This window comes from Streptomyces sp. NPDC002232 (genome assembly GCF_042890295.1).
Taxonomy (GTDB): domain Bacteria; phylum Actinomycetota; class Actinomycetes; order Streptomycetales; family Streptomycetaceae; genus Streptomyces.
This window is the reverse complement of sequence record NZ_JBIARV010000001.1, coordinates 113,179-168,527: the sequence shown is the minus strand read 5'-3', so window position 1 is coordinate 168,527 and position 55,349 is coordinate 113,179. Positions and strand designations below refer to the sequence as shown.

The 55,349-nt window shown below is 72.1% G+C and carries 57 protein-coding genes and 2 tRNA genes (2 of these 59 only partly in view); 47 read left to right on the top strand and 12 right to left on the bottom strand.

Annotation, left to right across the window (positions count from 1 at the left end; genetic code table 11):
- Both ACFYXU_RS00765 and ACFYXU_RS00760 read left to right on the top strand, forming a co-directional pair.
- Window positions 1-4 (top strand) — tRNA-Gln (locus ACFYXU_RS00765); it begins 68 nt to the left of the window's first position.
- Between the two features lie 39 nt (window positions 5-43).
- A tRNA-Glu gene (locus ACFYXU_RS00760) sits at window positions 44-116 on the top strand.
- A gap of 128 nt (window positions 117-244) precedes the next feature.
- On the opposite strand, the gene ndgR is transcribed toward ACFYXU_RS00760, so the two are convergent.
- Window positions 245-961: an IclR family transcriptional regulator NdgR gene (gene ndgR / locus ACFYXU_RS00755; RefSeq protein WP_005311436.1), complete on the bottom strand. Its 717-nt coding sequence runs from the start codon at window positions 959-961 to the stop codon at window positions 245-247.
- Between the two features lie 140 nt (window positions 962-1,101).
- Here ndgR and leuC point away from each other — a divergent pair, with 140 nt between their 5' ends.
- From leuC to ACFYXU_RS00735, 4 genes are all read left to right on the top strand, one after another.
- Complete coding sequence (leuC, locus tag ACFYXU_RS00750) at window positions 1,102-2,526, top strand: 3-isopropylmalate dehydratase large subunit (RefSeq protein ID WP_329850498.1); 1,425 nt, start codon at window positions 1,102-1,104, stop codon at window positions 2,524-2,526.
- A 6-nt stretch (window positions 2,527-2,532) separates the two neighbouring features.
- Window positions 2,533-3,126 (top strand): 3-isopropylmalate dehydratase small subunit, encoded by a 594-nt coding sequence (leuD, locus tag ACFYXU_RS00745; RefSeq protein ID WP_329850499.1) that lies wholly within the window; start codon window positions 2,533-2,535, stop codon window positions 3,124-3,126.
- Between the two features lie 104 nt (window positions 3,127-3,230).
- On the top strand, window positions 3,231-3,458 hold the full coding sequence (locus ACFYXU_RS00740; RefSeq protein ID WP_015036430.1) for a hypothetical protein: 228 nt from the start codon (window positions 3,231-3,233) through the stop codon (window positions 3,456-3,458).
- Window positions 3,459-3,601: 143 nt separating this feature from the next.
- On the top strand, window positions 3,602-4,297 hold the full coding sequence (locus ACFYXU_RS00735) for an HU family DNA-binding protein (protein WP_329850502.1): 696 nt from the start codon (window positions 3,602-3,604) through the stop codon (window positions 4,295-4,297).
- A gap of 81 nt (window positions 4,298-4,378) precedes the next feature.
- Here the strand turns inward: ACFYXU_RS00735 and ACFYXU_RS00730 are convergent, their stop codons facing one another.
- The gene (locus ACFYXU_RS00730) at window positions 4,379-4,588 is read right to left on the bottom strand and encodes a hypothetical protein (protein ID WP_329850503.1); all 210 of its coding nucleotides are present in this window, start codon (window positions 4,586-4,588) and stop codon (window positions 4,379-4,381) included.
- A 10-nt stretch (window positions 4,589-4,598) separates the two neighbouring features.
- Window positions 4,599-5,264 (bottom strand): 2-phospho-L-lactate guanylyltransferase, encoded by a 666-nt coding sequence (gene cofC / locus ACFYXU_RS00725; RefSeq protein ID WP_376510612.1) that lies wholly within the window; start codon window positions 5,262-5,264, stop codon window positions 4,599-4,601.
- A 127-nt stretch (window positions 5,265-5,391) separates the two neighbouring features.
- On the opposite strand from cofC, the gene ACFYXU_RS00720 reads away from it, so the two are divergent.
- The 3 genes from ACFYXU_RS00720 (at window position 5,392) to ACFYXU_RS00710 (ending at window position 8,348) form a co-directional block, all read left to right on the top strand.
- Window positions 5,392-6,144, top strand: a complete 753-nt coding sequence (locus ACFYXU_RS00720; RefSeq protein WP_329850505.1) for a lysophospholipid acyltransferase family protein — start codon at window positions 5,392-5,394, stop codon at window positions 6,142-6,144.
- Entirely contained in the window at window positions 6,141-7,142 is a 1,002-nt protein-coding gene (locus ACFYXU_RS00715; RefSeq protein ID WP_329850507.1) for an NAD(P)H-dependent glycerol-3-phosphate dehydrogenase, read from the top strand. The genes ACFYXU_RS00720 and ACFYXU_RS00715 overlap by 4 nt, the downstream gene beginning before the upstream one ends.
- A 66-nt stretch (window positions 7,143-7,208) precedes the next feature.
- The gene (locus ACFYXU_RS00710) at window positions 7,209-8,348 is read left to right on the top strand and encodes a D-alanine--D-alanine ligase family protein (RefSeq protein WP_329850508.1); all 1,140 of its coding nucleotides are present in this window, start codon (window positions 7,209-7,211) and stop codon (window positions 8,346-8,348) included.
- Window positions 8,349-8,379: 31 nt separating this feature from the next.
- Here the strand turns inward: ACFYXU_RS00710 and ACFYXU_RS00705 are convergent, their stop codons facing one another.
- Window positions 8,380-8,874 (bottom strand): DUF3515 domain-containing protein, encoded by a 495-nt coding sequence (locus tag ACFYXU_RS00705; protein WP_376510630.1) that lies wholly within the window; start codon window positions 8,872-8,874, stop codon window positions 8,380-8,382.
- Between the two features lie 23 nt (window positions 8,875-8,897).
- Window positions 8,898-9,131: an Lrp/AsnC family transcriptional regulator gene (locus tag ACFYXU_RS00700; RefSeq protein ID WP_017947604.1), complete on the bottom strand. Its 234-nt coding sequence runs from the start codon at window positions 9,129-9,131 to the stop codon at window positions 8,898-8,900.
- 233 nt (window positions 9,132-9,364) lie between these two features.
- On the opposite strand from ACFYXU_RS00700, the gene ACFYXU_RS00695 reads away from it, so the two are divergent.
- Together ACFYXU_RS00695 and thiD are read left to right on the top strand one after the other, a co-directional pair.
- Window positions 9,365-10,327, top strand: coding sequence for a thiamine-phosphate kinase (locus ACFYXU_RS00695; protein WP_329850511.1), 963 nt, complete (start codon window positions 9,365-9,367; stop codon window positions 10,325-10,327).
- Window positions 10,324-11,124 (top strand): bifunctional hydroxymethylpyrimidine kinase/phosphomethylpyrimidine kinase, encoded by an 801-nt coding sequence (gene thiD, locus ACFYXU_RS00690; protein ID WP_389456086.1) that lies wholly within the window; start codon window positions 10,324-10,326, stop codon window positions 11,122-11,124. The genes ACFYXU_RS00695 and thiD overlap by 4 nt, the downstream gene beginning before the upstream one ends.
- Before the next feature lie 131 nt (window positions 11,125-11,255).
- Here the strand turns inward: thiD and rpmB are convergent, their stop codons facing one another.
- The gene (gene rpmB / locus ACFYXU_RS00685; RefSeq protein WP_003957616.1) at window positions 11,256-11,441 is read right to left on the bottom strand and encodes a 50S ribosomal protein L28; all 186 of its coding nucleotides are present in this window, start codon (window positions 11,439-11,441) and stop codon (window positions 11,256-11,258) included.
- A gap of 237 nt (window positions 11,442-11,678) precedes the next feature.
- Between rpmB and ACFYXU_RS00680 the strand changes: the two genes are divergently transcribed.
- From ACFYXU_RS00680 to mutM, 9 genes are all read left to right on the top strand, one after another.
- The gene (locus ACFYXU_RS00680) at window positions 11,679-13,322 is read left to right on the top strand and encodes a DAK2 domain-containing protein (RefSeq protein ID WP_389456084.1); all 1,644 of its coding nucleotides are present in this window, start codon (window positions 11,679-11,681) and stop codon (window positions 13,320-13,322) included.
- A 59-nt stretch (window positions 13,323-13,381) separates the two neighbouring features.
- The gene (gene recG, locus ACFYXU_RS00675) at window positions 13,382-15,574 is read left to right on the top strand and encodes an ATP-dependent DNA helicase RecG (protein WP_376510605.1); all 2,193 of its coding nucleotides are present in this window, start codon (window positions 13,382-13,384) and stop codon (window positions 15,572-15,574) included.
- Between the two features lie 110 nt (window positions 15,575-15,684).
- Complete coding sequence (gene rsmD / locus ACFYXU_RS00670) at window positions 15,685-16,266, top strand: 16S rRNA (guanine(966)-N(2))-methyltransferase RsmD (RefSeq protein ID WP_329850526.1); 582 nt, start codon at window positions 15,685-15,687, stop codon at window positions 16,264-16,266.
- Window positions 16,267-16,292: 26 nt separating this feature from the next.
- A complete protein-coding gene (gene coaD, locus ACFYXU_RS00665; RefSeq protein ID WP_329850723.1) occupies window positions 16,293-16,772 on the top strand; it encodes a pantetheine-phosphate adenylyltransferase in 480 nt (159 codons plus the stop codon).
- A gap of 110 nt (window positions 16,773-16,882) precedes the next feature.
- Window positions 16,883-17,926 carry an ATP synthase F0 subunit B gene (locus ACFYXU_RS00660; protein WP_389456081.1) on the top strand — a complete coding sequence of 348 codons (1,044 nt, stop codon included), beginning with the start codon at window positions 16,883-16,885 and terminating at the stop codon, window positions 17,924-17,926.
- Between the two features lie 138 nt (window positions 17,927-18,064).
- Window positions 18,065-18,718, top strand: coding sequence for a YceD family protein (locus ACFYXU_RS00655; RefSeq protein ID WP_384569970.1), 654 nt, complete (start codon window positions 18,065-18,067; stop codon window positions 18,716-18,718).
- Between the two features lie 2 nt (window positions 18,719-18,720).
- On the top strand, window positions 18,721-18,894 hold the full coding sequence (gene rpmF / locus ACFYXU_RS00650; protein WP_015036448.1) for a 50S ribosomal protein L32: 174 nt from the start codon (window positions 18,721-18,723) through the stop codon (window positions 18,892-18,894).
- Between the two features lie 19 nt (window positions 18,895-18,913).
- Entirely contained in the window at window positions 18,914-19,699 is a 786-nt protein-coding gene (rnc, locus tag ACFYXU_RS00645) for a ribonuclease III (protein ID WP_389408130.1), read from the top strand.
- A 183-nt stretch (window positions 19,700-19,882) separates the two neighbouring features.
- Window positions 19,883-20,752: a bifunctional DNA-formamidopyrimidine glycosylase/DNA-(apurinic or apyrimidinic site) lyase gene (gene mutM / locus ACFYXU_RS00640; protein WP_389456079.1), complete on the top strand. Its 870-nt coding sequence runs from the start codon at window positions 19,883-19,885 to the stop codon at window positions 20,750-20,752.
- A gap of 11 nt (window positions 20,753-20,763) precedes the next feature.
- On the opposite strand, the gene ACFYXU_RS00635 is transcribed toward mutM, so the two are convergent.
- Window positions 20,764-21,150: a winged helix-turn-helix transcriptional regulator gene (locus ACFYXU_RS00635; protein WP_376510595.1), complete on the bottom strand. Its 387-nt coding sequence runs from the start codon at window positions 21,148-21,150 to the stop codon at window positions 20,764-20,766.
- A gap of 122 nt (window positions 21,151-21,272) precedes the next feature.
- Here ACFYXU_RS00635 and ACFYXU_RS00630 point away from each other — a divergent pair, with 122 nt between their 5' ends.
- A complete protein-coding gene (locus tag ACFYXU_RS00630; protein ID WP_389456076.1) occupies window positions 21,273-21,857 on the top strand; it encodes a flavodoxin family protein in 585 nt (194 codons plus the stop codon).
- A gap of 181 nt (window positions 21,858-22,038) precedes the next feature.
- Complete coding sequence (locus ACFYXU_RS00625; RefSeq protein ID WP_389456074.1) at window positions 22,039-23,022, top strand: quinone oxidoreductase family protein; 984 nt, start codon at window positions 22,039-22,041, stop codon at window positions 23,020-23,022.
- Window positions 23,023-23,034: 12 nt separating this feature from the next.
- On the opposite strand, the gene ACFYXU_RS00620 is transcribed toward ACFYXU_RS00625, so the two are convergent.
- Window positions 23,035-23,964: a CAP domain-containing protein gene (locus ACFYXU_RS00620; RefSeq protein ID WP_389456072.1), complete on the bottom strand. Its 930-nt coding sequence runs from the start codon at window positions 23,962-23,964 to the stop codon at window positions 23,035-23,037.
- A 193-nt stretch (window positions 23,965-24,157) separates the two neighbouring features.
- Between ACFYXU_RS00620 and ACFYXU_RS00615 the strand changes: the two genes are divergently transcribed.
- The 4 genes from ACFYXU_RS00615 to ACFYXU_RS00600 all read left to right on the top strand — a co-directional run bounded on the left by ACFYXU_RS00615 (window position 24,158) and on the right by ACFYXU_RS00600 (window position 30,429).
- Entirely contained in the window at window positions 24,158-24,439 is a 282-nt protein-coding gene (locus tag ACFYXU_RS00615) for an acylphosphatase (protein ID WP_389408134.1), read from the top strand.
- A gap of 388 nt (window positions 24,440-24,827) precedes the next feature.
- On the top strand, window positions 24,828-25,046 hold the full coding sequence (locus tag ACFYXU_RS00610; RefSeq protein ID WP_015036455.1) for a hypothetical protein: 219 nt from the start codon (window positions 24,828-24,830) through the stop codon (window positions 25,044-25,046).
- Between the two features lie 234 nt (window positions 25,047-25,280).
- Entirely contained in the window at window positions 25,281-28,814 is a 3,534-nt protein-coding gene (gene smc / locus ACFYXU_RS00605) for a chromosome segregation protein SMC (protein WP_389456070.1), read from the top strand.
- Between the two features lie 181 nt (window positions 28,815-28,995).
- Window positions 28,996-30,429 carry a sugar porter family MFS transporter gene (locus ACFYXU_RS00600; RefSeq protein WP_361396668.1) on the top strand — a complete coding sequence of 478 codons (1,434 nt, stop codon included), beginning with the start codon at window positions 28,996-28,998 and terminating at the stop codon, window positions 30,427-30,429.
- A gap of 81 nt (window positions 30,430-30,510) precedes the next feature.
- Here the strand turns inward: ACFYXU_RS00600 and ACFYXU_RS00595 are convergent, their stop codons facing one another.
- Both ACFYXU_RS00595 and ACFYXU_RS00590 read right to left on the bottom strand, forming a co-directional pair.
- Window positions 30,511-31,482, bottom strand: coding sequence for an LLM class flavin-dependent oxidoreductase (locus ACFYXU_RS00595; RefSeq protein ID WP_329850546.1), 972 nt, complete (start codon window positions 31,480-31,482; stop codon window positions 30,511-30,513).
- A 52-nt stretch (window positions 31,483-31,534) separates the two neighbouring features.
- Complete coding sequence (locus ACFYXU_RS00590; protein WP_376510583.1) at window positions 31,535-32,992, bottom strand: cytosine permease; 1,458 nt, start codon at window positions 32,990-32,992, stop codon at window positions 31,535-31,537.
- A gap of 84 nt (window positions 32,993-33,076) precedes the next feature.
- Here ACFYXU_RS00590 and ftsY point away from each other — a divergent pair, with 84 nt between their 5' ends.
- Window positions 33,077-34,279, top strand: a complete 1,203-nt coding sequence (gene ftsY, locus ACFYXU_RS00585; protein WP_376510581.1) for a signal recognition particle-docking protein FtsY — start codon at window positions 33,077-33,079, stop codon at window positions 34,277-34,279.
- Between the two features lie 87 nt (window positions 34,280-34,366).
- Here the strand turns inward: ftsY and ACFYXU_RS00580 are convergent, their stop codons facing one another.
- Window positions 34,367-35,020, bottom strand: a complete 654-nt coding sequence (locus ACFYXU_RS00580; RefSeq protein ID WP_329850551.1) for a bifunctional DNA primase/polymerase — start codon at window positions 35,018-35,020, stop codon at window positions 34,367-34,369.
- A 425-nt stretch (window positions 35,021-35,445) separates the two neighbouring features.
- Between ACFYXU_RS00580 and ACFYXU_RS00575 the strand changes: the two genes are divergently transcribed.
- From ACFYXU_RS00575 to ftsH, 6 genes are all read left to right on the top strand, one after another.
- Window positions 35,446-36,921, top strand: coding sequence for a hypothetical protein (locus ACFYXU_RS00575; RefSeq protein WP_389456067.1), 1,476 nt, complete (start codon window positions 35,446-35,448; stop codon window positions 36,919-36,921).
- Window positions 36,922-37,365: 444 nt separating this feature from the next.
- Window positions 37,366-38,712 (top strand): ammonium transporter, encoded by a 1,347-nt coding sequence (locus tag ACFYXU_RS00570; RefSeq protein WP_329850553.1) that lies wholly within the window; start codon window positions 37,366-37,368, stop codon window positions 38,710-38,712.
- Window positions 38,709-39,047: a P-II family nitrogen regulator gene (locus ACFYXU_RS00565; protein ID WP_015036464.1), complete on the top strand. Its 339-nt coding sequence runs from the start codon at window positions 38,709-38,711 to the stop codon at window positions 39,045-39,047. Before ACFYXU_RS00570 ends, ACFYXU_RS00565 begins: the two co-directional genes overlap by 4 nt.
- A 20-nt stretch (window positions 39,048-39,067) precedes the next feature.
- Window positions 39,068-41,512, top strand: coding sequence for a [protein-PII] uridylyltransferase (locus ACFYXU_RS00560; RefSeq protein ID WP_389456064.1), 2,445 nt, complete (start codon window positions 39,068-39,070; stop codon window positions 41,510-41,512).
- A 105-nt stretch (window positions 41,513-41,617) separates the two neighbouring features.
- A complete protein-coding gene (gene ffh, locus ACFYXU_RS00555; RefSeq protein ID WP_329850557.1) occupies window positions 41,618-43,171 on the top strand; it encodes a signal recognition particle protein in 1,554 nt (517 codons plus the stop codon).
- A gap of 132 nt (window positions 43,172-43,303) precedes the next feature.
- The gene (ftsH, locus tag ACFYXU_RS00550) at window positions 43,304-45,223 is read left to right on the top strand and encodes an ATP-dependent zinc metalloprotease FtsH (RefSeq protein WP_389408140.1); all 1,920 of its coding nucleotides are present in this window, start codon (window positions 43,304-43,306) and stop codon (window positions 45,221-45,223) included.
- 176 nt (window positions 45,224-45,399) lie between these two features.
- Here ftsH and ACFYXU_RS00545 read toward each other — a convergent pair whose 3' ends face one another.
- A complete protein-coding gene (locus ACFYXU_RS00545) occupies window positions 45,400-46,125 on the bottom strand; it encodes a methyltransferase domain-containing protein (RefSeq protein ID WP_389456061.1) in 726 nt (241 codons plus the stop codon).
- A 375-nt stretch (window positions 46,126-46,500) separates the two neighbouring features.
- Between ACFYXU_RS00545 and ACFYXU_RS00540 the strand changes: the two genes are divergently transcribed.
- The 14 genes from ACFYXU_RS00540 to ACFYXU_RS00475 form a co-directional block, all read left to right on the top strand.
- Window positions 46,501-47,094: a hypothetical protein gene (locus ACFYXU_RS00540; protein WP_030690647.1), complete on the top strand. Its 594-nt coding sequence runs from the start codon at window positions 46,501-46,503 to the stop codon at window positions 47,092-47,094.
- Between the two features lie 154 nt (window positions 47,095-47,248).
- Complete coding sequence (gene rpsP, locus ACFYXU_RS00535; RefSeq protein ID WP_053644511.1) at window positions 47,249-47,692, top strand: 30S ribosomal protein S16; 444 nt, start codon at window positions 47,249-47,251, stop codon at window positions 47,690-47,692.
- A 2-nt stretch (window positions 47,693-47,694) separates the two neighbouring features.
- Entirely contained in the window at window positions 47,695-47,934 is a 240-nt protein-coding gene (locus ACFYXU_RS00530; RefSeq protein ID WP_020868149.1) for an RNA-binding protein, read from the top strand.
- A gap of 112 nt (window positions 47,935-48,046) precedes the next feature.
- Window positions 48,047-48,631 carry a ribosome maturation factor RimM gene (gene rimM / locus ACFYXU_RS00525; RefSeq protein ID WP_389456059.1) on the top strand — a complete coding sequence of 195 codons (585 nt, stop codon included), beginning with the start codon at window positions 48,047-48,049 and terminating at the stop codon, window positions 48,629-48,631.
- The gene (gene trmD, locus ACFYXU_RS00520; protein ID WP_383787575.1) at window positions 48,628-49,449 is read left to right on the top strand and encodes a tRNA (guanosine(37)-N1)-methyltransferase TrmD; all 822 of its coding nucleotides are present in this window, start codon (window positions 48,628-48,630) and stop codon (window positions 49,447-49,449) included. The genes rimM and trmD overlap by 4 nt, the downstream gene beginning before the upstream one ends.
- Before the next feature lie 127 nt (window positions 49,450-49,576).
- Window positions 49,577-49,927 (top strand): 50S ribosomal protein L19, encoded by a 351-nt coding sequence (gene rplS / locus ACFYXU_RS00515; RefSeq protein WP_361396697.1) that lies wholly within the window; start codon window positions 49,577-49,579, stop codon window positions 49,925-49,927.
- Between the two features lie 69 nt (window positions 49,928-49,996).
- Window positions 49,997-50,938 carry a signal peptidase I gene (gene lepB, locus ACFYXU_RS00510; RefSeq protein WP_389456057.1) on the top strand — a complete coding sequence of 314 codons (942 nt, stop codon included), beginning with the start codon at window positions 49,997-49,999 and terminating at the stop codon, window positions 50,936-50,938.
- Window positions 50,931-51,968 carry a signal peptidase I gene (lepB, locus tag ACFYXU_RS00505; protein WP_376510564.1) on the top strand — a complete coding sequence of 346 codons (1,038 nt, stop codon included), beginning with the start codon at window positions 50,931-50,933 and terminating at the stop codon, window positions 51,966-51,968. Before lepB (ACFYXU_RS00510) ends, lepB (ACFYXU_RS00505) begins: the two co-directional genes overlap by 8 nt.
- Window positions 51,889-52,824, top strand: a complete 936-nt coding sequence (gene lepB / locus ACFYXU_RS00500) for a signal peptidase I (protein ID WP_389456720.1) — start codon at window positions 51,889-51,891, stop codon at window positions 52,822-52,824. The genes lepB (ACFYXU_RS00505) and lepB (ACFYXU_RS00500) overlap by 80 nt, the downstream gene beginning before the upstream one ends.
- 74 nt (window positions 52,825-52,898) lie before the next feature.
- Entirely contained in the window at window positions 52,899-53,666 is a 768-nt protein-coding gene (gene lepB / locus ACFYXU_RS00495; protein ID WP_389456055.1) for a signal peptidase I, read from the top strand.
- Between the two features lie 140 nt (window positions 53,667-53,806).
- Entirely contained in the window at window positions 53,807-54,343 is a 537-nt protein-coding gene (locus tag ACFYXU_RS00490) for an NUDIX hydrolase (protein WP_376510560.1), read from the top strand.
- Window positions 54,344-54,398: 55 nt separating this feature from the next.
- Window positions 54,399-54,707, top strand: a complete 309-nt coding sequence (locus tag ACFYXU_RS00485; protein ID WP_005311352.1) for a DUF2469 domain-containing protein — start codon at window positions 54,399-54,401, stop codon at window positions 54,705-54,707.
- Between the two features lie 131 nt (window positions 54,708-54,838).
- A complete protein-coding gene (locus ACFYXU_RS00480) occupies window positions 54,839-55,204 on the top strand; it encodes a YraN family protein (protein ID WP_361396710.1) in 366 nt (121 codons plus the stop codon).
- Window positions 55,204-55,349, top strand: the 5' portion of a protein-coding gene (locus ACFYXU_RS00475) for a YifB family Mg chelatase-like AAA ATPase (protein ID WP_389456052.1). Its footprint extends 1,468 nt past the window's final position; only the first 146 of its 1,614 coding nucleotides appear in the window; its start codon is at window positions 55,204-55,206; its stop codon lies beyond the right edge, outside the window. Before ACFYXU_RS00480 ends, ACFYXU_RS00475 begins: the two co-directional genes overlap by 1 nt.

Sequence of the window (55,349 nt, the reverse complement as noted above, 5' to 3'; positions counted from 1 at the left end):
CCAGCTCGCAGAGCTCATCTGCACCGCGGATCTGATCCGCAAGGCCCCCGTTGTGTAGCGGCCTAGCACGCCGCCCTCTCAAGGCGGTAGCGCCGGTTCGAATCCGGTCGGGGGTACAAGACGAGGAAGCCCTTCCCTTCGGGGGAGGGCTTCTTCGCTGTTCGGGGTCACGGTGCGGACAACTCCGGCCCACCGCTGCGGCGTTGAAGCGGTGGGCCGGTACGAACAGGAGGAGCGGAGGGGCTCAGCCGTTGCGGCGGAGCGCCTCGGAGAGGCGTGCGGCGGCGTCGATGACCGCCTGGGCGTGCATACGGCCCGGGTGGCGCGTCAGACGCTCGATCGGACCCGAGACCGACACGGCGGCCACCACGCGGTTCGAGGGGCCGCGTACGGGCGCGGAGACGGACGCGACGCCCGGCTCCCGCTCACCGATCGACTGGGCCCAGCCGCGGCGCCGTACGCCCGACAGGGCCGTCGCCGTGAAGCGGGCGCCCTGGAGGCCGCGGTGCAGCCGCTCGGGCTCCTCCCAGGCCATCAGGATCTGCGCGGACGAGCCGGCCTTCATGGTCAGCGTCGAGCCGACCGGGACCGTGTCCCGCAGGCCCGAGAGCCGCTCGGCCGCCGCCACGCAGATGCGCATGTCGCCCTGGCGCCGGTAGAGCTGGGCGCTCTCGCCGGTGACATCGCGCAGATGCGTCAGCACCGGGCCCGCGGTCGCGAGCAGGCGGTCCTCGCCGGCCGCGGCGGCGAGCTCCGCCAGGCGCGGTCCGAGGATGAACCGGCCCTGCATGTCACGCGCCACCATCCGGTGGTGTTCCAGTGCCACGGCCAGTCGGTGTGCCGTGGGTCGTGCGAGTCCCGTCGCCGCGACCAGTCCTGCGAGGGTGGCCGGACCGGACTCCAGGGCGCTCAGGACAAGGGCTGCCTTGTCGAGAACGCCTACGCCGCTAGAGTTGTCCATGCAACGATACTCGCGTCTCACTCTGTGAAACGCAAGTTCAATTTTTCTCGGAACCTGTGACCCTGGTGGTGCGGCCGCACAACGGCCCGCGGAACGGGTCTCTAGTTGTGCCGGCGTAGACGTCGGCCGGAGGGAAAGCGATGGGTAGGACACTCGCGGAGAAGGTCTGGGACGACCACGTCGTCCGGCGCGCCGAGGGCGAGCCCGACCTCCTCTTCATCGATCTGCACCTGCTGCACGAGGTGACCAGCCCCCAGGCCTTCGACGGCCTCCGGCAGAACGGCCGGCAGGTGCGGCGCCTCGACCTCACCATCGCCACCGAGGACCACAACACCCCGACCCTCGACATCGACAAGCCGATCGCGGACCCGGTCTCCCGCGCGCAGCTGGAGACCCTCCGTAAGAACTGTGCCGAGTTCGGCGTCCGGCTGCACCCGCTGGGCGACGTCGAGCAGGGCGTCGTCCACGTCGTGGGACCGCAGCTGGGCCTGACCCAGCCGGGCACCACCGTGGTCTGCGGCGACTCGCACACCTCCACGCACGGCGCCTTCGGCGCGCTGGCGTTCGGCATCGGCACCAGTCAGGTCGAGCACGTGCTCGCCACCCAGACGCTGCCGCTGGCCCGCCCCAAGACCATGGCGATCACGGTCGACGGCGAGCTGCCCGAGGACGTCACCGCCAAGGACCTGATCCTGGCGATCATCGCCAAGATCGGCACCGGCGGCGGCCAGGGCTACATCCTGGAGTACCGCGGCTCCGCCATCGAGAAGCTCTCGATGGAGGCCCGGATGACCATCTGCAACATGTCGATCGAGGCCGGCGCCCGCGCGGGCATGATCGCCCCCGACGCGACCACCTTCGCCTACCTGGAGGGCCGGGACCACGCCCCCGAGGGCGAGGACTGGGACGCCGCCGTCGCGTACTGGAAGACCCTGAAGTCCGACGAGGACGCGGTCTTCGACGCCGAGGTCGTCATCGACGCCGCCTCCCTGGCGCCGTTCGTCACCTGGGGCACCAACCCCGGCCAGGGCGCGCCGCTTTCGGCGCACGTCCCCGACCCGGCTTCGTACGAAGACGCTTCGGAGCGCCTGGCCGCCGAAAAGGCCCTGGAGTACATGGGGTTGACCGCCGGACAGCCGCTGCGCGACATCAAGGTCGACACCGTCTTCGTAGGCTCCTGCACCAACGGCCGCATCGAGGACCTGCGCAACGCGGCCTCCCTGCTGGAGGGCCGCCAGGTCGCCGACGGCGTCCGCATGCTGGTCGTCCCCGGCTCGGTCCGGGTCGCCCTCCAGGCCGTCGAAGAGGGCCTGGACAAGGTCTTCAAGGAGGCCGGCGCCGAATGGCGGCACGCGGGCTGCTCGATGTGCCTGGGCATGAACCCCGACCAACTGGCTCCCGGTGAGCGCTCCGCGTCCACCTCCAACCGCAACTTCGAGGGCCGGCAGGGCAAGGGCGGCCGGACGCACCTGGTCTCCCCGCAGGTCGCCGCCGCCACCGCCGTCCTGGGTCACCTGGCCTCCCCGGCCGATCTGTCCGACGTCGCCACCACCGCGGGGGTCTGAGGAACCATGGAAGCTTTCACCACGCACACCGGCCGGGCCGTCCCGCTGCGCCGCAGCAACGTCGACACCGACCAGATCATCCCGGCGCACTGGCTGAAGAAGGTCACCCGCGACGGCTTCGAGGACGGTCTCTTCGAGGCCTGGCGCAAGGACTCCGAGTTCGTCCTCAACCGCCCGGAGCGCCAGGGCGCCTCGGTCCTGGTCGCCGGCCCCGACTTCGGCACCGGCTCCTCCCGCGAGCACGCCGTCTGGGCGCTCCAGAACTACGGCTTCCAGGCGGTCATCTCCGCCCGCTTCGCCGACATCTTCCGCGGCAACTCGCTGAAGAACGGCCTGCTGACCGTCGTCCTCCCGCAGGAGACGGTGGACGCCCTCTGGGAGCTGACCGAGGCCGACCCGACCGCGGAGATCACCGTCGACCTGGAGGCCCGCAAGGTCCTGGCCGCCGGGATCGACGCCGACTTCGAGCTCGACGAGAACGCCCGCTGGCGTCTGCTGAACGGGCTGGACGACATCAGCCTCACCCTTCAGAACGAAGCCGACATCGCGGCCTACGAGGCGGCTCGACCGGCCTTCAAGCCCCGTACAATTACGGCCTGAGCAGCGCTTTTCCACGACTGCGCCCCCCACCGTCCGGTGGGGGGCGCAGTCGCTTGTTGAGACCCCGTCGGGCGACAACTCGCCCTAGATGGCACAATCGGTGCATGGAACGCGACAGCCAACTCGAGCTCTACGAGGCAGTCGCCGCCCGATTGAAGGAAGCGCACACAAGAGTGCGCTCACTGCAAGTCCCGGAGGGCGTAAGGATGGCGCTGTCCCGGAAGCTGCTGGTCGTCACGGCAGCGGCGAAGCACGATCTCAAGGACGCGGCAACGCGTCTCGACCGGTTGATGAAGGACCTCGACGAGGGCCGATTCCCAGAGGACGACTGACACCAGGAACTCCGCAACGGGACTTCCGCGTTGCGGCACTAGGGTGATTAGACCGTTTCGTGTTTGATTTGCGGTATATACATGCCTAACGTGCGAAAAAGCTTGAACACTTTCGTTCTGGCAATGTCTCCGAAGGGGAAGACGTGAACAAGGCGCAGCTCGTAGAAGCGATTGCCGACAAGATGGGCGGTCGTCAGCAGGCCGCCGAAGCCGTCGACCACGTGCTCGACGCCATCGTGCGTGCCGTGGTGGCCGGTGACCGGGTCTCGGTCACGGGTTTCGGCTCGTTCGAGAAGGTCGACCGGCCGGCCCGCTACGCCCGCAACCCCCAGACGGGTGAGCGCGTCCGGGTCAAGAAGACCTCCGTCCCGCGCTTCCGTGCAGGTCAGGGCTTCAAGGACCTGGTCAGCGGCTCGAAGAAGCTCCCCAAGGGCGGCGAGGTCTCCGTCAAGAAGGCCCCCAAGGGCAGCCTCACCGGTGGCGCCTCCGCGACCGTGAAGAAGGCCGCCGCCAAGAAGGCCACCACCGCCAAGAAGGCCGCCGCGAAGAAGGCGACCCCGGCGAAGAAGACCACGGCCGCCGTGAAGAAGGCGACGCCCGCGAAGAAGACGACGGCCACCGCCAAGAAGGCGACGCCGGCGAAGAAGACCACCACGGCCGCGACGAAGAAGACCACCGCCGCCGCCAAGAAGACCACCGCGGCCGCCGCCAAGAAGGCGACCAAGGCCACGGCGAAGAAGACCGCGCCGGCCGCGAAGAAGGCCACGGCGACGAAGGCGCCCGCCAAGAAGACGACGGCGCGCAAGACCACCGCCAAGAAGACCGCCGCCAAGAAGTAGGACGCGCGGACCGACCCGCCGGGCCGGGCTCCCCTCCGGGAGCCCGGCCCGCGGCGCGTCCGGACGGCCCGGCCGGGCCCCTCAGAAGGTCTGCAGCGTCACCAGGGTGATCCGCAGACCCGCGCCCGACGTGCCGGGATCGGCCTCGATCCGCACCCGCTGCCCCGGCCGCAGCAGCCGGAGCCCGCCCGCCTCGAAGGCCTCCGCCCCGAACTCCACGGGGGTGCCGTCGTCGAGCAGCACACTGCCGCGGTGGGTCTCGGGGTCGTACGTGAAAGCGGTCGCCTGCATGGACCGCAGCCTATCCGGCCGCCGTCAGCCACCGGGCGGCCGTCCGCGGACCGAGCCCCAGGGCCTGCGCCGCCGCCAGATCCTCCCCGGTGTCCACGTCCCGGCGCACGGAATCCACCCCGGCGAGCCGGATTTCCACCGCCCCGGAAGACAAATGGCGCAGCCGGGACGCACCCCCGAATGCCGGTTCCAATTCCACCCCCGGAGCCGCCGAGAGGAATGTCGTACCTATTTCGGCGGCATCGGCGAGAAATGCTCTGGGAAAATTGCCGGCCGCCTCCAGGACCCGGTCCAGCTCCGCCGGCCGCAGCGCCGGAAGGTCCGCGTTGAGCGCCGCCACGCGCGCGTGCGGCCGCCCCGCCCGCACGGCGCGGGCCCCGTGGGCGAGCGCCGCGTTCAGCCCCGCGGCCGGGGAGTCCGGCACGATCCGCGCCCCCAGGGCCGCCAGGGCCGCGCCCGCCGCGGGATCGTCCGTGACGACCGCCACATCGCGGACCCGGGCGCACTCCAGTACCGCCCCCACCGTGTCCTCGGCGAACGCCAGCGCGAGCCGGGGACGCAGCCGCGCCCCCGCCGCGGCGGCGAGTCTGCTCTTGGCCAGGGCGAGCGGCTTCAGGGGTACGACCAGGGACCAGCCGGCGTCGCCGTCGGTCCGCGTCGGGTGCGGCTGCTTCATCGGGGCCCATTCTGTCCCGCCCAGGCGGTCCGCCGGAGGGCCCGGGGCGTACGGTGTCACTCGACAGACCAGGAGCACGGGGCGACACTTGACCCCCTGCCAGCCAGTCCCGGAGAAAGGTGTCCGAGTGCCCCGCCGCAGAATCGGCTTCTGGTACCGCCTCGCGGCGGTCATCGCCAAACCCCCCCTGGTGGTTCTGTTCAAGCGGGACTGGCGCGGTATGGAGCACATTCCGGCCGACGGCGGATTCATCACCGCGGTCAACCACAACTCCTACCTGGACCCGCTGTCCTACGCGCACTACCAGTACAACACCGGTCGCGTGCCGCGCTTCCTCGCCAAGGCGGGCCTCTTCAAGGCCGGATTCGTCGGCACCATGCTCCGCAACACGGGCCAGATCCCCGTCTACCGCGAGACGACCGACGCGCTGGACGCCTTCCGGGCCGCCGTCGACGCCATCGAGCGCGGCGAGTGCGTCGCCTTCTACCCCGAGGGCACCCTCACCCGGGACCCCGCGATGTGGCCCATGGCCGGCAAGACCGGCGCCGCCCGCGTCGCGCTGCTCACCCGGGTCCCCGTCATCCCGGTGGCCCAGTGGGGCGCCAATCTCGCGATGCCGCCGTACGCGAAGGAGAACAAGTTCCGGCTGTTCCCCCGCAAGACGCTGATCGTGCAGGCCGGACCGCCCGTCGACCTCTCCCGGTTCGACGGCCTGGAGCCGACGCCCGAAGTGCTCCGCGAGGCCACCGAGGTGATCATGGCCGCCATCACCGCGCTCCTGGAGGAGGTCCGCGGCGAGCGGGCGCCCGCCGAGCCGTACGACCACCGCAAGGCCCGCCTGGAGCAGCGGCGCAAGGCCGCCGAGGAGGGCACCAAGTGACCAGGGCAGCCGTCTTCGGCAACGGATCCTGGGGCACCGCCTTCGCGATGGTGCTCGCCGACGCGGGCTGCGAGGTGAGCCTCTGGGGCCGCCGCGCCGCACTCGCCAAGGAGATCAACACCTCCCGGGTCAACCCCGACTACCTGCCGGGCGTCGAACTCCCGCGGGGCATCACGGCCACCGCGGACCCCGCCGAGGCCGCCGCGGACGCCGACTTCACCGTCCTCGTCGTCCCCTCCCAGACGCTGCGCGGCAACCTCGCCGCCTGGCGGCCGCTGCTCGCCCCGGACACCGTCCTCGTCTCCCTGATGAAGGGCGTCGAACTCGGCACCGCCAAGCGGATGAGCGAGGTCATCACCGAGGTCGCCGAGGTGCCGGAGGACCGCGTCGCCGTCCTCACCGGCCCCAACCTGGCCAAGGAGATCGCCGCCCGGCAGCCCGCCGCCGCGGTCGTCGCCTGCTCCGACGAGACCGTCGCCCGGCGGCTCCAGAGCGCCTGCATGACCCCGTACTTCCGCCCGTACACCAACACCGACGTGGTGGGCTGCGAGCTCGGCGGCGCCGTGAAGAACGTCATCGGTCTCGCCGTCGGCATCGCCAACGGCATGGGCCTCGGCGACAACTCCAAGGCCACGCTCATCACCCGGGGCCTGGCCGAGACCACCCGTCTGGGCCTCGCCATGGGCGCCGACCCGCTGACCTTCTCCGGCCTCGCGGGCCTCGGCGACCTCGTGGCCACCTGCTCCTCGCCGCTCTCCCGGAACAACACCTTCGGCACCAACCTCGGCCGGGGCATGACCCTCCAGGAGACCATCGCGGCCACCAAGCAGACCGCCGAGGGCGTCAAGTCCTGCGAGTCCGTGCTCGATCTGGGCCGTCGCCACGGCGTCGACATGCCCATCACCGAGACCGTGGTCTCCATCGTCCACGACGGCAAGCCGCCGGTCGTCGCGCTCAAGGAACTCATGTCCCGCTCGGCGAAGCCCGAGCGCCGCTGAGCCGAACGCGCGGGGACGAGCGGGGCGCTCAGGAGTTCGGGAGTCGCAAGGTACGCTCATCGCGATATGAGCGAGAACACCCAGAGCCCCCGCAAGCCGCGCGTGGCCGTCGTCTTCGGCGGCCGCAGCTCCGAGCACGCCATCTCCGTCGTCACGGCGGGCGCCGTCCTGAGCGCCATCGACCGGGACAAGTACGACGTGCTGCCCATCGGCATCACGACGGACGGGCGCTGGGCGCTCACCGCCGACGCCCCGGAGCGCATGGCCATCGCCGACCGCGCCCTGCCCAACGTGGCGGAGCTGGCCGAGTCCACGGAGGGCGGCGTCGTCCTCTCCGTCGACCCCGCCAACCGCGAGGTCGTCCTCACCGAGCCCGGCACCGTGCCCAGGGCCCTCGGCGAGGTCGACGTGGTCTTCCCGATGCTCCACGGCCCCTACGGCGAGGACGGCACCCTCCAGGGTCTCCTGGAGCTCTCCGGCGTCCCCTACGTCGGCGCGGGCGTCCTCGCCTCCGCCGTCGGCCAGGACAAGGAGTACATGAAGCGGGTCTTCGTCTCCTTCGGCCTCCCGGTCGGCCCCTACGAGGTCGTCCGGCCGCGCGAGTGGGAGCAGAACCCCGCCGCCGCCCGCAAGAAGATCGTCGAGTTCGCCGCCGAGCACGGCTGGCCGCTCTTCGTGAAGCCGGCCCGCGGCGGCTCTTCCATGGGCATCACCAAGGTCGACGACCTCTCCGGCCTGGACGAGGCCATCGAGGAGGCCCGCCGCCACGACCCCAAGATCCTCGTCGAGTCGCTGCTGCGCGGCCGCGAGATCGAGTGCGGCGTCCTGGAGTTCGAGGACGGCCCGCGCGCCAGCGTCCCGGCCGAGATCCCGCCGGTCACGGACCACGACTTCTACGACTTCGAGGCCAAGTACATCGACTCGGCCTCCGGCATCGTGCCCGCCCCGATCGGGGACGAGGCCACCGCCGAGATCCAGCGCCTCGCCGTCGCCGCCTACGAGGCCGTGTCCTGCGAGGGCCTGGTCCGCGCCGACTTCTTCCTCACCGAGGACGGCGACTTCGTCATCAACGAGATCAACACCATGCCGGGCTTCACGCCCATCTCCATGTACCCGCGCATGTGGCAGGAGAGCGGCGTCAGCTACCCCGAGCTCGTCGACCGGCTCATCCAGGCCGCGCTGACCCGCTCCACGGGCCTGCGCTAGACGATCACCGGCCGGGGGAGCCGGGGCGCCGTCAGGCGCACTCCGGCTCCAGGGCGCACGGAACGGCCCGCTCCACGGGGATCGCGAGATCCGTGAGCGGGCCGGCGTCGTGCGCGAAGCGCGCGTCCAGCGTCACCTCGACGTACGTCTTCCGGTACACCGAGGTGAAGCGGGGCCCGTCACCCGCGCGCTGCTCCAGCATCCAGCGCACGCCGTTCGCTGATACGCCCTGCGCCTGGGGGTCGCTCATCTTTTCGGGCCGGGGGACCCCGCAGCGCAGTACGATCGCACCGTCACCCCACCCGGCGGTCAACTCGGAGCCGGGCTCCGGGTCACTCCGCCGAAGCCCCGCCACGGTCTCGGGCAGCTCCTTCGCCAGGGCCTGGCAGTAGGACGCCTCCTCCGCGGGCGGGCTGGGGACCGCGACGGACGCCGAGGCGTCCGGCGAGGAACAGCCGGCGGCGGCCGACAGCAGGACGGCGGCCGTGACGGCGGCGGGCAGGCCGAAGGGCCGGTGGGAAGACATCACCGGCCAAGCGTAGACGGGGGCTACAGATGAACGACCGGGCAGGTGAGGGTGCGCGTGATGCCGTCCACTTGCTGGACCTTGGCGACCACCATGCGGCCCAGCTCGTCGACGGTGTCCGCCTGCGCGCGCACGATCACGTCGTACGGACCGGTCACGTCTTCGGCCTGGATGACCCCCGGGATCTTGGAGATGGTGTCGGCGACGGTCGACGCCTTGCCCACCTCGGTCTGGATGAGGATGTACGCCTGAACCACGGAACCTCCAGGGCGACCACGAGGATCTTGTGGGAGAAAGGGACGCCACGGTACCGCGTCGCCGCGGGCCACGGGGAGACCCGCGCGTCCGGAGGCGCTCGGGGTGTGGCGTACGCAGGACAGAAGTTGACGGTCTACTTGACGGTACCCAGCACGGTGACGGCCCGCGACCCGCGGCGCGCGACGACGCGCCCCCGCCCGCCCGCCGGCACGAAGACACGAGGTGAGACGCGGTGAAGGGCACAGTCGGAGAGCTGGGCGAGTTCGGGCTCATCAGAGAGCTCACGTCCCGGCTCACCTCCACCCCGGCGGTACGGATCGGGCCCGGCGACGACGCCGCGGTCGTCTCCGCACCCGACCGGCGCGTGGTGGCCAGCACGGACATCCTCCTCGAAGGACGTCACTTCCGCCGCGACTGGTCGACGGCCTACGACGTCGGCCGCAAGGCCGCCGCGCAGAACCTCGCCGACATCGCGGCCATGGGCGCGGTCCCCACCGCGCTCCTCCTCGGCCTCGTCGTCCCCGCCGAACTGCCGGTCACCTGGCCCACCGAACTCATGGACGGCCTGCGCGACGAATGCCAGGTCGCGGGCGCCGCCGTGGTCGGCGGCGACGTCGTGCGCGGCGACACGATCATGGTCTCCATCACCGCGCTCGGCGACCTCCGCAACCACGACCCGGTCACCCGGGGCGGCGCCCAGGCCGGCGACGTCGTCGCCTACACCGGCTGGCTCGGCTGGTCCGCCGCCGGATACGCTGTCCTCTCCCGCGGCTTCCGCTCCCCGCGCGCCTTCGTCGAGGCCCACCGCAGGCCCGAGCCGCCCTACCACGCGGGTCCGGCCGCCGCCGGTCTCGGCGCCACCGCCATGTGCGACGTCAGCGACGGCCTCATCGCCGACCTCGGGCACATCGCCGAGGCCAGCAAGGTCCGCATCGACCTGCGCTCGGGGCTCATCGACATCCCGACCCAGATGAACGACATCGGCCAGGCCGTCGGCGTCGACCCCATGCAGTGGGTGCTCACCGGGGGAGAGGACCACGCCATCGTCGCCACCTTCCCGCCGGACGTGAAGCTCCCCGCCCGCTGGAAGGTCATCGGCGAGGTCCTCCACCCCTCGGCGCTCCCGCAGGTCACCGTGGACGGCGCGCCCTGGCACAGCGTCGGCGGCTGGGACCACTTCGGAGAGACGGAGTGACCCCGCCGCTGGTGCTCACCGTCGCCGGATCCGACTCCGGCGGCGGGGCCGGCATCCAGGCCGACCTGAAGACCATGCTCGCGCTCGGCGTGCACGGCATGAGCGTGCTCACCGCCGTCACCGCCCAGAACTCGCAGGGCGTCCAGGGCGTCTGGGAACTCCCCGTCGAGGCCGTGCGCGGCCAGTACCGGGCCGTCGTCGACGACATCGGCGTCCAGGCCGTGAAGACCGGGATGCTCGCCTCCGCCGCGCTCGTGGAAGCCGTGGCGGAGCTGCTCGCCGGGACGCCCGGGGTGCCCGCCGTCGTCGACCCGGTCGGGGTCTCCAAGCACGGCGACCCGCTGCTCGCCGAGGCCGCGCTCGACTCCGTCCGTACGAAGCTGCTGCCGCTCGCGACCGTCGCCACGCCCAACCTGGACGAGGTGACGCAGCTCACGGGCCTGGTGGTCGAGGACGGGACCGGAATGCGGCGTGCGGCCGACGCGGTCCTCGGCTACGGGCCGCGCTGGGCGCTGATCAAGGGCGGCCACCTTCCCGGGGGCTCCGAGGAGGTCGTGGACCTGCTCACCGACGGCACCGAGGAGCACTGGCTGCGCGCCCCCCGGTACGACAACCGGCACACCCACGGGACGGGCTGCACGCTCGCCTCGGCCGTCGCCTCGGGCCTCGCCAAGGGCCTGGAGGTGCCGGAGGCCGTACGGCAGGCCAAGGAGTACGTGACCGGGGCCATCGCCGCCGGATTCGCCCTGGGCTCGGGCATCGGCCCGGTCGACCACGGCTGGCGGTTCCGGGGCTGAGCGGCCTCAGGGGCTGAGCGGCGCCGGTTCCGGGGCCGAACGGCCCCAGGGCATGGCAAAAGGCCGGTTCACCGAGGTGAACCGGCCTCTCAAGGCAACCGCAGGGGCTGCGCTACGACAGAACGTCGCAATTAGCGCGAGACCTTGCCGGCCTTGATGCACGAGGTGCAGACGTTGAGCCGCTTCGGCGTCCGACCGACCACGGCACGCACGCGCTGGATGTTCGGGTTCCAGCGACGGGACGTACGGCGGTGCGAGTGCGAAATGTTGTTGCCGAAGCCCGGCCCCTTGCCGCAGACGTCGCAGTTGGCAGCCACGGGTCACTCCAAAGACTTCAGAATTACAGTGAAATCCGGCGCACCGGAATCAGGAGTCTGAAGTGGCTTGCCGGGGGATGGCCCGGTGTGAACCGGGCAACCGAAGCAGCATACAACGCCTGCTTCCGTGGAACGAAACTACCATGGTCTGCGCGGACCTCGCCCCGGGCCCCGGTCACGAGCGGGCGACCCCCGGTCTACCCTGCGGTGAGCTCACCGCCGAAGGAGGACCCCCCGTTGTCGCGAGCCCTTCAGCCTGACGAGGAGCTCGTCGAGCTCGACGCCGAAGCGGTCCGGACCTGGTGCGCGAGGTCCCTCGACGCCCTCGGACGGGAGCGCGAGGAGATCGACGCGATCAACGTCTACCCGGTCGCGGACGGGGACACCGGCACCAACCTGTACCTGACGGCCGAGGCAGCCCACCAGGCCGTCGAAGCCGTCTTCGCGGCCTCCTCGCCCGACACCGCCGAGACCGTACGGGCCATGGCGCACGGCGCCCTGCTCGGCGCCCGCGGCAACTCCGGGACGATCCTCGCCCAGCTGCTGCGCGGCATGGCCGCCGTCCTCGCCGAGGGGCGTGACGGGGATCACCTCGCCCGCGCCCTCGCCGAGGCCTCCTCCGCCGCCCGGCGGGCCGTCGCCCACCCCGTCGAGGGCACCGTCCTCACCGTCGCCGCCGCCGCCGCGCGGGGCTGCGCGGGCGGCGGCACCCTCGTCGAGGTCGCCGCACGGGCCCACGAAGCCGCAGGCAGCGCCCTGGCGGCGACCCCCGGCCAGCTGGACGTGCTCGGCCGCGCCGGTGTCGTGGACGCCGGCGGGCGCGGTCTCGTGGCCGTCCTCGGCGCGCTCCTGGAGACCGTCGGCGGCCGGGCGCCGGAGCTCCCGCGGACCTCGCGGGACGCGGTCCTGCTCCCTGTGGACGCGCGGCCGGCTCCCGACGGACCCTGCGAAGGCGACGCCGGGCCCGCCTACGAGGTGATCTACCTCCTGGAGGCCGAGGACGCCGCCGTGGAACTGCTGCGGGCCCGGCTCGACGCCCTCGGCGACTCCCTCGTCGTCGTCGGCGGCGACGGCCTGTGGAACGTCCACGTCCACGTCGACGACGCGGGCGCCGCCGTCGAGGCCGGCGTCGAGGCCGGCCGGCCCCACCGCATCCGCGTCACGCACTTCGCGGCCGAGACCGCCGCCGGAGCACGGGCCGCCGGACGCGGGGAACGCGCCCAGCGCGCGGTCGTCGCCGTGGTCCCCGGCGAGGGCCTCGCCGGACTCTGCGCCGAGGCCGGTGCGACCACCGTCCGCAGCAGGCCCGGCGAACCGCCCGCCGGCGACGAGCTCGTCGAGGCGATCCGACGGGCGCACGCGCGCGAGGTCGTCCTGCTGCCCAACGACACCGACCTGCGCGGGGCCGCGGCCGCCGCGGCGGAACGGGCGCGGGCCGAGGGCATCCGGGTGGCCCTCATCCCGACCCGGGCCGCCGTCCAGGGCATCGCCGCCCTCGCCGTCCACGAACCCGACCGGCGCTTCGACGAGGACGTCGTCGCCATGACGGCCGCCGCCGGAGCCACCCGCTACGCCGAACTCGCCGTCGCCGAGCGCCAGTCCTTCACGTCCGCGGGCGTCTGCCAGGCCGGCGACGTCCTCGGCCTCATCGAGGGCGACGTCGCCGTCATCGGCAAGGACCTCACCGAGACCGCCCGCACCGTCCTGGACCGGATGCTCTCGGCGGGCGGCGAACTCGTCACCCTCGTCGTCGCCGACGACACCCCGCCCGGCCTCGCCCCCGACCTGGAACGCCACGTCCGGCGCGGCTACCTGGCCGTCGACACCACCACGTACCACGCGGGCGCGGGGGCGCCTCCGCTGCTCATCGGGGTGGAATAGGCCCCGATCCCGGCCGTTGTCCACAGGCTTCGGCACGGCTGTCGGTCCCGTGGTCTTCAATGGGAGACGTGCCCGCGCTCGACGAACCACTCAAGAAGTCCCTCGGTCCCGCCACCGCCAAGGTCATGGCCGAGGCACTCGACCTGCACACGGTCGGGGACCTGCTCCACCACTACCCCCGCCGGTACGCCGAGCGCGGGGAGCTCACCACGCTCTCCGACCTGCCGCTCGACGAGCACGTCACGGTGGTCGCGCAGGTCGCCGACGCCCGTGTGCACACCTTCAACGGCTCCAAGGGGCGCGGCCAGCGCCTCGAGGTGACCATCACCGACGGCAGCGGCCGCCTCCAGCTGGTCTTCTTCGGCAAGGGCGTGCACAAGCCGCACAAGGACCTGCTGCCCGGCACCCGCGCGATGTTCGCCGGGAAGGTCTCGCTCTTCAACCGGCGCCTCCAGCTCGCGCACCCGGCGTACGAACTCCTCCGCGGCGACGGCGAGGAGGAGGTCGGCACCTGGGCCGGAGCCCTCATCCCGATCTATCCGGCCACCACCAAGCTGGAGTCCTGGAAGATCGCCAAGGCCGTCGACGCCGTCCTGCCCAGCGCCGGGGACGCCGTCGACCCGCTGCCGGACGCCCTGCGCGAGGGCCGCGGCCTCGCCGAGCTGCCCGACGCCCTGCGGATGATCCACCGGCCCCGCACCAAGGCGGACATCGCCGACGCCCGCGAGCGCCTCAAGTGGGACGAGGCCTTCGTGCTCCAGGTCGCCCTGGCCCGCCGTCGGCACGCCGACACCCAACTCCACGCCGTCGCCCGGCGCCCCGCCCCCGGCGGCATCCTCGACGCCTTCGACGCCAAGCTGCCCTTCACCCTCACCGACGGCCAGACGAAGGTCTCGAAGGAGATCTTCGACGACCTCGCGACCGAGCACCCCATGCACCGCCTCCTCCAGGGCGAGGTCGGATCGGGCAAGACGATGGTCGCGCTGCGCGCCATGCTCGCCGTCGTCGACACCGGCGGGCAGGCCGCGATGCTCGCGCCCACCGAGGTCCTCGCCCAGCAGCACCACCGCTCCGTCACCGAGATGATGGGCGAACTGGCCGAGGGAGGGATGCTCGGCGGTGCCGAGCGCGCCACCAAGGTCGTCCTGCTCACCGGCTCCATGGGCGCCGCCGCCCGCCGCCAGGCCCTGCTCGACCTCGTCACCGGCGAGGCGGGCCTCGTCATCGGCACGCACGCGCTGATCGAGGACAAGGTCCAGTTCCACGACCTCGGGCTCGTCGTCGTCGACGAGCAGCACCGCTTCGGCGTCGAGCAGCGCGACGCCCTCCGCGGCAAGGGCAAGCAGCCCCCGCACCTCCTGGTGATGACCGCCACCCCCATCCCGCGCACGGTCGCCATGACCGTCTTCGGCGACCTGGAGACCTCCGTCCTCGACCAGCTGCCCGCCGGCCGCTCGCCGATCGCCAGCCACGTCGTGCCCGCCGCCGACAAGCCGCACTTCCTCGCCCGCGCCTGGGAGCGGGTCCGCGAGGAGGTGACGAACGGACACCAGGCGTACGTCGTCTGCCCGCGCATCGGCGACGAGGAGGACCAGAAGAAGAAGGCCAAGGCGTCCCCCGAGGACGAGGCCGAGAAGCGCCCGCCGCTCGCCGTCCTCGACATCGCCGAGAAGCTCGGCGCCGGCCCCCTCGCGGGCCTGCGCATCGCCGTCCTGCACGGCCGCATGCACCCGGACGACAAGGACGACGTCATGCGCCGCTTCGCCGCCGGAGAGCTCGACGTCCTCGTCGCCACCACCGTCATCGAGGTCGGCGTCAACGTGCCCAACGCCACCGCGATGGTGATCATGGACGCCGACCGCTTCGGCGTCTCCCAGCTCCACCAGCTCCGCGGCCGCGTCGGCCGAGGTTCCGCCCCCGGCCTCTGCCTGCTGGTCAGCGAGATGCCCGAGGCCAGCCCCGCCCGCCAGCGGCTGAACGCCGTCGCCACCACCCTCGACGGCTTCGAGCTCTCCCGCATCGACCTCGAACAGCGGCGCGAGGGCGACGTCCTCGGCCAGGCCCAGTCCGGCGTCCGCTCCTCCCTGCGGGTCCTCACCGTCATCGACGACGAGGAGGTCATCGCCGCCGCCCGCGAGGAGGCCACCGCCCTCGTCCTCGCCGACCCGGACCTCACCGCCCACCCGGGCCTGCGCACCGCGCTCGACGCCCTCCTGAGCGAGGAGCGGGAGGAGTACCTGGAGAAGGGCTGACCGGGGCCGGCGCCCGTCCCGGACGGGCCCGGCAGGAGGGTGGGCGCCCGGCCCGCGGCCATATCCTGGGACCGACGCATGGACGACGCAGGACGAGGACGAGGAAGCAGATGACCCGCGTGATCGCCGGTACCGCCGGCGGACGGCGCCTGGCCGTGCCCCCCGGCAACGGCACCCGACCCACCTCCGACCGGGCACGGGAAGGCCTCTTCTCCACCTGGGAGGCCTTCCACGGCCTGGCGGGCGCCCGGGTCGCCGACCTGTACGCGGGCTCCGGCGCGGTCGGCCTGGAGGCGCTGTCCCGCGGGGCCGACCACGCCCTCCTCGTGGAGGCCGAGCCCCGCGCCGCCAAGACGATCCGGGACAACGTCCGCTCGATCGGTCTGCCCGGCGCCGAACTGCGCACCGGCAGGGCCGAGCAGATCGTCACGGGACCGGCCCCGGCCGACCCGTACGACCTCGTCTTCCTCGACCCGCCCTACGCCGTGTCGGACGACGATCTCCGCGAGATTCTCCTCACACTGCGCTCGGGGGGCTGGCTGAGCGACGATGCTCTCGTCACCGTGGAGCGGAGCACCCGAGGCGGGGAGTTCGGCTGGCCGGCCGGCTTCGAGGCCCTGCGGTCCCGTCGCTACGGCGAGGGAACGTTTTGGTACGGTCGCGCCGCCTCTACGTGCGAAGACGCACGATGACCGGACCGGAGAGCGAGGGACCCAAGTTGCGCCGCGCCGTCTGTCCGGGGTCATTCGACCCCATCACCAACGGACACCTCGACATCATCGCCCGCGCGTCCAGGCTGTACGACGTCGTACACGTCGCGGTGATGATCAATCAGTCGAAGAAGGGCCTCTTCACGGTCGACGAGCGGATCGAGCTGATCCGCGAGGTCACCGCCGACTTCGGCAACGTCGAGGTGGAGTCCTTCCACGGCCTCCTCGTCGACTTCTGCAAGCAGCGCGACATCCCCGCGATCGTCAAGGGCCTGCGCGCCGTCAGCGACTTCGACTACGAGTTGCAGATGGCCCAGATGAACAACGGGCTGTCGGGCGTGGAGACGCTGTTCGTCCCCACCAACCCCACCTACAGTTTCCTCTCCTCCTCCCTGGTCAAGGAGGTGGCGGCCTGGGGCGGCGACGTCTCGCACCTCGTTCCGCCGCTGGTCCTCGGCCGGCTCACCGAGCGGCTCGCGCGGAAGTGACGCGCGGCCACCGCCGCTGACACTCCGTCATCTGGTGTCGGACGGGCGCCGACTGCCCTTACAGTCGTCCCGTCCGTCTCCATCCAGCTGTAGAGAGTGGCGAGCACCCGGTGGACGTGCAGAAGAAGCTCGACGAGATCGTCGCGACCGTGCAGGGCGCCCGCTCCATGCCCATGTCGGCATCCTGCGTGGTCAACCGCGCCGAGCTGCTCGCCCTGCTCGAAGAGGTGCGGGACGCCCTGCCCGGCTCCCTCGCCCAGGCGCAGGAGCTGATCGGCGGCCGTGAGCAGATGGTCGAGCAGGCCCGCCAGGAGGCCGAGCGGATCATCGGCGCCGCCCACGCCGAGCGGGGCTCGATCGTCTCCGACACCCAGGTCGCCCGCGAGTCGCAGGAGGAGGCCGACCGGATCCTCACCGAGGCCCGCCGCGAGGCCGAGGAGGTCAAGGCCGAGGCCGACGACTACGTCGACTCCAAGCTCGCCAACTTCGAGGTCGTCCTCAACAAGACCATCGGCTCCGTCGACCGGGGGCGCGAGAAGCTCCTCGGCCGCGGCCCGGGCCTCGACCAGGACGGCTACGCCGACCCGGAGGCGCCCGAGTACAGCGCCGACCCGCAGACCCTGATCCAGCGGGCCGACGCGTACGTGGACGCCAAGCTCGGCGCCTTCGAGGCCGTCCTCAGCAAGACCCTGGAGGCCGTCGGCCGGGGCCGCCAGAAGCTGCACGGCCGGATCGCCAGCGACGACCTCGGCGAGCACATGGCGGCGCAGGACGGCCTGGGCGGCGCGGTGCACACCAGCGACGCCGACTACCTCGCCGGGCTCGCGGAGCTCTCCGACCCGGCGCCGGCCCAGCCGCAGGCCCCGCCGATCCCGGCGCAGCAGCCCGACCCGTACGGCTACCCCCAGCAGCCCCAGCAGGACCCGGCCTACGCGTACCAGCAGCAGGACGCCTACGCTTACCAGCAGCAGGACCCCTACGCGTACCAGGGGCAGTACGGCTACGAGCAGCAGCCGTACGACCCCCAGGGCCAGGGCCAGGTTCACGCCCAGCCCCACCAGCCCCAGCAGGCCGCCGCGCTCGACGAGACCAGCTTCTTCGACACGAGCATGATCGACCTGGAGCAGTTGCGCCGGTACGAGCAGGGGCAGTAAAGGGCGCGGAGCCCGGATTGGGCCCTGGGCGAAGCGTCCAGTATCCTGGCTCTTCGGTCGCGCTACGTCCGCGATCCTCGCTGCCCACGTCCGGCAGCCTCCTCTACGCAGCAGAACGATCCGAAAGCAGGAAGAGCCCTGAGCACGCGCCTCGACCACCGCAACCCCCTCGTGTTCGACACGCACGAGCTGGGGCGGCGTCCTGGCGCCCTGCTGCGGCTCTCGCGATCGGTCGAGTCCCCCAAGGACCTGGGCGTCGAAGGAGTGATCGGGGTGCCCGAGGGCGCTCCGGTGGAAATCGATCTCCGTCTTGAGTCGGTCATGGAAGGGGTGCTTGTCACAGGCACCGCCCGTGCATCGGCCGAGGGGGAGTGCGTAAGGTGTCTGGAGCCCGTCGAGCTGGAGCTCGACGTGGACTTCCAGGAGATGTTCTCGTACCCCGACTCCGACGACCGGGGCCGCTCCAAGGCGGCCGCGGACGACGAAGCCGAGGACGACGAGGACATGATCCCCCTCGAGGACGGCATGTTCGACCTCGAACCCGTGCTGCGTGATGCGGTGGTGCTCGCACTGCCGATGCAGCCGGTGTGCCGGGAGGACTGTGCGGGTCTGTGTTCCGAATGCGGGACCAACCTGAACGAGAACCCGGACCACCACCATGACGCCGTCGACATCCGTTGGGCGGCACTGCAGGGACTCGCCGGTTCGCTGGGAACCGATGAGAAGGACAACATGAGCGGCAAAGCCTCTGACGGGGACGTCCGAAGCGCCGCCGAGAAGCAGGAGAAGTAGCCGTGGCTGTTCCGAAGCGGAAGATGTCGCGCAGCAACACGCGCCACCGCCGGTCGCAGTGGAAGGCTGCGGTCCCCACCCTGGTTTCGTGTGAGCGTTGCCAGGAGCCGAAGCTGCAGCACATCGCGTGCCCGAGCTGCGGCACCTACAACAAGCGCCAGGTCCTCTCGGTCTGAGTGGCTGGTGAGAGGCACGATGTCTGAGAACATCAGCGCAGCCTCGTCCCACACGCTTCTGGAAGGGCGGCTCGGGTATCAGCTCGAGTCCGCCCTTCTGGTGCGTGCGCTGACCCACCGCTCGTACGCGTACGAGAACGGCGGTCTGCCCACCAACGAGCGTCTGGAGTTCCTCGGGGACTCCGTGCTCGGCCTGGTGGTCACGGACACGCTGTACCGCACCCACCCCGATCTCCCGGAAGGCCAGCTGGCCAAGCTCCGGGCCGCGGTGGTCAACTCGCGTGCGCTGGCGGAGGTCGGCCGCGGCCTCGAACTCGGCTCCTTCATCCGGCTCGGCCGGGGCGAAGAGGGCACGGGCGGCCGGGACAAGGCGTCCATCCTCGCCGACACCCTTGAAGCGGTGATCGGCGCGGTCTATCTCGACCAGGGCCTCGACGCGGCGTCCGAGCTGGTGCACCGGCTCTTCGACCCGCTGATCGAGAAGTCCTCGAACCTCGGTGCCGGACTGGACTGGAAGACCAGCCTCCAGGAGCTCACCGCGGCCGAGGGCCTGGGCGTCCCGGAGTACCTCGTCTCCGAAGAGGGCCCGGACCACGAGAAGACCTTTACTGCTGCCGCCCGCGTCGGTGGTGTCTCGTACGGCACCGGCACCGGCCGCAGCAAGAAGGAAGCGGAACAGCAGGCGGCGGAGTCCGCGTGGCGCGCGATCCGCGCGGCCGCGGACGAGCGCGCGGCGGCGGCGAAGGCCGCGGCCGACGCCGCTGAGCCGGCCCGGAAGGACGGGGCCGCTCCGGCCACCGCCTGACCGCGACCGCGTCTCCCGCACTCCTTCAGCGGAGTCTTCCCGCCCGCCCCCGCCAGGGGCGGGCGGAGCCGTTTCCGGGGCGGCCCGGCGGTCCGGCCCCGGGCGGTAGGCTGACCGGGCCCGTCCGTGGGCCGGGGGCGGATCGCCCCGGGACCACCAGTCCTATCCCTCCGGAGGAGTGCCGTGCCCGAGCTGCCCGAGGTCGAGGTCGTACGGCGCGGTCTGGAGCGCTGGGTCGCCGGACGGACCGTGACCGAGGTCGAGGTGCTGCACCCCAGGGCCGTACGGCGCCACCCGGCCGGCGGCGAGGACTTCGCGGCCCGGCTGAAGGGGCAGCGCTTCGAGGTGGCGCGGCGGCGCGGCAAGTACCTGTGGCTGCCGCTGGCGGAGTCCGGGACCTCCGTCCTGGGCCACCTCGGCATGAGCGGTCAGCTGCTCGTGCAGCCGGAGAGCGCCCCGGACGAGAAGCACCTGCGGATCCGTGTCCGCTTCGACGACTCCGCCGGCACCGAGCTGCGCTTCGTCGACCAGCGCACCTTCGGCGGCCTCTCGCTCCACGACCAGGTCGCGGACGACGCCGACGGGCTGCCGGACGTCATCGCGCACATCGCGCGCGACCCGCTGGACCCGGCCTTCGACGACGCGGCCTTCCAGAGCGCGCTGCGGCTGCGCCGTACGACGATCAAGCGGGCGCTGCTCGACCAGTCGCTGATCAGCGGCGTCGGGAACATCTACGCGGACGAGGCGCTCTGGCGCTCGAAGCTGCACTACGACCGGCCGACCGCCGCCCTGCCCCGACCGCGCTCGGCCGAGCTGCTCGCCCACGTCCGGGACGTGATGAACGCGGCGCTCGCCGCCGGCGGCACCAGCTTCGACAGCCTGTACGTGAACGTGAACGGCGAGTCCGGCTACTTCGACCGCTCGCTCGACGCGTACGGACGCGAGGACGAGCCCTGCCGCCGCTGCGGCACGCCGATGCGGCGACGGGCCTGGATGAACCGGTCCAGCTACTTCTGCCCGCGCTGCCAGCGCCCGCCGCGCACGGTGGCCTGAGCCTTCGGGGCTCAGGCCGTGACCGGGGCCGCGCGCTCCGCGTCGTAGCTCTCGCGGGCGGCCTCCACCTGGGGCATCCGCCCCTCCACCAGTTCGATCAGGCCGATCAGCCGCTCCGCGATCTCGCGGCCGAGCGGGGTGAGCCGGTAGTCGACCCGCGGCGGGTTCGTGGGCTGGGCCTCGCGGTGCACCAGACCGTCGCGCTCCAGGGCGTGCAGGGTCTGCGACAGCATCTTCTCGCTCACGCCGTCGACCCGGCGCCGCAGCTCGTTGAAGCGGAACGTCCCTTCGTGCAGGGCGCCCAGGGTGAGGCTGCCCCAGCGGCCCGTCACGTGCTCCAGCGTGCCGCGCGAGGGACAGGCGCGCGCGAACACGTCGTAGGCGAGGTCGTCAGTCATGCCTCCACCGTACTCCCGCACAGCGCTCACCGTCACGGGTGCGCTCTCTCTTTGCTTGCGCTTTCCAAAAGTTAGTGCTCTACTTCTGGTTACACCCCGCCCACCTCTCCGAGGAGCACTCTGTGACCACGCCCGTCGTCTCCATCGCCTACCACTCCGGCTACGGCCACACCGCCGTCCTGGCCGAGGCCGTCCGCGACGGCGCCGCCGACGCGGGCGCCACCGTCCACCTGATCAAGGTCGACGGGATCACCGACGCGGAGTGGGAGCTGCTCGACGCCTCCGACGCGATCGTCTTCGGCTCGCCGACCTACATGGGGACCGCCTCCGGCGCCTTCCACCAGTTCGCCGAGGCCACCTCGAAGCGCTGGTTCACCGACGCCTGGCTGGACAAGCTCGCCGCGGGCTTCACCAACTCCGGCTCCAAGAGCGGCGACAAGGGGCACACCCTCCAGTTCTTCCAGACCCTCGCCGGCCAGCACGGCATGACCTGGGTCAACCTGGGCCTGAAGCCCGGCTGGAACAGCAGCGAGGCCTCCGAGAACGACCTCAACCGCCTCGGCTTCTTCTCCGGCGCCGGCGCCCAGACCCACACGGACCAGGGCCCCGAGGGCGTCCACAAGGCCGACGTCGCCACCGCCGAGCACCTCGGCCGCCGCGTCGCCACCACGGCCCGCACCTTCGCCGCGGGCCGCGCCGCCGCCTGATCCCCGCGCGCACCCGAGGGCACGGTGGCCACGAGCGCGACGGCCTCCCCGCGCCCCTCCGAGGGCCCCGTCGCCACGCAGGCGACGGGGCCCCCGGGCGTCGGCGCGGGCCGCTCCGCCCGACGGGAATCGGATCGCAGTCCACGGGGTTGGCGGTGGGACAAGCCGACAGGGGAGGGTCATGCGAGCGATTCAGGTGGACGAGGTGGGCGGTCCCGAGGTGCTGCGGGAGGCCGAGGTGGACCAGCCGCGGCCGGGGCCGGGCGAGGCGGTCGTGGAGGTGGCCGCATCCGGGGTCAACTTCCTCGACGTCTACCACCGCGAGGGCCGGTACGGCCTTCCGCTGCCCTTCACCCCGGGCGCCGAGGGCGCCGGCACGGTCGTCGACGTCGGACCCGGCGTCGACGACGTCGCGGTCGGGGACCGGGTCGGTTGGGTGGAGATTCCCGGCACGTACGCCGAGCGGGCGGTCGTGGACTCCGCCCGGCTGGTGCCGCTGCCCGACGACATCAGCTTCGAGACGGCCGCCGCCGTGCTCCTCCAGGGCATGACCGCGCACTATCTCGTCAAGGACGCCTACCCGGTTCAGGGTGGCGACACGGTGCTCGTGCACGCGGCCGCCGGTGGCATGGGGCTGCTGCTCACCCAGCTCATCACCCATCTCGGCGGCCGGGTGATCGGCACGACGTCGAACGCGGCGAAGGCCGAGGCGGCGAAGCGCGCCGGGGCCGCCGAGGTGATCCTCTCCTCCGCGGTCGACGATCTGGCCGCCGAGGTGAGGCGGCTCAACGGAGGCCAGGGCCTGCCGGTCGTCTACGACGGCGTCGGCGCGCACACCTTCGACGCGAGCCTGGCCACCCTGCGCACCCGCGGCCACCTCGTGCTCTTCGGCGCGGCCAGTGGTGCCGTGCCTCCGGTCGATCCGATGCGGCTCGCCCACGGCGGTTCGCTGACCCTGATCCGGCCCAGCCTCGGGGACTTCATCGCCGATCGGCCCGAACTGCTCCGACGGGCGGCCGACGTGTTCGCGTGGGTGCGCTCCAAGGCGCTCGAGATCACCGTGACGGGCCGCTACCCCTTGTCCGAGGCGGCCAGGGCCCACGGCGACCTGGAGGCTCGGCGAACCACCGGCAAGCTGCTCCTCGTACCCGGTGCGGGAGTCTGACCCCGCGGGGGCTCAGTAGCCGAAGTCCTGGGTCCACCACGGGCCGCCGTCGCCGAAGACGACGCCGACGCCCAGGGTGGTGAAGTCGCAGTTCAGGATGTTGGCGCGGTGGCCGTCGCTGTTCATCCAGGACGCCATCACCGCCGCCGCGTCCACCTGGCCGCGGGCGATGTTCTCACCGCCCATGCCCGTGATGCCGGCCTGCTCGGCCCGGACCCACGGGGTGTCGCCGTCCGGGTCCGTGTGGTCGAAGAAGCCCCGGGCGGCCATGTCCGCGCTGAACGCGCCGGCCAGCGACGCGAGCTTCGCGTCCGCGCGGACCGGGGAGCAGCCCACCTTGGCGCGCTCGTCGTTCACCAGGCGGACGACCTCGGCCTCGGCGGCCTCGCCGCGGTCCGCCGTGGAGGTGACCCGGGCCTCCTCGGTGGGCGCCGCGGTGGTCGGGTCCGGCTTCGGCGCGGGCGCCTTCGTGGTGGGCGCGGCCGAGGTCCTGACCGGAGCGGGCTTCGCCGCGGGCTTCTTCGAGCGCGTCGGGGTGGGCTTCGGCTTCGGCTTCTCCGAGGGAGTGACCTTCGGCGTGGGCTTGGGCTTGGGCTTCGCTGAAGCGGACGGGGGCGCCGAGGGGGTGGGCGCGTTCCCCCCGCGCGACTCCGTGCCCGTGGCGGTCGGGGTCGACGTGGATCCGCCCTGCGTCGTCAGCTCCGGGGCCTGCCGGGTCTCGACCTGGTGCTCGCTCGAACCGGCGCTGCCGACGGTGAGCGTGTTCCCGCCGGGGAGCAGGCCCGAGGCGACGGCGACGGCACCGACCGCGACGGCCGCCGAGGCGCCGAGGAGGCCGTTGCGCACGGGCCGACGGCGGCGGGCACCCCGGTGGGGGCGGCCCGAGCCGGCCGCGTAGTCTTCTGCGGCGGGTGCGGCGCCGGAGCGACGGTGGCGTCCCATCTGCTCTGCCTTCCTCTAGCTGGTCTGCGCTGGATCTTTGCCGGGCTTTGCTGATCTTTGCTCTGGGCGCCGTTCCGGATCGTCGGTCGAACGGTGCGCGCCCGAACGGGTGAGGCGCGTTCGGTCGGGACTGTAGTCCATGAGAAGCAGGGGCGATGTGCTCATCTGGCAATCCGCCCGTTAGCGTGCAGCCATGAGTGACGACGTACGGATGACCGCCTGGGTGCGCGGCCGGGTACAGGGAGTGGGGTTCCGCTGGTTCACCAGGGCAAACGCTCTGGAGATCGGCGGCCTGGTGGGCTTCGCCCTGAACCTCGACGACGGCCGGGTGCAGGTGGTGGCCGAGGGGTCGCGTGAGAATTGCCACCGTCTGCTGGACTGGCTGCGGTCCGGCGACACACCCGGACGTGTGGACGGTGTCACTGAGATCTGGGACACGCCGCGCGGCGGCTACGACGGCTTCGCCATCCGTTGACGATCACGCTCCGCCATCCCGCCCGGTGACCGAGAGGGGCACCGGGCGGACACCCGGTAACAGGGGCGTGACCAGCGAAGCACCTGATGGTTGCCAACGGACGCCGGGCGTGCGAGGCTGCCCCGTAAGGATGATCGCGACGCCCCCGAGGCACCGAGTCCGAAGGCCCAGCCGCCCGCTGAGCGGCCGTGGACTCCTCGGTAGCCCTTCAAACGGGGCGTGATCGTGTTGACCGTCAAACTTTTTGGTGAGACTCTGGAATCCCCGCGCACCTTAGCTGTTTGGCAGTGGAACCGGCACGACAAGCAGTACTGCCGAGCACCGCGGGTGCGAATCCCTCACGACCCAACCACTACGGTCGGTCACTCATTGTGGAGGACCACTCATCATGGCAAAGGCGCTTCTCGGTTACGTCGGCGGCTCCGACCCGCGACTCCTCGCCGAGATGCGACGGCTTCAGCAGCGCGTCCAGGACCTCGAATCCGAGCTGGTACGGATCCAGTCCGAGAACGACTCGCTCGCCGCTGCCGCCGCTCAGCACCAGGGAGAGTCGCTGCTGAACAGCATCGACCTCGACGTACCCCAGGCAGAGCCTGCGCTCACCTGACAACCCAGCCCTCCGGGGCCGGGTGGAAAGCATTCTCGTCGGCGCAGCCGGACACCCGATCACAGCTGATCGTGCGGAACGACGCACGTGCACGACGGCTGGACCTGCAAGGGGCGCCTCGGCGTCCCTTCTCTCTTTCATCCGCTGTTTCCCCCGCGTACGCCCCCTCCTCATCCGAGGATCTGCCCCACGCCGTCGCGGGCGAAACGCGCGCGCCCCGGTAGAGTCCCCGGGGTGCACCTCAAGGCCCTGACGCTCCGCGGATTCAAGTCGTTCGCCTCGGCCACCACGCTGCGGTTCGAACCCGGAATCACCTGTGTCGTGGGCCCCAACGGCTCGGGCAAGTCCAATGTCGTGGACGCACTGTCCTGGGTCATGGGCGAGCAGGGCGCCAAGTCGCTGCGCGGCGGCAAGATGGAGGACGTCATCTTCGCCGGCACGACCGGGCGCCCTCCGCTCGGCCGCGCCGAGGTCTCGCTGACCATCGACAACTCCGACGGCGCCCTGCCCATCGACTACGCCGAGGTCACCCTCACCCGGATCATGTTCCGCGGCGGCAGCAGCGAGTACCAGATCAACGGCGACACCTGCCGCCTCCTCGACTTCCAGGACCTGCTCTCCGACTCCGGCATCGGCCGCGAGATGCACGTCATCGTCGGCCAGGGGCAGCTCGACTCCGTGCTGCACGCCGACCCGATGGGCCGGCGTGCCTTCATCGAGGAGGCCGCCGGAGTCCTCAAGCACCGCAAGCGCAAGGAGAAGGCGCTCCGGAAGCTGGACGCGATGCAGGCCAACCTCGCGCGCGTGCAGGACCTCACCGACGAACTCCGGCGCCAGCTCAAGCCCCTGGGACGGCAGGCCGCCGTCGCCCGCCGCGCCGTCGTCATCCAGGCCGACCTGCGCGACGCCCGCCTCCGCCTCCTCGCCGACGACCTCGTCCGGCTCCAGGCGGCGCTCGCCGCCGAGGTGGCCGACGAGGCGGCCCTGCTGGCCCGCAAGGAGTCCACCGAGGCCGAGCTCCGTACCGCCCTCGCCGAGGAGGCCCACCTCGAGGCGGAGGCCCACGCCCTGGTGCCCCGCCTGGAGCGCGCCCAGCAGAGCTGGTACGCCCTCTCCCAGCTCGCCGAACGCGTCCGGGGCACCGTCTCCCTGGCCGACGCGCGCGTGAAGAGCGCCACCACCGCGCCCGCCGAGGAGCGGCGCGGCCGCGACCCGGAGGACCTGGAGCGGGAGGCGGCCCGCGTCCGCGAGCAGGAGGCGGAGCTCGAAGCCGCGCTGGAGGCAGCCGAGCGCGCCCTGGAGGACACCGTCGCCCACCGCGCCGACCTGGAGCGGACCCTCGCCGACGAGGAGCGCCGCCTCAGGGACCTGGCCCGCGCCCTCGCCGACCGGCGCGAGGGCCTCGCCCGGCTGCACGGCCAGGTCAACGCGGCCCGCTCGCGCGCCGCGTCCGCCCAGGCCGAGATCGACCGGCTGGCCGCCGCCCGCGACGACGCCGCCGAGCGGTCGGCCGCGGCCCAGGAGGAGTACGAGCAGCTGAAGGCCGAGGTCGACGGCCTCGACGCGGAGGACGCCGAACAGAGCGAGCGGTACGAGGCCGCCCGCCGTGAACTCGCCGACGCCGAGGCCGCTCTGGGCGCCGCGCGCGAGGCCGCCGCCGACGCCGAGCGCCGCCGTGCCGCGACCCGGGCCCGGCACGACGCGCTCGCCCTCGGGCTGCGGCGCAAGGACGGTACGGGCGCGCTGCTCTCCGCCGGGCTCACCGGACTCCTCGGCCCCGCGGCCGAACTCCTCGCCGTCACCCCGGGATACGAGGTCCCCGTCGCCGCCGCCCTCGGCGCGGCCGCCGACGCGCTCGTCGCCGACGGCCCCTCGGCCGCCGTCGAGGCGCTGCGCCATCTGCGCAAGCAGGACGCGGGCCGGGCCTCCCTGATCCTGACCGGAGCCGCCGGGCCCCGGCACCCGGCGGCGGCCGAGGACCACCCGTACGCCGCCGACCTCGTCCGGGGTCCCGTCGAGCTCGTGGGCGCCGTCCGCGGCCTGCTCGACGGGATCGTCGTGGTGGGCGACCTCGACGAGGCCGCCGAGCTGGTCAGGACCCGGCCCGCGCTGACCGCCGTCACCGCCGAGGGGGACCTGCTCGGGGCGCACTTCGCGCAGGGCGGGTCCGCCGGGGCGCCCAGCCTCCTCGAAGTCCAGGCCTCGGTGGCCGAGGCCGCCGCCGAGCTCGACGAACTGGCCGTGCTCTGCCAGGAGTCGTCCGCGGCGAAGGAAGGGGCCGTCGAGCGGCGCCGCACCGCCGGGGCGCTGGTCGAGGAGCTCGACACCCGCCGCCGCGCCGGGGACCGGGAGCGGTCCGCGGTGGCCCAGCGGCTCGGCCGGCTCGCCGGGCAGGCCAGGGGAGCGGCGGGGGAGGCCGAGCGGACAGCGGCGGCCGCCGCCCGTGCCCAGGAGGCCCTGGAGAAGGCCACCACCGAGGCCGAGGAGCTGACCGAACGGCTCCTCGTGGCCGAGGAGATGCCGGCCGAGGACGAGCCCGACACCTCGACGCGCGACCGGCTCGCGATCGACGGCTCCAACGCGCGGCAGACCGAGATGGAGGCGCGGCTCCAGGTCCGTACCCACGAGGAGCGGGTCAAGGGACTCGCCGGACGGGCCGACTCGCTCGACCGGGCCGCCCGCGCCGAGCGGGAGGCACGCGCGCGTGCGGAGCGGCACCGGGCCCGGCTGCGCCACGAGGAGCGGGTCGCGGGCGCGGTCGCCTCGGGCGCGCGGGCCCTCCTGGCGCACGTCGAGGTCTCGCTGGTCCGCGCCGAGCGGGAGCGGGTGGTGGCCGAGGCGGCGCGGGCCGACCGGGAGAAGGGCCTGACGGTCGCCCGGGCCCGCGGCCGTGACCTCAAGGCCGCACTCGACAAGCTCACCGACTCGGTGCACCGGGGCGAGGTGCTGGGCGCCGAGAAGCGGCTGCGGATCGAGCAGCTGGAGGCGAAGGCGCTGGAGGAGTTCGGCGTGGAGGGAACCGCCCTGGCCGCCGAGTACGGCCCGGACCAGCCCGTGCCCCCGTCGCCCACCGCCGAGGGGGACCCGGAGGAGGCGTCCGGAGCCGGGCCGCGGCCGTTCGTCCGTTCGGAGCAGGAGAAGCGGCTGAAGGCCGCCGAACGGGCGTACCACCAGCTCGGCAAGGTCAATCCGCTGGCCCTGGAGGAGTTCGCGGCCCTGGAGGAGCGGCACCGGTTCCTCTCGGAGCAGCTGGAGGACCTGAAGAAGACCCGGACCGACCTGCTTCAGGTCGTGAAGGAGGTCGATCTGCGGGTGGAGCAGGTCTTCACCGAGGCCTACCGGGACACCGCGCGCGAGTTCGAGGGCGTCTTCTCGCGTCTCTTCCCCGGCGGCGAGGGCCGGCTCGTCCTCACCGACCCGGACGACATGCTCACCACCGGCGTCGAGGTGGAGGCCCGCCCGCCGGGCAAGAAGGTCAAGCGGCTCTCGCTGCTCTCCGGCGGGGAGCGCTCGCTCACCGCCGTGGCGCTGCTGGTCTCGATCTTCAAGGCGCGGCCCAGCCCGTTCTACGTCATGGACGAGGTCGAGGCGGCGCTCGACGACACCAACCTCCAGCGGCTGATCCGGATCATGCGGGAGCTCCAGGAGTCCTCGCAGCTGATCGTGATCACGCACCAGAAACGGACGATGGAGGTCGCGGACGCGCTGTACGGCGTTTCCATGCAGGGCGACGGGGTATCCAAGGTCATCAGTCAGCGGCTGCGCTGAGGCAACAGCCTTCAACTGTTGAACTCAACGTGCCTTCGAGCGCCTATAAAGTCACACGACATGAGCTATTGACTTCGAAACTTGAAGGCATAGTCTCTGCAACGTTGCTTTAACCTTCACGTGGTGGGCGGCGTGAAGTTGTGCGCCACTGGAAGGGCTCGCCCCCCACCGAGGAGTCCATGTGACCAGCACCGAGCAGGCGCCCCCGCCGCCGCCCTCCGATGGCCGAGCCGCTCACCCGGACCACCTCGGCCACGTCATCTTCATCACGGCCTCCGCCGCGATGGGCGGTTTCCTCTTCGGGTACGACAGCTCCGTCATCAACGGCGCCGTCGAGGCGATCCGCGACCGCTACGACATCGGCTCGGGCACCCTCGCCCAGGTCATCGCCATCGCCCTGATCGGCTGCGCCATCGGTGCCGCCACCGCCGGCCGGATCGCCGACCGCATCGGCCGCATCCGCTGCATGCAGATCTCCGCGGTGCTCTTCGCCGTCAGCGCCGTCGGCTCCGCGCTGCCCTTCGCCCTCTGGGACCTCGCCCTCTGGCGGATCATCGGCGGCTTCGCCATCGGCATGGCCTCCGTCATCGGCCCGGCGTACATCGCCGAGGTCGCCCCCGCCGCCTACCGGGGCCGCCTCGGTTCCTTCCAGCAGGCCGCGATCGTCATCGGCATCGCCATCTCGCAGCTCGTCAACTACGGGATCCTCCAGCTCGCGGACGGCGACCAGCGCGGGAAGATCGGCGGCCTCGAGGCCTGGCAGTGGATGCTCGGCGTGATGGTCGTGCCCGCGCTCCTCTACGGCATGCTGTCCTTCGCGATCCCCGAGTCCCCCCGGTTCCTCATCTCCGTCGGGAGGACCGACCGGGCCAAGGAGGTCCTCGCCGAGGTCGAGGGCGAGGGCGTGGACCTGGACCAGCGCGTCGCCGAGATCGACCGGGCCATGCGCCGGGAGCACAAGTCCACCTTCCGGGACCTGCTCGTCTCCGGAAGCCGGTTCAAGCTGCTGCCCATCGTCTGGGTCGGCATCGGACTCTCGGTCTTCCAGCAGCTCGTCGGCATCAACGTCGCCTTCTACTACTCCGCGACCCTCTGGCAGTCCGTCGGCATCGACCCGTCCAGCTCGTTCTTCTACTCGTTCACCACGTCGATCATCAACATCATCGGCACCGTGATCGCGATGGTGCTGGTCGACCGGGTCGGGCGCAAGCCGCTCGCCCTCGTCGGCTCCATCGGCATGGCGATCGCCCTCGCCTTCGAGGCCTGGGCCTTCTCCGCGGACCTCGTCGACGGCAAGCTGCCCGAGACCCAGGGCGTGGTGGCCCTCGTCGCCGCCCACGTCTTCGTGCTCTTCTTCGCCCTCTCGTGGGGCGTGGTGGTCTGGGTCTTCCTCGGCGAGATGTTCCCCAACCGGATCCGCGCAGCGGCCCTCGGCGTCGCCGCCTCCGCCCAGTGGATCGCCAACTGGGCCATCACGGCCAGCTTCCCGTCGCTCGCGGACTGGAACCTCTCCGGCACCTACATCATCTACACGGTCTTCGCCGTGCTCTCCATCCCCTTCGTGCTCCGGTACGTCAAGGAGACGAAGGGCAAGGCGTTGGAGGAGATGGGCTGATCCCCGCTGCCCCTCTCCTCGCGACGACCGCCCCGCGCCTCCGGCCGGGGCGGTCCGTCGTTCCCCGGCGGCGGGACGCTCTCAGGCCGGGAGCCCCGGCAGGACGCGGTCGCAGAACAGCCGCAGGCTCCGCCACCCCTCCTCCACCGGCATCCCGCCGCAGAGCGGGTGCAGCACCAGGCTCTCCAGGCCGAGCGCCAGGCACTCCTCCGGGGTGACGACCCGGTAGACCCCCTCGGCGCGCAGCTCCGCCACCGTCGTCGCCGCCGACCGCACCGCCGAGCGGATGTCCTTCGACTGCCAGGAGGCGTACGTCCGCGCCTCGTGCAGGAAGTGCTCGCCGTGCTCCGCCCAGGTCCGGTCCGGATCCTCCGACAGGTGCAGCAGCGGCGTCACCTCCGCCGGCATCATGGTCCAGCCCTCCGTGCCGTACTCCGCGCACCGCTCCCGGTAGTACGCCTCCAGCTCCGGCAGGTGCGCGCTCGGGAAGAACGGCAGCCCCAGCCGGGCCGCCCGCCGCGCCGCCGCCCGCGAGGAGCCGCCGACCAGGAGCATCGGGTGCGGCCGGGTGAAGGGCCGCGGGGTGACCCGTACCGTACGCCCCTGATAGGTGAACGGCTCCCCGGTCCAGGCCGTGAGCAGGGTCTCCAGGAGCAGGTCCTGGAGCTTGCCCCGCCGCCCCCAGTCGACCCCGCGCTCCTCGTACTCCTCCGGGCGGTAGCCGATCCCCGCCACCGTCACGAGCCGCCCGCCGCTCAGCAGGTCCAGGACGGCGATGTCCTCGGCCAGGCGCAGCGGGTCGTGCAGCGGGCCGATGATCGCCGAGACGGTGACCGCGATCCTGCGGGTGGCGCCGAAGACGGCGCCCGCGAAGGCGAAGGGGGAGGGCAGCCAGTTGTTCTCGACCCCGTGGTGCTCCTCGGTCTGCACGGTGTCGACGCCGTGCCCGTCGGCGTACGCCGCCATGGCGAGCGCGGCGCGGTAGCGCTCCGAGAGGGACTCCGGGGTCGCGCGGGGATCGACGAGGTTGAACCGTACGACGCTGAACGGCATGGGAAGTCCCCCTTCGCTGGTGCGCGGAAGGGGGACAGTAGCTGACGGAACGTCAGATGGAAACGGTCTCGCGGACCTCGGCGGCGGGTTCGGCCTTCGGCCCGGCCGAGCGCGGCAGCACCGCGTACAGCGCGCCCGCGACCACGATCGTCGCCGCCCAGCCCAGACCGTTCTCACCGATCCAGGACGAGGCGAGCGGACCGGAGAACCAGTCCACCTTCGTGAACAGCAGGCCCATGAGCAGCGCCGCGGCCCACGCCGTCATCGCCTGCCAGGCGAAACCGCCCCGGTACCAGTAGGCGCTGGTCCGCGTGGTGTCCATCAGGGCCGTCGCGTCGTACGACCTCCGGCGCAGCATGTCGACGCCGAAGACCCCGATCCACGCCGAGAACGCCACCGCGAGCAGGGTCAGGAAGGAGATGAACGAGCCGATGAAGCTGGTCGCGACCACCATCAGGAGGAATCCGAAGACCAGGCTGATCACGGCGTTCACGCTCACCGCCGCCGCCCGGGACACCTTGATGCCCAGCGTCTGCGCCGTGAACCCGGCCGAGTACATCGACATCGAGTTGATCAGCAGCATCCCGATCAGCGCGATCACCAGGTACGGCACCGAGATCCACATCGGCAGCAGCTCGCCGATGAACGAGACAGGGTCCTGCGCCGAGGCCAGGTCCGGCGTCGACACCGCCATCACGGCGCCCATCAGCACCATCGGGAGCACCACGATCCCGGCGCCGCCGATCGTCGACCCGACCATCGCCCGCGAGGAGGCCGTGCGCGGCAGGTAGCGCGTGAAGTCGGGGCCCGAGGGCACCCAGCTGATGCCGCCGGCCGCGATCGTGCCGATGCCCGCGACCATCATCGCCGTCGAACCGGCCGGCTTGTCGAAGACCGCCGACCACTCGGTGTTCGCCACCAGATAGACCAGGACGAGCACCGAGAAGGCGCCGAAGAGGTACGTCGACCACTTGCTGCACACCCGCAGCGCGTTGATGCCGAGGCCCGACACCAGGAAGGTGCAGGTCACGAAGAGCGCCAGCGTCACCACGATGAGCAGCGTGTTCGACTTCACCCCGAAGAGCAGGTCGAGGACGGTCAGCACCGCGTAGGCGCCGGTGACCGCGTTGATGGTCTCCCAGCCCCAGCGGGCGACCCAGATCAGCGCTCCGGGAAAAAGGTTTCCGCGCTGACCGAACACGGCCCGGGACAGCGCCATGCCGGGCGCCCCGCCGCGCTTGCCCGCGATCGAGATCAGACCGACGATCCCGTACGAGAGGACGGGCGCGGCGATCGCCACGGTCAGGACCTGCCAGAAGTTCAGGCCGTTGAAGACGATCAGGCCGGCGCCCATCGTGAGCAGCAGCACACTGATGTTGGCCGCGACCCAGGTCGGGAAGAGCTCGCGGACACGGCCGGTCCGCTCGGCGTCGGGGACGGGCTCGAGACCGCGGGTCTCCATCGCTCCGTCGTGCGTCGCGCCTGCGGCTTCGGAGGCGTCGTGGGGCATGGGGGTACTCCGTACAGATGTGGGGGACCCACCCAGCGTACGTGCTCCTCCAACCGTGCCCTCGTGGCCGATACTGGTCGGGTTATGGAACTCATCCTTGCTGTAGTCATCGCTCTGGTCGTCGCGGTCGCCGTGACGAGCGGGCTCGTGATCAGCGGCCGCAAGAAGAAGCAGCTGCCGCCGGCCGAGCCGCCGTCCACCACGCCGACCATCACCGCTCCGCCCGCCGAACCGCACGTCGGCGAGGAGGCGGAGACACCGCGGGAGGAACCACGCCGCACGGTCGAGGAGGTCGAACTCCCCGCCGAAGCGGTCCCCGAGGCACCCGTCGCCGAGGAGCCCGCCGCTCCCGAGATCGAGGTCCCCGAGCCCACCGCCGGCCGCCTCGTGCGGCTCCGGGCCCGCCTCGCCCGCTCCCAGAACTCGCTCGGCAAGGGACTGCTCACGCTGCTGTCCCGCGAGCACCTCGACGAGGACACCTGGGAGGAGATCGAGGAGACGCTTCTCACGGCCGACGTCGGCGTCGCCCCCACCCAGGAGCTCGTCGACCGGCTGCGCGAGCGCGTCAGGGTGCTCGGCACCCGCACCCCGGACGAGCTGCGCGGCCTGCTCCGCGAGGAGCTCGTCGCCCTGCTCGGCGACTTCGACCGCTCGGTGAGGACCGAGAGCCCCGAGGACACCCCCGGCGTGGTCATGGTCGTCGGCGTCAACGGCACCGGCAAGACCACCACCACCGGCAAGCTGGCCCGGGTCCTGGTCGCCGACGGCAAGTCCGTCGTCCTCGGCGCCGCCGACACCTTCCGTGCCGCCGCCGCCGACCAGCTCCAGACCTGGGGCGAGCGCGTCGGCGCCCGCACCGTGCGCGGCCCGGAGGGCGGCGACCCGGCGTCGATCGCCTTCGACGCGGTCAAGGAGGGCATCGCCGAGAAGGCCGATGTCGTCCTCATCGACACCGCAGGCCGGCTGCACACCAAGACCGGCCTGATGGACGAGCTCGGCAAGGTCAAGCGCGTCGTCGAGAAGCACGGCCCGCTCGACGAGATCCTCCTCGTCCTCGACGCCACCACCGGTCAGAACGGCCTGATCCAGGCCCGCGTCTTCGCCGAGGTCGTCGACATCACCGGCATCGTGCTCACCAAGCTCGACGGCACCGCCAAGGGCGGCATCGTCGTCGCGGTCCAGCGCGAGCTCGGCGTCCCGGTCAAGCTGATCGGCCTGGGCGAGGGCCCGGACGACCTGGCGCCCTTCGAGCCGGGCGCCTTCGTCGACGCCCTGATCGGCGACTGACACCCGGTGCGGCACACGGAAGGGCCCCCGCCACATGACGGCGGGGGCCCTTCCGTACACCCGTGCTCAGAAGCCGTCCATCCGTGCTCAGAAGCGCGTCCGGTGGCAGATGTACGCCAGAGTGCCCAGCAGCAGCCGGGCCTGCGGCGGCGCGCCCGCCGTGTCCAGCGTCGGGGGCCGCAGCCAGCGCACCGGCCCGAGACCGGACAGGTCCGACGGGGGAGCGGTGACATGGGAACCGGGCCCCAGACAGTGCAGGTCCAGATCGGCGTCGTCCCAGCCCATCCGGTACAGCAGCCGCGGCAGCCCGGCCGCCGCGCCCGGGGCCACGAAGAACCGCGCCCGGCCGGTCGGCGTCGCGCACACCGGGCCGAGCGGCAGCCCCATGCGCTCCAGGCGCACCAGCGCCCGCCGGCCCGCCGCCTCGGCGACCTCGATCACGTCGAAGGCCCGGCCGACCGGCAGGAGCATCGTCGCGCCGGGGTACTCGGACCAGGCCTTGGCGGCGTCGTCGAGCCCGGCGCCCGCCGGGACCGGGTCCGCGAAGGAGAGGGGGTGGGCGCCGGGGGCGGCGCAGGCCGGATCCCCGCAGGAGCACCGGCCGGAGACGGCCCGCGCGCCCGGGACGACGTCCCAGCCCCACAGCCCGGTGTACTCGGCCACCGCAGTGCACTCCGTGGTGCGTACGCGGCGGCGAGCGCCGACCCGCATCTCACGAATGCCGCCGATCGTGAAACCCATGCCCCCTCCAACGGGTCGAGCGCGCCGGTGGTTACGACCCGGAGCATCGTCGTCACCCTTCGTCACGTTCCGTCGCCGCGCGTGGCGCGCGGTCGTGACAGGGGTGGTGCGGGCCGGGACGCGCGCTGCTCCGCGCTTCCGTCCGCCGACTCCGGTTCGTCGCATGTCAAGTGAATCGCGTTCCACGCGCGGCGAGTTCATTCGAAGGGGTGGCGAATGGTGGCGTTTCTTGAATCGGGCTCGTGGAGCGGTGATCGTAGGATTACTTTCGGTACTCGAACCCCGGGACCGCGTGCACGCGTGGGTATGCCGGAGGCAACCCGGTTTCCAGTTCGAAGGAGTGCGAACGCCGGACGGGTGCCGCGAGAGGCGGCATTCTGATAGGGGTTCGGACGACAGGATTTCAGGTGGATGGGGGCGTTCCAGTGAGCGGCAACGGCGCAGACGGTACGATTGCCGGCAAGCGCCCGAACGAGCAGCTGGGCTCGTGGTTCGTGCGCAGCGGCTGGTCGAAGGGCGAACTGGCACGCCAGGTGAACCGCCGGGCGCGCCAGATGGGCGCGCACCACATCTCCACGGACACCTCGCGCGTGCGGCGCTGGCTCGACGGCGAGCAGCCCCGCGAGCCCATCCCGCGGATCCTCTCCGAGCTCTTCTCCGAGCGCTTCGGCTCCGTCGTCGCCGTCGAGGACCTCGGCCTGCGCACCGCGCACCAGTCGCCCTCCGTCTCCGGTGTCGACCTGCCCTGGGCGGGGCCGCAGACCGTCGCCCTGCTCAGCGAGTTCTCCCGCAGCGACCTGATGCTCGCCCGCCGGGGCTTCCTCGGCTCCTCCCTGTCGCTCGCCGCGGGACCCGCCCTCATCGAACCGATGCAGCGCTGGCTCGTGCCCACCCCGGTCGCCGACGTCGAGCGGCCCGAGCCCCTCGTCGACGCCCGGCGCCCCAACCGGCTCTCCGAGATCGAGCTCGACCTCCTGGAGTCCACCACCGCCATGTTCCGCAAGTGGGACGCCCAGTGCGGCGGCGGACTGCGCCGCAAGGCCGTCGTCGGCCAGCTCCACGAGGTCACCGACCTGCTCCAGGAGTCCCAGCCGGCCGCCACCGCCAAGCGCCTCTTCACCTGCGCCGCCGAACTCGCCGAGCTGGCCGGCTGGATGAGCTACGACGTCGGCCTCCAGCCCACCGCCCAGAAGTACTTCGTGCTCGCCCTGCACGCCGCCAAGGAGGCCGGCGACAAGCCCCTCGGCTCGTACATCCTCTCGTCCATGAGCCGCCAGATGATCCACCTCGGCCGCCCCGACGACGCACTCGAACTCATCCACCTCGCCCAGTACGGCAGTCGGGACTGCGCCACCGCCCGCACCCAGGCCATGCTGTATGCGATGGAGGCCCGCGCCTACGCCAACATGGGGCAGCCCTCCAAGTGCAAGCGGGCCGTCCGGATGGCCGAGGACACCTTCGCCGACGTCGGACTCGACGGCGAGCCCGAGCCCGACTGGATCGGCTTCTTCTCCGAGGCCGAGCTCAACGGCGAGAACTCGCACTCCTACCGCGACCTCGCCTATGTCGCGGGCCGCTCCCCGACCTACGCCTCGCTCGCCGAGCCCGTCATGGAGCGGGCCGTCCAGCTCTTCGAGAAGGACCCCGACCACCAGCGTTCGTACGCGCTCAACCTGATCGGCATGGCCACCGTGCACCTCCTCAAGCGCGAGCCCGAGGAGTCCGTGGTCCTCGCCGAGAAGGCCCTCGGGGTCGCCCGCAGCATCCGCTCCGAGCGGGTCAACACCCGGCTCCGCAAGACCGTCGACCACGCCGCCCGCAACTACAGCGACGTCGCCGAGGTCGTCCACCTCACCGACCGCCTCACCCAGCTCCTGCCGGAGTCCGCCGAAGCGGTCTGACCCCCCCCCGGGCTCCACGAGCCCGCACCGACCCCGGCCGCGCCGGACGTCCCGTAAAGCCCGACTCGGCTCCCCCGCCGCAAGGTCACACGGACGCCCGGCGCGGCCGGCCCCTTTCCCGGGCGCCGGGCCCGACCGGCGCCACGGCCTCCCCGGGCGGGCAGACGCGGGCACCCGCCCGGACGCTCCCCGGCGCGGGCGCAGCCGTCGCCGCCCCGGCCCGACACGGCCGTCGGCCCCGCCGACCCGGGCGTCCCCCGGACCGACACGGGCGTTCACGGTCGCGTAACACGCCCGACCCCTTCGTCACCGCTCCGAAACATCGAGCGGCATCGGCGGAAACCGCGCTGCGCGAATCTCTGGCCCATAACCGGCCACCCCTCACGGCCGGACGCTCCCCGGCCCCGCCCCGCACAGGCCGCATTCGACGACGAGGAGACGCCGATGGCACCAGCCGTCACGACCCTGGCCGCAGACGCCCCCGCGCTGTCCGCCGCCAACACCGGGTTCATGCTCATCTGCTCCGCCCTGGTCATGCTGATGACCCCGGCGCTCGCCTTCTTCTACGGAGGCATGGTCCGCGTCAAGTCCACCCTCAACATGCTGATGATGAGCTTCATCAGCCTCGGGATCGTCACGATCCTGTGGGTGCTCTTCGGCTTCAGCCTCGCCTTCGGCACCGACGCGGGCTCGCTCATCGGCTGGTCCTCCGACTACGTCGGCCTCAGCGGCATCGGCATCACCGAGCTCTGGGACGGCTACACCATCCCGGTGTACGTCTTCGCCGTCTTCCAGCTGATGTTCGCGATCATCACCCCCGCGCTCATCAGCGGCGCCCTCGCCGACCGCGTCAAGTTCACCGCCTGGGCCCTCTTCATCACCCTCTGGGTCACCCTCGTCTACTTCCCCGTCGCCCACTGGGTCTGGGGCGCGGGCGGCTGGCTCTTCGAGATGGGCGTCATCGACTTCGCCGGCGGCACCGCCGTCCACATCAACGCGGGCGCCGCCGCCCTCGGCGTCATCCTCGTCATCGGCAAGCGCGTCGGCTTCAAGAAGGACCCGATGCGCCCGCACAGCCTCCCGCTGGTCATGCTCGGCGCCGGTCTCCTCTGGTTCGGCTGGTTCGGCTTCAACGCCGGCTCCTGGCTCGGCAACGACGACGGCGTCGGCGCCGTGATGTTCGTCAACACCCAGGTCGCCACCGCCGCCGCCATGCTCGCCTGGCTCGCGTACGAGAAGATCCGCCACGGCTCCTTCACCACCCTCGGCGCCGCCTCCGGCGCGGTCGCCGGACTCGTCGCCATCACCCCGTCCGGCGGCGCCGTCAGCCCGCTCGGCGCCATTGCCGTCGGCGCGATCGCCGGTCTCCTCTGCGCCATGGCCGTCGGCCTCAAGTACAAGTTCGGCTACGACGACTCCCTCGACGTCGTCGGCGTCCACCTCGTCGGCGGCGTCGCCGGCTCCCTCCTCGTCGGCCTCTTCGCCACCGGTGGCGTCCAGTCCGACGCCAAGGGCCTCTTCTACGGCGGCGGCCTGGAGCAGCTCGGCAAGCAGGCCGTGGGCGTCTTCGCCGTCCTCGCCTACTCTCTGATCGCCTCCGCCGTCCTCGCCCTCGTCATCGACAGGACGATGGGCATGCGGGTCAGCGAGGACGACGAGGTCTCCGGCATCGACCAGGTCGAGCACGCCGAGACCGCGTACGACTTCAGCGGCGCCGGCGGGGGCATCACGGGACGCGGCACCTCCGTGGCCACGCCCGTCCTGAGCGAGAACAAGAAGGTGGACGCATGAAGCTCATCACCGCGGTCGTGAAGCCGCACCGGCTCGACGAGATCAAGGAGGCCCTCCAGGCGTTCGGCGTCCACGGACTCACGGTCACCGAGGCCAGCGGCTACGGCCGCCAGCGCGGCCACACCGAGGTCTACCGGGGCGCCGAGTACACCGTCGACCTGGTCCCCAAGATCCGCATCGAGGTCCTCGTCGAGGACGAGGACGCCGAACAGCTCATCGACGTCGTCGTGAAGGCCGCCCGGACCGGCAAGATCGGAGACGGCAAGGTGTGGAGCGTGCCGGTCGAGACCGCCGTACGGGTCCGCACCGGCGAGCGCGGACCGGACGCACTGTAAGCACGGATAGGAGCCGCCGGGTGACGAACCTCGACACGAGCGACACGACCGAAGCATCGGGACCCGGCGGCTACGCGGCGGCCCGGCTGCTCCTCCTCCAGGAGAAGGAGCGGCCCGGGCCGCCGCGCCGTGCCGCCCTCGCCCGGCTCACCGACGACTGGCTGGCCGGACTCTTCGCCGCCGCCGCACCGCCCCGCGGGACCGCCCTCGTCGCCGTCGGCGGCTACGGGCGCGCCGAACTCTCCCCGCGCAGCGACCTCGACCTCCTCCTGCTCCACGACGGCACCGCCGACCAGGCCGCCGTCGCCGCCCTCGCCGACCGGATCTGGTACCCCGTCTGGGACCTCGGCCTCGCCCTCGACCACTCCGTCCGCACCCCGGCCGAGGCCCGGGCCACCGCCGCCGACGACCTCAAGGCCCACCTCGGCCTCCTCGACGCCCGGCCCCTCGCCGGCGACCACGGCCTCGTCGCCGCCCTGCGCACCACCGTCCTCGCCGACTGGCGCAACCAGGCCCCCCGGCGGCTCCCCGAACTCGACGAACTCTGCCGGGAGCGCGCCGAGCGCGCGGGGGAGCTCCAGTACCTCCTGGAGCCCGACCTCAAGGAGGCCAGGGGCGGTCTCCGCGACACCCAGGTCCTCCGTGCCGTCGCCGCCTCCTGGCTCGCCGATGCCCCCCGCGAGGGCCTCGACACCGCCCGCCGCAGGCTCCTCGACGCCCGCGACGCCCTGCACCTCGCCACCGGCCGGGCCACCGACCGGCTGGCCCTCCAGGAACAGGACGCGGTCGCCGCCGCTCTGGGCCTCCTCGACGCCGACACCCTGCTCCGCGAGGTGTACGAGGCCGCCCGGACCGTCTCGTACGCCACCGACGTCACCTGGCGCGAGGTCAACCGCGTCCTCAGGGCCCGCTCCGTCCGTCCGCGGCTGCGCTCGCTCCTCGGCCGGGGCGGCACGAAACCCCCCGTCGAACGGACCCCGCTCGCGGAGGGCGTCGTCGAGATGGACGGCGAGGTCGTCCTGGCCCGCAGCGCCCGGCCGGAGCGCGACCCCGTCCTGCCGCTGCGGGCCGCCGCCGCGGCCGCCCAGTCCGCCCTGCCGCTCTCCCTGCACGCCGTGCGGCGCCTCGCCGCCGCCGCGGCGCCCCTGCCGGTGCCCTGGCCCGCCGAGGCCCGCGAGGAGCTCGTCACCCTGCTCGGCGCGGGCGAGGCCACCGTCCCCGTCTGGGAGGCCCTGGAGGCCGAAGGGCTCGTCACCCGGCTCCTGCCCGACTGGGAGCGCGTCCGCTGCCGCCCCCAGCGCAACCCCGTCCACACCTGGACCGTCGACCGGCACCTCGTCGAGACGGCCGTACGGGCCTCCTCGCTCACCCGCCGCGTCGGCCGACCCGACCTCCTCCTCGTCGCCGCCCTCCTCCACGACATCGGCAAGGGCTGGCCCGGCGACCACTCCGTCGCGGGCGAGACCATCGCCCGCGACCTCGCCGCCCGCATCGGCTTCGACCGCACCGACACCGCCGTCGTCGCCACCGTCGTCCGCCACCACCTGCTCCTCGTCGAGACCGCCACCCGGCGGGACCTGGACGACCCCGCCACCGTCCAGTCCGTCGCCGCCGCCGTCGGCAGCCTGGGCGCCTTGGAGCTCCTGCACGCCCTCACCGAGGCCGACGCCCTGGCCACCGGCCCCGCCGCCTGGTCCTCCTGGCGGGCCTCGCTCGTCGCCGACCTGGTCAAACGGGTGGCCGGCGTCCTCACGGGCGCACCCCTGCCCGACCCCGAGGCGGCGGCGCCCAGCGCCGAGCAGGAACGGCTCGCGATCGAGGCCCTGCGCACCGGCGAACCCGTCCTCGCCCTCCACGCGCGCGAGGAGCAGCCCCTCGACGAGGAGGCGCCCGAGCCCGTCGGCGTGGAACTCCTCATCGCCCTGCCCGAGCGCCCCGGCGTCCTGCCCGCCGTCGCGGGCGTCCTCGCCCTGCACCGGCTGACCGTGCGCGCCGCCGACCTCCGCGCCGTCGAGCTGCCCGGCCCCCTCGGTTCCGGCCCGGTCCTGGTCCTCGACTGGCGGGTCGCCGCCGAGTACGGCTCCCTGCCCGAGGCCGCCCGGCTCCGCGCCGACCTCGTGCGCGCCCTCGACGGTTCCCTCGACATCGCGGCCCGGCTCGCCGAGCGCGAGGCCGCCTATCCGCGCCGCCGGGGGCTCACCGCGCCGCCGCCCCGGGTCACCGTGGCCCCGGCGGACTCCCGCCTGGCCACCGTCATCGAGGTCCGCGCCCAGGACGCCCCGGGCCTGCTGCACCGCATCGGCCGGGCCCTGGAGGGCGCGGCCGTCCGGGTGCGGAGCGCGCACGTCTCCACCCTGGGCGCCAACGCCGTCGACACCCTGTACGTGACCCGCACGGACGGCTCCCTGCTCTCCGACGAGGAGGCGATCGACCTGGCCCGCGCCCTGGAGGGGGCGCTGCGATGAGCACATGAACCCAGGGGATTCGGCGGGCGGGGGCACACACTTCGAGCGGCCCGATACCCTGGAGGGCAATCCGACCGCCCCCGACACCGAGGATCCGCGACCGCCGTGTTCGATACCCTCTCCGACCGCCTTGCAGCGACCTTCAAGAACCTCCGCGGCAAGGGCCGTCTGTCCGAGGCGGACATCGACGCCACCGCACGCGAGATCCGCATCGCGCTGCTCGAAGCGGATGTCGCCCTTCCGGTCGTCCGCGCCTTCATCAAGCAGGTCAAGGAGCGCTCGCTGGGCGCGGAGGTCTCCCAGGCCCTCAACCCCGCCCAGCAGGTCATCAAGATCGTCAACGAGGAGCTCATCGGCATCCTCGGCGGCGAGACCCGCCGTCTGCGCTTCGCCAAGACCGCGCCGACCGTGATCATGCTCGCCGGCCTCCAGGGCGCCGGTAAGACCACCCTCGCCGGAAAGCTGGGCGTCTGGCTCAAGGGCCAGGGCCACTCCCCGCTGCTCGTCGCCTGCGACCTCCAGCGCCCCAACGCCGTCAACCAGCTCTCCGTCGTCGCCGACCGCGCCGGCGTGGCCTTCTACGGCCCGCAGCCGGGCAACGGCGTCGGCGACCCGGTCCAGGTCGCGAAGGACTCCATCGAGTACGCGCGGACCAAGCTGTACGACGTCGTCATCGTCGACACCGCCGGCCGCCTCGGCATCGACCAGGAGCTGATGCGGCAGGCGGCGGACATCCGCGACGCCGTCAGCCCCGACGAGGTCCTCTTCGTCGTCGACGCCATGATCGGTCAGGACGCGGTCAACACCGCCGAGGCCTTCCGTGACGGCGTCGGCTTCGACGGCGTCGTGCTCTCCAAGCTCGACGGCGACGCCCGCGGCGGTGCCGCGCTCTCCATCGCCCACGTCACGGGCAAGCAGATCATGTTCGCCTCCAACGGCGAGAAGCTGGACGAGTTCGACGCGTTCCACCCGGACCGCATGGCGTCCCGCATCCTCGGCATGGGCGACATGCTCTCCCTCATCGAGAAGGCGCAGCAGACCTTCGACGAGGAAGAGGCCGCCAAGATGGCCTCGAAGCTCGCCTCGAAGAAGGGCGAGGGCTTCACGCTCGACGACTTCCTGGCGCAGATGGAGCAGGTCCGCAAGATGGGCTCCATCTCGAAGCTGCTCGGGATGCTCCCCGGCATGGGCCAGATGAAGGAGCAGATCGCCAACATCGACGAGCGGGACGTGGACCGCACGGCCGCCATCATCAAGTCGATGACCCCGGCCGAGCGTCAGGACCCGACCATCATCAACGGCTCCCGGCGGGCCCGTATCGCCAAGGGCTCCGGCGTCGAGGTCAGCGCGGTCAAGGGCCTGGTCGAGCGGTTCTTCGAGGCCCGCAAGATGATGTCCCGCATGGCGCAGGGCGGCGGCATGCCGGGGATGCCCGGCATCCCGGGCATGGGCGGCGGCCCCGGCCGGCAGAAGAAGCAGGTCAAGCAGGCCAAGGGCAAGCGCAAGAGCGGCAACCCGATGAAGCGGAAGGCCGAGGAGCAGGCCGCGGCCGAGCGCCGCGAGCAGGCCCAGGCCGGCGGCGCCTTCGGTCTCCCGGCGGCCGGACAGGCCCCGAAGGACTTCGAGCTCCCGGACGAGTTCAAGAAGTTCATGGGCTGACACGCGGACCAGGAGGGGCCCGGGGCGGTGCGAAACCGCCCCGGGCCCCTTTTCACTCCTCCGCGCCGCCCGCGATGCCCGGTTCGTCCCGCTCTTCGATACTGGGGCCACAGCCGCCCCGAGGAGAGCCACGTGGCCAACCCCGTACCCCCGCGCGACCGGACCGACCAGCCCTGGCGCTCGGAAGGGGCTCCGCCGCCCCCGCCGCCGAAGAAGCGGATGCGGGGGAGCTGGGGCAGCCTCATCCTGACCGCGCTCGTCGTCTACCTGCTGGCCAACATCGTGCTGTCGTTCTTCAACGAGGGCGACGGGCCGACGATCTCGTACACCGAGTTCGACAAGCAGGTCGCCGCCGGGAACGTCACCAAGATCTACTCCAAGGGCGACGCGATCCAGGGGCAGCTGAAGAACAAGCAGCCGATCCCCGACGGCGACGGCGACTACACCAAGTTCCAGACCCAGCGGCCCGCCTTCGCCGACGACGACCTGTGGGCCCAGCTGTCCAAACAGAACGTGGTCGTGACCGCCGAGCCGGTCGTCAAGGAGCGCAGCTTCCTCGTCAACCTGCTGATCTCCCTGGCGCCGATGCTGCTGCTCGTCGTGCTGTGGCTGTTCATCGCCCGCCGGATGAGCGCGGGCATGGGCGGCGCCGGAGGCATGCTCGGACGCAAGCAGCCGCCGAAACCGGTGGAGCTGGAGGGCGGCCCGCGCACCACCTTCCAGGACGTCGCCGGCATCGACGAGGTCGAGGGCGAGCTCAACGACGTCGTCGACTTCCTGAAGAACCCCCAGGCCTACCGCGAGATGGGCGCCAAGATGCCCCGCGGCGTGCTCCTCGCGGGCCCTCCCGGCACCGGCAAGACGCTGCTCGCCCGGGCCGTCGCGGGCGAGGCCGGGGTGCCGTTCTTCTCCGCCTCCGCCTCCGAGTTCATCGAGATGATCGTGGGCGTCGGCGCCTCCCGGGTCCGCGAGCTCTTCGCCGAGGCCCGCAAGGTCGCCCCCGCGATCATCTTCATCGACGAGATCGACACCATCGGCCGGGCCCGCGGCGGCGGCTCCGGCATGGGCGGTCACGACGAGCGCGAGCAGACCCTCAACCAGATCCTCACCGAGATGGACGGCTTCACCGGCTCCGAGGGGGTCATCGTCCTCGCCGCCACCAACCGCGCCGACGTGCTCGACCCGGCCCTCACCCGGCCGGGCCGCTTCGACCGGATCGTCCACGTCAACCCGCCCGACCGGGGCGGCCGCGAGGCGATCCTCAAGATCCACACCCGGGAGATCCCGCTCGCCCAGGACGTCGACCTGGAACACGTGGCCCGCACCACCCCCGGCATGACCGGCGCCGAGCTCGCCAACCTCGCCAACGAGGCCGCCCTCCTCGCGGTCAAGCGCGACCAGAAGGCGGTCACCCAGTCCGATCTGTCCGACGCCCTGGAGAAGGTCCAGCTCGGCGCCGAACGGCCCCTGGTGATGCCCGCCGAGGAACGGCGCCGCACCGCGTACCACGAGAGCGGGCACGCCCTGCTCGGCATGCTCCAGCCCGGCGCCGACCCGGTCCGCAAGATCACCATCGTGCCCCGGGGTCGGGCCCTCGGCGTCACCCTGTCGACCCCCGACGCCGACAAGTACGCCTACACCGAGGACTACCTGCGCGGCCGGATCATCGGCGCCCTCGGCGGCATGGCCGCCGAACAGGTCGTCTTCGGCGTCATCACCACCGGCGCCGAGAGCGACCTCGAACAGGTCACCAACATCGCCCGGGGCATGGCGGGCCGCTGGGGCATGAGCGAGCGCGTCGGCCGCCTCACCGCCATCCCGAGCGACGCCCAGCAGGCGTACGGGCTGTCGGCCGCCCCCGCCACCCTCGACACCGTCGACGAGGAGATGCGGCGCATCGTCGACGAGTGCTACGAGAGCGCGGTGCGGCAGCTCCGCGAGCACCGGGACAAGCTGGACGCCCTCGCCGAGGCCCTCCTCGCCCACGAGACCCTGGAGGAGGAGGCGGCCTACCGCGCCGCGGGCATCCCGCGCGTCAAGAAGGAGCTGTGAGGGGCCGCGGCCTTCGGTGACCGGCTCACACGGCCACGCGCACGGGGTGCGTGCTCTCGGGGTGCGGGCTGGTGGGGTCCGGGCTCACGGGGCTCCGCCTCACGGGGGTGCGGGCTCACGGGGCTCCGCCTCACGGGGCTCCGCCTCACGGGGGTGCGGGCTCACGGGGCTCCGCCTCATCGCACCCGTGCGACCACGTACCGGAAGACGTTCGGCATCCACACCGTCCCGTCCGGGCGGGCGTACGGGGCGAGCGCCTCCTCGATCTCCTTCTCCACCTGGGAGAGGTCCGTCGCGCCGACCGCCTCGTCGAAGGCGCCCGTCGAGAGCAGCCCGCGCACCGCGCTCGACCCGTCCGCGTAGCCGAAGGGGCAGGCCACCCGGCCCGAACCGACCGGCCGCAGTCCCGCGTCCGCCACCAGGGCGTCCAGGTCGGGTCCCGCCGCCGGGCCCCGGTCCGCCAGCCGGGCCGCGACCCGCAGCACCGGCTCCGTGGCGCACCGCTCCGGCGGCCCCCAGCCCGCGAGCACGACCGCCGTACCCGATTGCGCCGTACGGGTGAGCGCGCGGAGATCCGGCAGGACCCCGTCCGTCGCGTGGAAGGCCGTGACCACGTCGTACGGAAGGTCCTCGGGGAGCCCCTCCGTCACCGTGACGTCCTCCGGCAGCCGCTCCCTCGCCAGCTCCACGCGCGCGTGGTCCCGGTCCGCGCCGGCCACCCGCGCGCCGCGCGCCGCCGCCATCAGGAGGGCCAGGCCCGAGCCGCAGCCCAGGCCGAGCAGCCGGGATCCCGCGCCCACGCCGAGGCGGTCGTACACCGCCTCGTACAGCGGGACCAGCATCCGTTCCTGGATCTCGGCCCAATCGCGCGCGGGGTGGTGCGGGACGAGCGTAGGTGTCATGGAAAAGTGCCCCAATCCGTGCTCGGACGACAGCCCCCCGTAGTCAGGGAACTGCGCATCCCGGGCCGCGTCCAGTGCTCGGGCCGGACGGATTCGTCCGGGGGAGGGGCGGTGCGCCGCCACCCCGCCGCACCGGGTACTGTCCTCGCCGAGGTCCCCCCGCCCCGCCGGCTCCCCAGGGGGCGCGCGCACCCCGTTCACGCGCCGGGGCGTATGCGCCACTACGCACCGGCTTGAGGCTCCCTGCGTGACTTCTCCGCAGATCGAGGCACTGGACCGCGTCGCCACGCATCGATGCCAACTGACGGGTACGTGCAAAATATTTGGGATGCCCCGGAATGGAACCCGGGGGCACTCCGGCTCGTTGTACGCGACGTGAGCACGACACCCCCTGTTCTCGCCGCAGAGCTGGCACAGGCGTGGGCCGACATTCAGCGGCACCACCCCGAGCTGCCCGATCTTGCCGCGCCCGAGTCCCTGATCGGAGAGTCCTCGTCCGCCTGTGGCGCCGAGCTCTCCTTCGAACGACTGCTCCACGAGGCAGTCCACGGCATCGCAGCCGCCCGAGGTGTCCGCGACACCTCCCGCGCCGGCCGCTACCACAACCGCAGATTCCTCGCGATCGCCGAGGAGATGGGCCTCGACCATCCCGAGGAGCCGCACGCCAGCAGCGGCTTCTCCCTGGTCACGCTGAACCCCGAGGCCCGGCGCCGCTACCGGCCCACCATCGAGCGGCTCCAGCGCGCCCTCAAGGCCCACACGGTCGCCACGGCCGCCGACACCAAGCGGTCCTTCCGGGGTCCGGCCGCCCGGCACGGTTCCTCGGGCGGCGGCGTCCGCGTCAAGGCCGTCTGCGACTGCGGGCGGAACGTGCGCGTGGTGCCCTCGGTGCTGGCCCAGGCCCCGATCGTCTGCGGCGGCTGCGGCAAGCCCTTCCGCATCCCGGAGACGGTGGGCGCCGCCAACTGAGTCGGCGGCGTGTGGCACAATGGCTAGCTGTACTCGACAGTCGCACAGGACCCCTCTCTCCTCCGGCTGACGCGTCCATCGGGCATCCGAGTACCGCAACCCCACGTGGCATCTCAAGTGCCCAACCACGTCAAGACCAGGAGACACCACTCCAGTGGCAGTCAAGATCAAGCTCAAGCGCCTCGGCAAGATCCGCCAGCCGCACTACCGCATCGTCGTCGCCGACTCGCGCACCCGTCGTGACGGTCGCGCGATCGAGGAGATCGGCCTCTACCACCCGACGTACAACCCGTCGCGTATCGAGGTCGACTCCGAGCGTGCGCAGTACTGGCTGTCCGTCGGCGCCCAGCCGACCGAGCCGGTTCTCGCCATCCTGAAGCTCACCGGCGACTGGCAGAAGCACAAGGGTCTGCCGGCCCCCGAGAAGGCTCTGCTCGTCCCCGCCACGAAGGAGGCGAAGCGCGCCTCGTTCGACGAGTTCGCGAAGACCCTCGAGAGCGGCGACGACAAGGGTGAGGCCATCACCCCGAAGGCCAAGAAGGCCGACAAGAAGGCGGACGAGGCCGAGGCCGCGTCCACCGAGTCGACCGAGGCCTGATCATGCTCGAGGAGGCTCTCGAGCACCTCGTGAAGGGCATCGTCGACAACCCCGACGAGGTGCAGGTCGCCTCGCGCAACCTGCGCCGGGGCCGCGTGCTGGAGGTCCGGGTCCACCCCGACGACCTCGGCAAGGTCATCGGCCGCAACGGCCGCACCGCGCGTGCGCTGCGCACCGTCGTCGGCGCCATCGGCGGACGGGGGATCCGCGTCGACCTCGTCGACGTGGACCAGGTCCGCTGAGCAGGTCGGCAGCATCACCTTGAGTTGTGCCGGCACGGGCCGGGGAGGGCTGAAGAGCCCTCCCCGGCCCGTTGTCGTTCGTACGAGCTGTGTGACAGGAGAGTGTGGAGCAGTGCAGTTGGTAGTCGCGCGGGTCGGCCGCGCCCACGGGATCAGGGGCGAGGTCACCGTCGAGGTGCGGACGGACGAGCCCGAGCTCCGGCTCGGCCCCGGCGCCGTACTGCTCACCGACCCGGCCTCCGCCGGGCCGCTGACCATCGAGTCCGGCAAGGTCCACAGCGGCAAGCTGTTGCTGCGCTTCGAGGGCGTCCGCGACCGCAACGCCGCCGAGGCCCTGCGCAACACCCTCCTCATCGCCGAGGTCGACCCCGAGGAACTGCCGGAGGAGGAGGACGAGTACTACGACCACCAGCTCATGGACCTCGACGTCGTCCTCGCCGACGGCACCGAGATCGGCCGGATCACCGAGATCTCCCACCTGCCGTCCCAGGACCTCTTCATCGTCGAGCGGCCCGACGGCACCGAGCTGATGATCCCCTTCGTGTCGTCGATCGTCACCGAGATCGACCTGGAGGAGCAGCGGGCCGTGATCGACCCGCCGCCCGGCCTGATCGACGACCGCGCCGAGATCGTCTCCTCCCGGGACGAGGCCGAGGACGAGACGTCCGGCGACGAGCCCGCCGGGGAGACGGCATGAGGCTCGACGTCGTCACGATCTTCCCCGAGTACCTGGAACCGCTGAACGTCTCCCTCGTGGGCAAGGCACGCGCGCGCGGGCAGCTCGACGTCCACGTGCACCACCTGCGGGACTGGACGTACGACCGGCACAACACGGTCGACGACACCCCCTACGGCGGCGGCCCCGGCATGGTCATGAAGACCGAGCCCTGGGGCGACGCCCTCGACCAGACGCTCGCCGACGGCTACGAGGCCGGGGCGCACGGACCGGTCCTCGTCGTCCCGACCCCCAGCGGCCGTCCCTTCACCCAGGAGCTCGCCGTCGAGCTCTCCGAGCGGCCCTGGCTGATCTTCACGCCGGCCCGCTACGAGGGCATCGACCGCCGCGTCATGGACGAGTACGCGACCCGGATGCCCGTCTACGAGGTCTCCATCGGCGACTACGTCCTCGCCGGCGGGGAAGCGGCCGTGCTCGTGGTCACCGAGGCCGTCGCCCGTCTGCTGCCCGGCGTCCTCGGCAACGCCGAGTCCCACCGGGACGACTCCTTCGCTCCCGGCGCCATGGCCAACCTCCTGGAGGGCCCCGTCTACACCAAGCCCCCCGAGTGGCGCGGCCGGGGCATCCCCGACGTCCTCCTCAGCGGGCACCACGGGAAGATCGCCCGCTGGCGGCGGGACGAGGCCTTCCGGCGCACCGTCGCCCACCGGCCCGACCTCATCGAGCGCTGCGACCCCTCCGCCTTCGACAAGAAGGACCGCGAGATCCTCTCGATGATGGGGTGGGCACCCGAGCCCGGCGGCCGATTTTGGCGCAGGGTCGAGGGCGTGGAAGAATAGGCCGCTGTCGTCCGTCCGGCGCGCGCCCCTGCCACAGGGGGAACGACGCCGCCAGAACCGGACGACGCTCCTCATCATTCGAACGTACCGCTGATGACCTGTGGCATCAGCGAGGAAAGAGACCTCCATGGCCTCCCTGCTCGACCAGGTCAACGCGGCTTCGCTCCGCTCCGACCTCCCCGCCTTCCGTCCCGGCGACACGGTGAACGTCCACGTGCGCGTCATCGAGGGCAACCGCTCCCGTATCCAGCAGTTCAAGGGTGTCGTCATCCGCCGCCAGGGCTCGGGCGTCAGCGAGAGCTTCACGGTCCGCAAGGTCTCGTTCTCCGTCGGCGTCGAGCGCACCTTCCCGGTGAACAGCCCGATCTTCGAGAAGATCGAGCTCGTGACCCGCGGTGACGTCCGTCGCGCCAAGCTCTACTACCTGCGTGAGCTGCGCGGCAAGGCTGCCAAGATCAAGGAGAAGCGCGACCGCTGAGCCCCGGCTCCCGGCATGCCCCACGCTTCCGACTCCCCGCACAGACAGGCCGGATAGGCTCTGCCAGCGATGGACACCGAAGCACAGCACACGGAGCGCGATCCCTCTTCCCGAGCGGAGGAGGGGTCGCGCTCCGCGCGCGTTCCCGACGCTTCCGGGCGGGGCTCCGAGGACTCCGCGCGGTCTACCACGGAGTCCGGGCAGGGCCCTGAGGACTCCGCGGCCTCCGGGGACCCCTCGTGCGGTCCCGAGCGGTCCGGGCGGGGCTCCGAGGGCTCCGGGTCGCCTGCCGAGGAGTCCGGGCAGGGCTCCGAGGAGCCCGGGCGCGTTCCCTCCTGGCGGCGCACCGCCCTCGTGGGCGCCGTCTTCGTGACGTTCCTGCTGCTCCTGAGCCACTTCGTGATCCAGCCGTTCCTGATCCCCAGCCGCTCGATGGAGCCCACGCTCCAGGTCGGTGACCGGATCCTCGTGAACAAGCTGGCGTACCGTTTCGGCAGCGAGCCCGCCCGGGGCGACGTCGTCGTCTTCGACGGCACCGGCTCCTTCGTACGGGAACAGCCCGTAGGCAATCCGGTCACCGGACTCCTCCACGACGGAGCGGCCGCCCTCGGCCTCGCCGAGCCCGACGAGACCGACTTCGTGAAGCGGGTGGTCGGCGTCGCCGGCGACCGGGTCGTCTGCTGCGACAAGGACGGCCGGCTCACCGTCAACGGCGCCCCCGTCCAGGAGTGGTACGTGAAGCTCGGCGACCGCCCCTCCAGCGTGCCCTTCGACATCGTCGTCCCGCCGGACAGGCTCTGGGTCATGGGCGACCACCGCAGCCAGTCCAGCGACTCCCGCGACCACCTGGGCGACCCGGGCGGCGGCATGGTCCCCGTCGAGAAGGTCATCGGCCGGGCCGACTGGATCGCCTGGCCCTTCGGGCGCTGGTCGACCGTGCCGGACACCGACGCCTTCGCCGCCGTACCGGCCGCGCCGGCCGGTGGACACGCGGCGGCAGCCCATGGGTAGCCGGGGCCGTCCGCCCGGCGGGTCCGCGCCGGACACCGAGACCGGACCGGGGGCCGCGAGGCCCGGACGGGCCGAGCGGCGCAGACTGGCCCGCAGGGTCCGGCGGCGCCGGCAGCGCTCCGCGCTCCGCGAGATCCCGATCCTGATCACCGTGGCCGTGCTCATCGCGCTCGTCCTCAAGACGTTCCTGGTCCAGGCGTTCGTCATCCCCTCCGGCTCCATGGAGCAGACGATCCGCATCGACGACCGGGTCCTCGTCGACAAGCTCACGCCCTGGTTCGGCTCCCGTCCGCAGCGCGGCGACGTCGTCGTCTTCAAGGACCCCGGCACCTGGCTCCAGCAGGAGACCGCGCCGCCCGCCGACGACCCCATCGGCGTCAAGCAGGTCAAGCAGGCCCTGACCTTCATCGGACTGCTGCCCTCGGCCGACGACCGGGACCTCATCAAGCGGGTCGTCGCCGTCGGAGGGGACACCGTCCGCTGCTGCGGCACGGACGGCAGGATCAGCGTCAACGGCGTACCGCTGGACGAGCCGTACCTCCACCCCGGGAATCCGCCGTCCAAGATCCCCTTCGAGGTGAAGGTCCCGGAGGGCCGGATCTTCGTCCTCGGCGACCACCGCTCCGACTCGGCCGACTCCCGTTACCACCTCGACGAGGAGGGCCACGGCACCGTCTCGGAGGAGCAGGTCGTGGGGCGTGCCGTGGTGATCGCCTGGCCCTTCGGGCACTGGCGCGGCCTGGAGCAACGGGACGCCTTCGCGGGCGTACCGGACGCCCGTGCGAGTTCCGGTACCGCATCCGGTCTGTCGCATAGTGTGTCCCAGCGGAATCTGAACGGATTGCCCGGGCTCCCGACCCCTGCGGAACTTCTGCTCGTTATGGGAGTGGTGGGCCTGTCCCTGACCCGGGGCGGGCGTTCGCACGGACTGAGGAGTGGATGTGGGGGATTTGGCCGTCGGCGCACGATCCGGACACGATGGACCCGAGAAGAGGGCCGACGGGGCCTTCGACGATGGCACGACGGGTGACGACGTGACGGGTGACGAGCAGGCGCAGCCGCCGAGCGGCGGCACGCCGGGCGATGGCGGCGACGACGCGGCGAGCGGCTCGGGCCGGGCCCCCAAGAAGCAGCGTTCCTTCTGGAAGGAACTGCCCCTTCTCGTCGGCATCGCCCTGGTGCTCGCCCTGCTGATCAAGACCTTCCTGGTGCAGGCGTTCTCGATTCCCTCGGAATCGATGATGAACACCCTGCAGAAGGGCGACCGGGTCCTCGTCGACAAGCTGACCCCCTGGTTCGGCTCCGAGCCCGAGCGCGGCGAGGTCGTCGTCTTCCACGACCCGGGCGGCTGGCTGGAGGGCCAGGAGACCCCCAAGCCGAACGTCGTGCAGAAGTTCCTCAGCTTCATCGGCCTCATGCCCTCCGCCGAGGAGAAGGACCTCATCAAGCGCGTCATCGCGGTCGGCGGCGACACCGTCTCCTGCAAGGAGGGCGGCAAGGTCGTCCTGAACGGCGTCGCGCTGGACGAGAGCGCGTACCTCGCCCCCGGCGCGGTGCCCTGCCAGGACTCCTTCGGCCCGATCAAGGTCCCCAAGGACCGCATCTGGGTCATGGGCGACAACCGGCAGAACTCCCTGGACTCCCGCTTCCACCAGCAGCTCCCCGGCGGCGGCACCGTCTCCAACGACGAGGTCGTGGGCCGTGCCGTCGTGATCGCCTGGCCGGTCACCCGCTGGGCCACGCTCCCCATCCCCGAGGTCTTCGACCAGCCGGCCCTGAACAAGGCCATGGCCGCGGTCCCGGCGGGGGCGGCCGGTCTCGCCGGAGCGCTCCCCCTCGTGCTGTGGCGCCGGAAGAAGCAGGCCGCACGGCATACCGCCGAGTAGCGACCCGCGGGTAGGGTGCCGTCCCGGACCGTCGACAGGACCGCGGTCCGCCGACAGACCTACGGGGTGCGCACATGAGCGGAACCATACGGACCAAGGACGGCCGCGGCCGCCTCGGCAGCATGCTGTCGGGGGTGGCCGTGGCCGTCGGCTGTGTGCTCTTCCTCGGCGGATTCGTCTGGGGAGCCGTGCTCTACCAGCCGTACACCGTCCCCACCGACTCCATGACCCCGACCCTCGCCGTCGGCTCCAAGATCCTCGCCCAGCGGATCGACGGCGACGAGGTGCGGCGCGGTGACGTCGTGGTCTTCGACGACCCCCTCTGGAACTCCGGCCCCATGGTGAAGCGGGTCGCCGCCGTCGGAGGCGACACCGTCGCCTGCTGCGACCGGGACGGACGGCTCACCGTGAACGGCAAGCCCGTCGACGAGCCCTACCTGCGGCCCAGCATCGGCGGCCGCATCATCGCCTCGGGCCAGGACTTCTCCGTGACCGTCCCCGAGGGCAACCTCTTCCTGCTCGGCGACGACCGGCACACCTCGCTGGACTCCCGCTCGCACATGGAGGAGGCCGGACAGGGCTCCGTGCCGCGCTCCACGGTCCTCGGCAGGGTCGACGCCGTCGTCTGGCCCGCCGAGGGCCTCCTGACACCCGCCGAGGGCTTCGCCGACCTGCCGGGCGGCATCTCGCGACCGGGCCCCTTCACGGCGCTCCTCACGGCCGTCGTGGCCGGTACGGCGCTGATCCTCGCGGGAGCCGCGTACGGGCCGGTGGCACGCCTCCTGACCGGACGCCGGTCGGGCGGGACGCGGCCCGGCGCCCGGGAGAAGGTGGGGGCATGACGGATACGGGAAGGCCGGGGGCCGGCCCGGGTACGGGAGGTGCCGAGGGCAGGACGGGAGGGCGGGAGGCCGCCTCGGGGACGGGAGCGGGTGAGGGCATGACGGGAGGGCGGGAGGCCGGCCCGGGGACGGGTGGGGGCATGACGGGTACGGGGACGGGAGGGCCGGAGGCCGCCTCGGGGCCCGAGCTCCTGCGGCGCCGGGTCGCCCGCATCGTGCTGCTCGACCCCGACGACCGGATCCTGCTCCTGCACGGGTACGAGCCCAAGGACCCGGACCTGACCTGGTGGTTCACCCCGGGCGGCGGCCTGGAGGGCGACGAGACCAGGGAGGAGGCGGCGCTGCGCGAGCTCGCGGAGGAGACCGGCATCACCGAGGTCGACCTCGGCCCGGTGCTCTGGAAGCGGTACTGCTCCTTCCCCTTCGACGGGCGCCGCTGGGACCAAGACGAGTGGTACTACCTGGCCCGCACCCGGGGGACCGAGCCCGCGCCCCGGCCGCAGGCCCTCACGGAGCTGGAGACCCGCAGCCTCGCGGGCCTGAGATGGTGGACCTCCGCCGAACTGTCGGCGGCGCGTGAGACGGTGTACCCGACCAGACTCGCCGAGCTGCTCCAGGCGCTGCTCGACGAAGGACCTCCGAGAGCGCCGGTGGTGCTCGCCCCGGAAATCGTTTAGGGGCGCGTACGACTGGCGCACAATAGGGGGACGCACGGCTGAAGGGGAACATGCCATGAGCGCCGAGGACCTCGAGAAGTACGAGACCGAGATGGAGCTGAAGCTCTACCGGGAGTACCGAGACGTCGTCGGGCTGTTCAAATACGTGATCGAGACCGAGCGGCGCTTCTACCTCACCAATGACTACGAGATGCAGGTGCACTCGGTGCAGGGCGAGGTCTTCTTCGAGGTCAGCATGGCTGACGCCTGGGTCTGGGACATGTACAGGCCCGCCCGGTTCGTCAAGCAGGTCCGGGTCCTGACCTTCAAGGACGTGAACATCGAGGAGCTCAACAAGAGCGATCTCGAACTTCCCGGCAGCTGAGCCGCTCACACACTCCTCCCAGCGGAATCACCCCCAGGGGTGACGAGGTTCTCCACAGCCTCACGGGGCGTCCACAGCGCCGCACGGGACCCGCCACGCTCCGTCACAGTCGGTGACGGAGGTGGTACCGCATGAACAGGACCCAAGCCCTCGGACGGTACGGGGAGGAGCTGGCGACCCGCCGGCTCATCGCGTACGGCATGCACATCCTCGCCCGCAACTGGCGCTGCGGCCGGAGCGGCGAGATCGACATCGTCGCCCGGGACGGCGACACCCTCGTCATCTGCGAGGTCAAGACCCGGCGGGACGGCGCCTACGAGCACCCGATGGCCGCCGTCACGCCCCGCAAGGCCGAGCGGCTCCGCCGCCTCGCCGCCTGCTGGCTCGACCGCCACGGCGCCCCGGCCCCCGCCGGGGGCGTCCGCATCGACCTCGTCGGCATCGTCCTGCCGCGCAAGGGCGCCCCCGTCCTCACCCACGCCCAGGGGGTGGCCTGATGGGATTCGCCCGCACCTGCTCCGTCGCCCTCGTCGGCGTCGAGGGCGTCGTCGTCGAGGTCCAGGCCGACCTCGAACCCGGAGTCGCCGCCTTCACCCTCGTCGGCCTCCCCGACAAGAGCCTCAGCGAGAGCCGCGACCGGGT

Bases quoted from the DNA above. Each gene is read 5' to 3' on its own strand.
- ndgR (WP_005311436.1), bottom strand. From the start codon at position 961: ATGGACAACTCTAGCGGCGTAGGCGTTCTCGACAAGGCAGCCCTTGTC.
- leuC (WP_329850498.1), top strand. From the start codon at position 1,102: ATGGGTAGGACACTCGCGGAGAAGGTCTGGGACGACCACGTCGTCCGG.
- leuD (WP_329850499.1), top strand. From the start codon at position 2,533: ATGGAAGCTTTCACCACGCACACCGGCCGGGCCGTCCCGCTGCGCCGC.
- ACFYXU_RS00740 (WP_015036430.1), top strand. From the start codon at position 3,231: ATGGAACGCGACAGCCAACTCGAGCTCTACGAGGCAGTCGCCGCCCGA.
- ACFYXU_RS00730 (WP_329850503.1), bottom strand. From the start codon at position 4,588: ATGCAGGCGACCGCTTTCACGTACGACCCCGAGACCCACCGCGGCAGT.
- cofC (WP_376510612.1), bottom strand. From the start codon at position 5,264: ATGAAGCAGCCGCACCCGACGCGGACCGACGGCGACGCCGGCTGGTCC.
- ACFYXU_RS00710 (WP_329850508.1), top strand. From the start codon at position 7,209: ATGAGCGAGAACACCCAGAGCCCCCGCAAGCCGCGCGTGGCCGTCGTC.
- ACFYXU_RS00705 (WP_376510630.1), bottom strand. From the start codon at position 8,874: ATGTCTTCCCACCGGCCCTTCGGCCTGCCCGCCGCCGTCACGGCCGCC.
- recG (WP_376510605.1), top strand. From the start codon at position 13,382: ATGGGAGACGTGCCCGCGCTCGACGAACCACTCAAGAAGTCCCTCGGT.
- rsmD (WP_329850526.1), top strand. From the start codon at position 15,685: ATGACCCGCGTGATCGCCGGTACCGCCGGCGGACGGCGCCTGGCCGTG.
- rnc (WP_389408130.1), top strand. From the start codon at position 18,914: ATGTCTGAGAACATCAGCGCAGCCTCGTCCCACACGCTTCTGGAAGGG.
- ACFYXU_RS00635 (WP_376510595.1), bottom strand. From the start codon at position 21,150: ATGACTGACGACCTCGCCTACGACGTGTTCGCGCGCGCCTGTCCCTCG.
- ACFYXU_RS00625 (WP_389456074.1), top strand. From the start codon at position 22,039: ATGCGAGCGATTCAGGTGGACGAGGTGGGCGGTCCCGAGGTGCTGCGG.
- ACFYXU_RS00620 (WP_389456072.1), bottom strand. From the start codon at position 23,964: ATGGGACGCCACCGTCGCTCCGGCGCCGCACCCGCCGCAGAAGACTAC.
- ACFYXU_RS00615 (WP_389408134.1), top strand. From the start codon at position 24,158: ATGAGTGACGACGTACGGATGACCGCCTGGGTGCGCGGCCGGGTACAG.
- ACFYXU_RS00610 (WP_015036455.1), top strand. From the start codon at position 24,828: ATGGCAAAGGCGCTTCTCGGTTACGTCGGCGGCTCCGACCCGCGACTC.
- ACFYXU_RS00595 (WP_329850546.1), bottom strand. From the start codon at position 31,482: ATGCCGTTCAGCGTCGTACGGTTCAACCTCGTCGATCCCCGCGCGACC.
- ACFYXU_RS00590 (WP_376510583.1), bottom strand. From the start codon at position 32,992: ATGCCCCACGACGCCTCCGAAGCCGCAGGCGCGACGCACGACGGAGCG.
- ftsY (WP_376510581.1), top strand. From the start codon at position 33,077: ATGGAACTCATCCTTGCTGTAGTCATCGCTCTGGTCGTCGCGGTCGCC.
- ACFYXU_RS00580 (WP_329850551.1), bottom strand. From the start codon at position 35,020: ATGGGTTTCACGATCGGCGGCATTCGTGAGATGCGGGTCGGCGCTCGC.
- ACFYXU_RS00570 (WP_329850553.1), top strand. From the start codon at position 37,366: ATGGCACCAGCCGTCACGACCCTGGCCGCAGACGCCCCCGCGCTGTCC.
- ACFYXU_RS00565 (WP_015036464.1), top strand. From the start codon at position 38,709: ATGAAGCTCATCACCGCGGTCGTGAAGCCGCACCGGCTCGACGAGATC.
- ACFYXU_RS00545 (WP_389456061.1), bottom strand. From the start codon at position 46,125: ATGACACCTACGCTCGTCCCGCACCACCCCGCGCGCGATTGGGCCGAG.
- ACFYXU_RS00530 (WP_020868149.1), top strand. From the start codon at position 47,695: ATGCTCGAGGAGGCTCTCGAGCACCTCGTGAAGGGCATCGTCGACAAC.
- trmD (WP_383787575.1), top strand. From the start codon at position 48,628: ATGAGGCTCGACGTCGTCACGATCTTCCCCGAGTACCTGGAACCGCTG.
- rplS (WP_361396697.1), top strand. From the start codon at position 49,577: ATGGCCTCCCTGCTCGACCAGGTCAACGCGGCTTCGCTCCGCTCCGAC.
- lepB (WP_389456057.1), top strand. From the start codon at position 49,997: ATGGACACCGAAGCACAGCACACGGAGCGCGATCCCTCTTCCCGAGCG.
- lepB (WP_376510564.1), top strand. From the start codon at position 50,931: ATGGGTAGCCGGGGCCGTCCGCCCGGCGGGTCCGCGCCGGACACCGAG.
- lepB (WP_389456055.1), top strand. From the start codon at position 52,899: ATGAGCGGAACCATACGGACCAAGGACGGCCGCGGCCGCCTCGGCAGC.
- ACFYXU_RS00490 (WP_376510560.1), top strand. From the start codon at position 53,807: ATGACGGGTACGGGGACGGGAGGGCCGGAGGCCGCCTCGGGGCCCGAG.
- ACFYXU_RS00485 (WP_005311352.1), top strand. From the start codon at position 54,399: ATGAGCGCCGAGGACCTCGAGAAGTACGAGACCGAGATGGAGCTGAAG.
- ACFYXU_RS00480 (WP_361396710.1), top strand. From the start codon at position 54,839: ATGAACAGGACCCAAGCCCTCGGACGGTACGGGGAGGAGCTGGCGACC.